This is a genomic window from Stenotrophomonas forensis (assembly GCF_028752115.1).
Classification (GTDB): domain Bacteria; phylum Pseudomonadota; class Gammaproteobacteria; order Xanthomonadales; family Xanthomonadaceae; genus Stenotrophomonas; species Stenotrophomonas forensis.
This window is the reverse complement of record NZ_CP082270.1, coordinates 3,062,313-3,119,983: the sequence shown is the minus strand read 5'-3', so window position 1 is coordinate 3,119,983 and position 57,671 is coordinate 3,062,313. Positions and strand designations below refer to the sequence as shown.

General features: G+C 66.1%; 44 protein-coding genes and 1 pseudogene (2 of these 45 cut by a window edge). 27 read left to right on the top strand and 18 right to left on the bottom strand.

All coding sequences use genetic code 11. The annotated features are described in order from the left end of the window. From K5L94_RS14490 to K5L94_RS14475, 4 genes are all read left to right on the top strand, one after another. Nucleotides 1-654: the 3' portion of a DUF3011 domain-containing protein gene (locus K5L94_RS14490; RefSeq protein ID WP_053450214.1), read on the top strand. The gene continues 75 nt to the left of window position 1, outside the view; only the last 654 of its 729 coding nucleotides appear in the window; the start codon falls outside the window, past its left edge; it ends in the stop codon at nucleotides 652-654. Nucleotides 655-700: 46 nt separating this feature from the next. Then, complete coding sequence (gene mtnA, locus K5L94_RS14485; protein WP_053450213.1) at nucleotides 701-1,765, top strand: S-methyl-5-thioribose-1-phosphate isomerase; 1,065 nt, start codon at nucleotides 701-703, stop codon at nucleotides 1,763-1,765. A gap of 217 nt (nucleotides 1,766-1,982) precedes the next feature. Beyond that, nucleotides 1,983-4,697: a DNA gyrase subunit A gene (gyrA, locus tag K5L94_RS14480; RefSeq protein ID WP_053450212.1), complete on the top strand. Its 2,715-nt coding sequence runs from the start codon at nucleotides 1,983-1,985 to the stop codon at nucleotides 4,695-4,697. A gap of 130 nt (nucleotides 4,698-4,827) precedes the next feature. After that, entirely contained in the window at nucleotides 4,828-7,380 is a 2,553-nt protein-coding gene (locus K5L94_RS14475) for a membrane-bound PQQ-dependent dehydrogenase, glucose/quinate/shikimate family (protein WP_274510737.1), read from the top strand. A gap of 7 nt (nucleotides 7,381-7,387) precedes the next feature. On the opposite strand, the gene K5L94_RS14470 is transcribed toward K5L94_RS14475, so the two are convergent. After that, entirely contained in the window at nucleotides 7,388-8,377 is a 990-nt protein-coding gene (locus K5L94_RS14470; protein WP_274510736.1) for a zinc-dependent alcohol dehydrogenase family protein, read from the bottom strand. 121 nt (nucleotides 8,378-8,498) lie between these two features. On the opposite strand from K5L94_RS14470, the gene K5L94_RS14465 reads away from it, so the two are divergent. From K5L94_RS14465 to K5L94_RS14455, 3 genes are all read left to right on the top strand, one after another. After that, the gene (locus tag K5L94_RS14465; RefSeq protein ID WP_274510735.1) at nucleotides 8,499-9,404 is read left to right on the top strand and encodes a LysR family transcriptional regulator; all 906 of its coding nucleotides are present in this window, start codon (nucleotides 8,499-8,501) and stop codon (nucleotides 9,402-9,404) included. A gap of 228 nt (nucleotides 9,405-9,632) precedes the next feature. Continuing rightward, nucleotides 9,633-11,063 (top strand): serine hydrolase domain-containing protein, encoded by a 1,431-nt coding sequence (locus K5L94_RS14460; RefSeq protein WP_425507569.1) that lies wholly within the window; start codon nucleotides 9,633-9,635, stop codon nucleotides 11,061-11,063. Nucleotides 11,064-11,125: 62 nt separating this feature from the next. Then, a complete protein-coding gene (locus K5L94_RS14455; protein WP_148564983.1) occupies nucleotides 11,126-11,350 on the top strand; it encodes a hypothetical protein in 225 nt (74 codons plus the stop codon). A gap of 12 nt (nucleotides 11,351-11,362) precedes the next feature. Here K5L94_RS14455 and K5L94_RS14450 read toward each other — a convergent pair whose 3' ends face one another. Both K5L94_RS14450 and K5L94_RS14445 read right to left on the bottom strand, forming a co-directional pair. Then, on the bottom strand, nucleotides 11,363-11,755 hold the full coding sequence (locus tag K5L94_RS14450) for a DUF3037 domain-containing protein (RefSeq protein ID WP_180880181.1): 393 nt from the start codon (nucleotides 11,753-11,755) through the stop codon (nucleotides 11,363-11,365). Next, on the bottom strand, nucleotides 11,733-12,509 hold the full coding sequence (locus tag K5L94_RS14445) for a HipA family kinase (protein ID WP_021202746.1): 777 nt from the start codon (nucleotides 12,507-12,509) through the stop codon (nucleotides 11,733-11,735). Before K5L94_RS14445 ends, K5L94_RS14450 begins: the two co-directional genes overlap by 23 nt. 458 nt (nucleotides 12,510-12,967) lie before the next feature. On the opposite strand from K5L94_RS14445, the gene K5L94_RS14440 reads away from it, so the two are divergent. From K5L94_RS14440 to K5L94_RS14410, 7 genes are all read left to right on the top strand, one after another. After that, nucleotides 12,968-13,297 carry a hypothetical protein gene (locus K5L94_RS14440; RefSeq protein WP_053511310.1) on the top strand — a complete coding sequence of 110 codons (330 nt, stop codon included), beginning with the start codon at nucleotides 12,968-12,970 and terminating at the stop codon, nucleotides 13,295-13,297. Between the two features lie 167 nt (nucleotides 13,298-13,464). Continuing rightward, on the top strand, nucleotides 13,465-15,927 hold the full coding sequence (locus K5L94_RS14435) for a S9 family peptidase (RefSeq protein ID WP_274510733.1): 2,463 nt from the start codon (nucleotides 13,465-13,467) through the stop codon (nucleotides 15,925-15,927). Nucleotides 15,928-16,094: 167 nt separating this feature from the next. Then, entirely contained in the window at nucleotides 16,095-18,257 is a 2,163-nt protein-coding gene (locus tag K5L94_RS14430) for a type I secretion system permease/ATPase (RefSeq protein ID WP_274510732.1), read from the top strand. After that, nucleotides 18,254-19,675 carry an HlyD family type I secretion periplasmic adaptor subunit gene (locus K5L94_RS14425; protein ID WP_337999985.1) on the top strand — a complete coding sequence of 474 codons (1,422 nt, stop codon included), beginning with the start codon at nucleotides 18,254-18,256 and terminating at the stop codon, nucleotides 19,673-19,675. Before K5L94_RS14430 ends, K5L94_RS14425 begins: the two co-directional genes overlap by 4 nt. Beyond that, complete coding sequence (locus K5L94_RS14420; RefSeq protein ID WP_274510730.1) at nucleotides 19,665-20,498, top strand: hypothetical protein; 834 nt, start codon at nucleotides 19,665-19,667, stop codon at nucleotides 20,496-20,498. The genes K5L94_RS14425 and K5L94_RS14420 overlap by 11 nt, the downstream gene beginning before the upstream one ends. After that, the gene (locus tag K5L94_RS14415; RefSeq protein ID WP_274510729.1) at nucleotides 20,491-29,133 is read left to right on the top strand and encodes a putative Ig domain-containing protein; all 8,643 of its coding nucleotides are present in this window, start codon (nucleotides 20,491-20,493) and stop codon (nucleotides 29,131-29,133) included. The genes K5L94_RS14420 and K5L94_RS14415 overlap by 8 nt, the downstream gene beginning before the upstream one ends. A gap of 217 nt (nucleotides 29,134-29,350) precedes the next feature. Further along, entirely contained in the window at nucleotides 29,351-29,671 is a 321-nt protein-coding gene (locus K5L94_RS14410) for a hypothetical protein (protein ID WP_053450199.1), read from the top strand. Between the two features lie 13 nt (nucleotides 29,672-29,684). Here K5L94_RS14410 and K5L94_RS14405 read toward each other — a convergent pair whose 3' ends face one another. Next, complete coding sequence (locus tag K5L94_RS14405; protein WP_274510728.1) at nucleotides 29,685-30,668, bottom strand: hypothetical protein; 984 nt, start codon at nucleotides 30,666-30,668, stop codon at nucleotides 29,685-29,687. A gap of 138 nt (nucleotides 30,669-30,806) precedes the next feature. Here K5L94_RS14405 and K5L94_RS14400 point away from each other — a divergent pair, with 138 nt between their 5' ends. Both K5L94_RS14400 and K5L94_RS14395 read left to right on the top strand, forming a co-directional pair. Beyond that, entirely contained in the window at nucleotides 30,807-31,772 is a 966-nt protein-coding gene (locus K5L94_RS14400) for a DUF2268 domain-containing putative Zn-dependent protease (protein ID WP_274510727.1), read from the top strand. A 49-nt stretch (nucleotides 31,773-31,821) separates the two neighbouring features. Further along, the gene (locus K5L94_RS14395; RefSeq protein ID WP_274510726.1) at nucleotides 31,822-32,631 is read left to right on the top strand and encodes an SGNH/GDSL hydrolase family protein; all 810 of its coding nucleotides are present in this window, start codon (nucleotides 31,822-31,824) and stop codon (nucleotides 32,629-32,631) included. Here K5L94_RS14395 and K5L94_RS14390 read toward each other — a convergent pair. Further along, nucleotides 32,579-33,448 (bottom strand): LysR family transcriptional regulator, encoded by an 870-nt coding sequence (locus K5L94_RS14390; RefSeq protein ID WP_164086317.1) that lies wholly within the window; start codon nucleotides 33,446-33,448, stop codon nucleotides 32,579-32,581. The genes K5L94_RS14395 and K5L94_RS14390 overlap by 53 nt on opposite strands. 105 nt (nucleotides 33,449-33,553) lie before the next feature. Between K5L94_RS14390 and K5L94_RS14385 the strand changes: the two genes are divergently transcribed. Then, a complete protein-coding gene (locus tag K5L94_RS14385; protein ID WP_274510725.1) occupies nucleotides 33,554-34,687 on the top strand; it encodes an agmatine deiminase family protein in 1,134 nt (377 codons plus the stop codon). 6 nt (nucleotides 34,688-34,693) lie between these two features. Here K5L94_RS14385 and K5L94_RS14380 read toward each other — a convergent pair whose 3' ends face one another. Continuing rightward, complete coding sequence (locus tag K5L94_RS14380) at nucleotides 34,694-35,239, bottom strand: thioesterase family protein (protein WP_274510724.1); 546 nt, start codon at nucleotides 35,237-35,239, stop codon at nucleotides 34,694-34,696. 69 nt (nucleotides 35,240-35,308) lie between these two features. Between K5L94_RS14380 and K5L94_RS14375 the strand changes: the two genes are divergently transcribed. After that, the gene (locus tag K5L94_RS14375) at nucleotides 35,309-35,884 is read left to right on the top strand and encodes a TetR/AcrR family transcriptional regulator (protein WP_274510722.1); all 576 of its coding nucleotides are present in this window, start codon (nucleotides 35,309-35,311) and stop codon (nucleotides 35,882-35,884) included. Between the two features lie 34 nt (nucleotides 35,885-35,918). Here K5L94_RS14375 and K5L94_RS14370 read toward each other — a convergent pair whose 3' ends face one another. Continuing rightward, a complete protein-coding gene (locus K5L94_RS14370) occupies nucleotides 35,919-36,242 on the bottom strand; it encodes a hypothetical protein (RefSeq protein WP_274510721.1) in 324 nt (107 codons plus the stop codon). Nucleotides 36,243-36,447: 205 nt separating this feature from the next. On the opposite strand from K5L94_RS14370, the gene K5L94_RS14365 reads away from it, so the two are divergent. From K5L94_RS14365 to K5L94_RS14355, 3 genes and pseudogenes are all read left to right on the top strand, one after another. Continuing rightward, nucleotides 36,448-37,227 (top strand): hypothetical protein, encoded by a 780-nt coding sequence (locus K5L94_RS14365; protein WP_180880199.1) that lies wholly within the window; start codon nucleotides 36,448-36,450, stop codon nucleotides 37,225-37,227. Nucleotides 37,228-37,279: 52 nt separating this feature from the next. Continuing rightward, entirely contained in the window at nucleotides 37,280-38,125 is an 846-nt protein-coding gene (locus tag K5L94_RS14360) for an energy transducer TonB (protein ID WP_274510720.1), read from the top strand. 2 nt (nucleotides 38,126-38,127) lie between these two features. Further along, nucleotides 38,128-38,379, top strand: a pseudogene (locus K5L94_RS14355) (hypothetical protein); the annotation flags it as partial. Between the two features lie 46 nt (nucleotides 38,380-38,425). On the opposite strand, the gene K5L94_RS14350 reads toward K5L94_RS14355, so the two are convergent. The 6 genes from K5L94_RS14350 to hutI form a co-directional block, all read right to left on the bottom strand. After that, complete coding sequence (locus K5L94_RS14350; protein ID WP_274510719.1) at nucleotides 38,426-40,534, bottom strand: TonB-dependent receptor family protein; 2,109 nt, start codon at nucleotides 40,532-40,534, stop codon at nucleotides 38,426-38,428. Nucleotides 40,535-40,730: 196 nt separating this feature from the next. After that, a complete protein-coding gene (locus K5L94_RS14345; RefSeq protein ID WP_274510718.1) occupies nucleotides 40,731-42,167 on the bottom strand; it encodes a serine hydrolase domain-containing protein in 1,437 nt (478 codons plus the stop codon). Nucleotides 42,168-42,331: 164 nt separating this feature from the next. Then, the gene (gene hutU, locus K5L94_RS14340) at nucleotides 42,332-43,999 is read right to left on the bottom strand and encodes a urocanate hydratase (protein ID WP_274510717.1); all 1,668 of its coding nucleotides are present in this window, start codon (nucleotides 43,997-43,999) and stop codon (nucleotides 42,332-42,334) included. Further along, the gene (gene hutG / locus K5L94_RS14335) at nucleotides 43,996-44,850 is read right to left on the bottom strand and encodes an N-formylglutamate deformylase (protein ID WP_053450187.1); all 855 of its coding nucleotides are present in this window, start codon (nucleotides 44,848-44,850) and stop codon (nucleotides 43,996-43,998) included. The genes hutU and hutG overlap by 4 nt, the downstream gene beginning before the upstream one ends. After that, nucleotides 44,847-46,388, bottom strand: coding sequence for a histidine ammonia-lyase (hutH, locus tag K5L94_RS14330; RefSeq protein ID WP_164086310.1), 1,542 nt, complete (start codon nucleotides 46,386-46,388; stop codon nucleotides 44,847-44,849). Before hutH ends, hutG begins: the two co-directional genes overlap by 4 nt. After that, the gene (gene hutI / locus K5L94_RS14325) at nucleotides 46,385-47,608 is read right to left on the bottom strand and encodes an imidazolonepropionase (protein WP_274510716.1); all 1,224 of its coding nucleotides are present in this window, start codon (nucleotides 47,606-47,608) and stop codon (nucleotides 46,385-46,387) included. Before hutI ends, hutH begins: the two co-directional genes overlap by 4 nt. A 67-nt stretch (nucleotides 47,609-47,675) precedes the next feature. Here hutI and K5L94_RS14320 point away from each other — a divergent pair, with 67 nt between their 5' ends. Together K5L94_RS14320 and hutC are read left to right on the top strand one after the other, a co-directional pair. Continuing rightward, the gene (locus K5L94_RS14320; RefSeq protein WP_274510715.1) at nucleotides 47,676-49,046 is read left to right on the top strand and encodes a formimidoylglutamate deiminase; all 1,371 of its coding nucleotides are present in this window, start codon (nucleotides 47,676-47,678) and stop codon (nucleotides 49,044-49,046) included. A gap of 27 nt (nucleotides 49,047-49,073) precedes the next feature. Next, a complete protein-coding gene (hutC, locus tag K5L94_RS14315; RefSeq protein ID WP_274510714.1) occupies nucleotides 49,074-49,802 on the top strand; it encodes a histidine utilization transcriptional repressor HutC in 729 nt (242 codons plus the stop codon). Nucleotides 49,803-49,903: 101 nt separating this feature from the next. Here hutC and K5L94_RS14310 read toward each other — a convergent pair whose 3' ends face one another. The 3 genes from K5L94_RS14310 to K5L94_RS14300 form a co-directional block, all read right to left on the bottom strand. Then, nucleotides 49,904-50,893, bottom strand: coding sequence for a restriction endonuclease (locus K5L94_RS14310; protein WP_274510713.1), 990 nt, complete (start codon nucleotides 50,891-50,893; stop codon nucleotides 49,904-49,906). A gap of 237 nt (nucleotides 50,894-51,130) precedes the next feature. Continuing rightward, entirely contained in the window at nucleotides 51,131-51,622 is a 492-nt protein-coding gene (locus K5L94_RS14305) for a phasin family protein (protein WP_133935047.1), read from the bottom strand. A gap of 80 nt (nucleotides 51,623-51,702) precedes the next feature. Further along, nucleotides 51,703-51,978 carry a polyhydroxyalkanoic acid system family protein gene (locus K5L94_RS14300; RefSeq protein WP_005417302.1) on the bottom strand — a complete coding sequence of 92 codons (276 nt, stop codon included), beginning with the start codon at nucleotides 51,976-51,978 and terminating at the stop codon, nucleotides 51,703-51,705. Nucleotides 51,979-52,103: 125 nt separating this feature from the next. On the opposite strand from K5L94_RS14300, the gene K5L94_RS14295 reads away from it, so the two are divergent. From K5L94_RS14295 to aroA, 4 genes are all read left to right on the top strand, one after another. After that, on the top strand, nucleotides 52,104-52,910 hold the full coding sequence (locus tag K5L94_RS14295) for an FHA domain-containing protein (RefSeq protein WP_271261858.1): 807 nt from the start codon (nucleotides 52,104-52,106) through the stop codon (nucleotides 52,908-52,910). 217 nt (nucleotides 52,911-53,127) lie between these two features. Further along, nucleotides 53,128-54,213, top strand: a complete 1,086-nt coding sequence (gene serC, locus K5L94_RS14290; RefSeq protein ID WP_180880127.1) for a 3-phosphoserine/phosphohydroxythreonine transaminase — start codon at nucleotides 53,128-53,130, stop codon at nucleotides 54,211-54,213. A 51-nt stretch (nucleotides 54,214-54,264) separates the two neighbouring features. Beyond that, nucleotides 54,265-55,464, top strand: coding sequence for a prephenate dehydratase (gene pheA, locus K5L94_RS14285; protein WP_006452477.1), 1,200 nt, complete (start codon nucleotides 54,265-54,267; stop codon nucleotides 55,462-55,464). Nucleotides 55,465-55,540: 76 nt separating this feature from the next. Beyond that, nucleotides 55,541-56,848: a 3-phosphoshikimate 1-carboxyvinyltransferase gene (gene aroA, locus K5L94_RS14280; RefSeq protein WP_274510712.1), complete on the top strand. Its 1,308-nt coding sequence runs from the start codon at nucleotides 55,541-55,543 to the stop codon at nucleotides 56,846-56,848. A 120-nt stretch (nucleotides 56,849-56,968) separates the two neighbouring features. On the opposite strand, the gene K5L94_RS14275 is transcribed toward aroA, so the two are convergent. After that, a complete protein-coding gene (locus K5L94_RS14275; RefSeq protein WP_006452398.1) occupies nucleotides 56,969-57,541 on the bottom strand; it encodes an energy transducer TonB in 573 nt (190 codons plus the stop codon). Nucleotides 57,542-57,660: 119 nt separating this feature from the next. Further along, nucleotides 57,661-57,671, bottom strand: the end of a protein-coding gene (locus K5L94_RS14270; protein WP_040009559.1) for an energy transducer TonB. Its footprint extends 628 nt past the window's final position; the window shows 11 of its 639 coding nt (coding positions 629-639); the start codon falls outside the window, past its right edge; the stop codon is at nucleotides 57,661-57,663.

Sequence of the window (57,671 nt, the reverse complement as noted above, 5' to 3'; positions counted from 1 at the left end):
GCGTCTGCCCAGCAGGTTGGCTACGACGATGCAGTGGTGACCTGCGAATCGCGTGACATGGCGTGGGTGCATTGCGATATCGATGTCAGCAATGGCGTCGACCTGGTCCGCCAGCTGTCCAACAGCAGCTGCATCCGTGGCAGCGAATGGGGGACCGACCGCAGTGGCGTCTGGGTCACTCTGGGCTGCCGCGCCGAGTTCCGCGCGCGCCGCGCTGCCGGTGCCACCGGCGCTGCCACCGAAGGCAAGCGCCTGGTCCGTCGCGTGGTGCGTTGTGAATCCAACGGCCGCCCGCAGAGCTGCCCGGTGCGCCTGGACGGTGCCCCGGTACGCCTGCTGCGGCAGCTGTCGGCGCTGCCGTGCCGGGAAGGGCAGGGTTGGGGCTACAAGCGCAATGAAGTGTGGACCAGCCGCGGCTGCCAGGGTGATTTCGAGGTGGCCGATGATGAGGGCCGCTTCGTCGACGTGCCGCGCAGGCTGACCTGCGAATCGAAGTCGAAGAAGCGCCGCTTCTGCGGCGCCAGCATCTCGGTGGGGGCTGCCGTCTCCGAGCAGCTGTCCAACACGCCGTGCGAGGAGGGCAGCACCTGGGGCTGGAACCGCAACGGGATCTGGGTGGACGGCGGCTGCCGCGCCGAATTCCTGGTGAACTGAGCCGGGCAGGCTCCAACGCTGCCGGGCGTGGCCCTACAATGGGCCCATGAACACTGCCTCCGACATCGATTACGCCCGCTACGACCACATCCGCCCGATCCTGTGGACCGGCGATGCCCTGCAACTGCTGGACCAGCGCAAGCTGCCGTTCGTGGTCGAGCATGTGGTCTGCCATGACAGTGACGAGGTCGCCTCGGCCATCCACGCACTGACCGTGCGCGGTGCGCCGGCGATCGGTATCGCGGCTGCCTGGGGCGTGGTGCTGGCGGCACGTGACGTGCAGGCGGCCGATGGCATGCAGGCACTGCAGCAGCTGGAGCCGGCGCTGCAGCGCTTGAACGCTTCGCGTCCGACCGCAGTCAACCTGGCCTGGGCGCTGGCACGCATGCGCCGTTGCCTGAACGCTGCCGGCCCGGACTGGAAGGCATTGCTGGCCGCGGAAGCGCAGGCCATTGCCGAGGAAGACCTGGCCGCCAACCGTCACATGGGGGCGCTGGGCGCGGGCCTGATCGACGCTGGCAGCGGGGTGCTGACCCATTGCAATACCGGCTCGCTGGCCACCGCCGGCTTCGGTACCGCACTGGGCGTGATCCGTGCCGGCATGGCCCAGCACCGCATCGCCCGTGTCTTCGCCGGCGAAACGCGGCCGTGGCTGCAGGGCGCGCGCCTGACCGTGTGGGAGCTGCAGCAGGATGGCATCGACGCCACCCTGATCGCCGACTCGGCAGCCTCGCACCTGATGAAGACCGGTGCCGTGCAGTGGGTGATCGTCGGTGCCGATCGCATCTGCGCCAATGGCGATACCGCCAACAAGATCGGCACCTACCAGCTGGCCATTGCGGCCCGCCACCACGGCGTCAGGTTCATGGTCGTGGCACCGTCCTCCACCGTGGACATGGAGACCGTGGACGGCAGCCAGATCGAGATCGAGCAGCGCGATCCGGGCGAGCTGTACGGCGTGGGCGGCACCCGCACCGTGGCCGAGGGCATTGCCGCCTGGAACCCGGTATTCGACGTCACCCCGGGCGAGCTGATCGACGCCATCGTGACCGAGCGCGGGGTGATCCTGAACCCGACCGTGGAGAACATGCGCGCCGCCTTCGGCGGTTGAAGCGCAGGGGAGGGGCAGCGTGACCTCCGCCCCCGGGTCGTGCCGGCCGCTGGCCGGCAACCCCTAAGTTCCTGATTTGTTCCGGTAAAATCCCCGTAAAGGGAGGCGGAAAACGGCCTGTTGTGGTAGTATCCACAGGTTGAATCGAGGTTCCGGCACGACCCCCTCCCGCAGAGGGCTGCGCCGGACTGGACCGCTACCAGACAACGGAACCCGAATGGCAGAAACCGCCAAGGAAATCATCCAGGTCAACCTGGAAGACGAGATGCGCAAGAGCTACCTCGATTACGCCATGAGCGTGATCGTGGGCCGCGCGCTCCCGGATGCGCGCGACGGCCTCAAGCCGGTGCATCGTCGCGTGCTGTTCGCGATGAACGAGTTGAACGCGCACAGCAACAAGCCCTACTTCAAGTCGGCGCGTATCGTCGGTGACGTCATCGGTAAGTACCACCCGCATGGCGATCAGTCGGTGTACGACACGCTGGTGCGCCTGGCACAGCCGTTCTCGCTGCGTTACATGCTGGTCGATGGCCAGGGTAACTTCGGTTCGATCGACGGCGACTCCGCCGCGGCGATGCGATACACCGAGGCGCGCATGTCGCGCCTGGCGCATGAGCTGATGGCGGACATCGACAAGGAAACTGTCGATTTCCAGCCCAACTACGACGAAAAGGAACTGGAGCCGACGGTCATGCCGACCCGGTTCCCGAACCTGCTGGTCAATGGTTCGGCCGGTATCGCGGTGGGCATGGCGACCAATATCCCGCCGCACAACCTGAGCGAATCGATCAACGCCTGCATTGCGCTGATCGACAACCCGGACATCGATGTCGACGGCCTGATGGAGTACATCCCGGGCCCGGACTTCCCGACCGCCGGCATCATCAACGGCACCGCCGGCATCGTCGCCGGCTACCGCACCGGCCGTGGCCGCGTGCGCATCCGTGCCAAGGCCGATATCGAGGTGGCCGACAACGGCCGCGAATCGATCATCGTCACTGAAATTCCTTACCAGGTGAACAAGGCGCGTCTGATCGAGAAGATCGCCGAGCTGGTCAAGGAAAAGAAGATCGAAGGCATCAGCGAGCTGCGCGATGAGTCCGACAAGGACGGCATGCGCATCTACATCGAGATCAAGCGCGGTGAATCTGCCGAGGTTGTGCTGAACAACCTGTACCAGCAGACGCAGATGGAGTCGGTGTTCGGCATCAACATGGTGGCGCTGGTCGATGGTCGCCCGCAGTTGATGAACCTCAAGCAGATGCTGGAGGCGTTCGTCCGCCACCGCCGCGAAGTGGTCACCCGCCGCACCGTGTTCGAGCTGCGCAAGGCGCGCGCCCGTGCCCACGTGCTGGAAGGCCTGACCGTCGCGCTGGCCAACATCGACGAGATGATCGAACTGATCAAGACCTCGCCGAACCCGAACGAAGCCCGCGAGCGCATGCTGGCACGCGTGTGGGAGCCAGGCCTGGTCGGTGCGATGCTGGGCGCCGCCGGTGCCGAAGCTTCGCGTCCGGAAGACCTGCCCAAGGGCGTGGGCCTGATCGAGGGCGGCTACCAGCTGACCGAGATCCAGGCCACCCAGATCCTGGAAATGCGCCTGCACCGCCTGACAGGGCTGGAGCAGGATCGCCTGACCGACGAGTACAAGCAGCTGCTGGAAGTGATCGCCGGGCTGATCCACATCCTGGAAGATCCCGACCGCCTGCTGCAGGTGATCCGCGAGGAACTGGTCAACGTCAAGGCTGAATTCGGCGACGAGCGTCGCACCGAGATCCGCCACAGCGAAGAAGACCTGGACATCCTCGACCTGATCGCGCCGGAAGACGTGGTGGTCACCGTGTCGCACGCCGGCTACGTCAAGCGCCAGCCGGTGAGCGTGTACCGCGCGCAGCGCCGCGGTGGCCGTGGCCGTAGTGCGGCGGCGACCAAGGAAGAGGATTTCATCGAACAGCTGTGGCTGGTCAACACGCACGACACGCTGCTGACCTTCACCAGTTCGGGCAAGGTGTTCTGGCTGCCGGTGTACCAGCTGCCTGAAGCCGGTTCCAACGCCCGCGGCCGTCCGATCATCAACTGGATCCCGCTGGAGCCGGGCGAGCGCGTGCAGGCCGTGTTGCCGGTGCGCGAGTACGCCGATGGCCAGTTCGTGTTCTTCGCCACGAAGAACGGTACGGTCAAGAAGACTCCGCTGGGCGAGTTCGCCTTCCGCCTGGCCCGCGGCAAGATCGCGATCAACCTGGACGAGGGCGATGCGCTGGTCGGCGTCGGCCTGACCGACGGTGAGCGTGACATCCTGCTGTTCGCCTCCAACGGCAAGACCGTGCGCTTCGGCGAGGACAAGGTCCGCTCGATGGGCCGTACCGCGACCGGCGTGCGTGGCATCAAGATGCCGGCGGGCGAGGAAGTGGTCAGCCTGATCGTGGCCGAAAGTGCCGGTGGCAGCGAGGACGAGAACGAGGACGACAACGGTGTCGAGGAAATCGCAGCCAATGGCGATGCGGTGATCGACGGCGCCGACGACGCCAGCGTGCAGTACATCCTTACCGCCACCGAGAACGGCTACGGCAAGCGCACCCCGCTGCCGGACTACCCCCGCAAGGGTCGTGGCACGCAGGGCGTGATCGGCATCCAGACCACCGAGCGCAACGGCAAGCTGGTCGCCGCGGTGCTGATGGGCTCCGGCGATGAAGTCCTGCTGATCTCCGATGGCGGCACCCTGGTGCGTACCCGTGGCTCGGAAATCAGCCGCGTCGGCCGCAACACCCAGGGCGTGACCCTGATCCGCCTGTCCAAGGACGAGAAGCTGCAGGCGGTGGAGCGCATGGATGCCTCGATCGACGAGGACGAGGACGAGGTGGCCGCCGCCGCCCCGGCCGCGACCGACGGCATCCCGGCTGCTGCCAGCAGCGAGGACGCCGCGCAGGAGTGATCCTGCCGCCAGGTTGAGGTACCCGACGACGCCGGCCCTGTGCCGGCGTCGTCGTATCCGGATGCCACATATACGCGCGCGCTTCACGTCGGCGGTGGGATAAGGGCGCATGCTGCCCCGGAGATCGACGATGTCCGCCACGCCGCAGTCTGCCTCCGCTCCTTCCTCCCGCCACCCTCTGGTCACCGTGCTGTCGCTGCTGCTGGTCGTGCTCGGCCTGGTCATCGGCGGGCTCGGCGCGTGGCTGCTCAGCCTCGGTGGCTCGGCCTACTATGCGATCGCCGGGTTCGGCCTGCTGCCCAGCGGCATCCTGTTGTTCGGCAACCGCCGCAGCGGTGCGCTGCTGTACGCGTTGGTGTTCCTCGGCACGCTGCTGTGGACCTGGTGGGAATCGGGCAGTGATTACTGGCGCTGGGTGCCGCGGCTCGGCCTGGTGACTGTGCTTGGCATCGTGCTGGCGCTGCTGGCGCCGACCCTCCACCAACCCGTCTCCAGGCGCCTGTCGCGCAGCGTCGCCGGCGTGCTGATGCTGGTGTTCGTGGCGGCCTTCGGCCTGGCGTTTGCGCCTCATGGCGAAGTGGATGGGCATCAGCCTTTCCCGGAAGGTGCAGCCAGTGCCGGCCTGGAGCCGACCCGGGACACCACCGGCCTGCAGCCGGCCGACCAGCCTGCCGACGGTGATTGGCCGGCGTGGGGCCGCAGCAACGCCGCCACCCGTTACTCGCCGCTGCAGCAGATCACGCCGGCCAACGTCGGCACGCTGCAGCTGGCCTGGCAGTTCCGGACCGGTGACCTGCCGAAGAAGCGCTGGGGCGCGGAAACCACGCCGCTGAAGATCGGCGACCGCCTGTACCTGTGCACCGCCCGCAACCGGCTGATCGCGCTTGATGCCGCCAGCGGCAAGGAGCTGTGGCGGTTCGATCCCAAAGTGAAGGATGCCTCGATCCCGTACACCGCCGCCTGCCGCGGTGTGAGTTACTACGAGCAACCGAGCGCACCGACCCTGGCCGATGCGGCACTGGCGGATGTCGCTGCCGATCTGGCACTGCCGGAGCCACCGCCCAGCGTGACCCGGAGTGCTGCGCCGGGCAGCCATCCGGCCTGCTGGGCGCGCATCATCGAAGGCACGCTGGACGGCCGCCTCATCGCGGTGGATGCCGGCAGCGGCCGGCCCTGCGCCAACTTCGGCAACAACGGCCAGGTCGACATCACTCTGGGCATGGGCGAGGTACCGCCGGGGTACGTGTCGATCACTTCGCCGCCGGCCATCGTGCGCGGGGTGATCGTCACCGGCCACCAGGTGCTGGACGGGCAGCGTCGCGATGCACCGTCGGGGGTGATCCAGGCCTACGACGCGATCACCGGCAAGCTGCGCTGGGCGTGGGACATGGACCAGCCCGATCGCAGCGGCCTGCCGCCGCGCGAACAGACCTATACGCGTGGCACGCCGAACATGTGGACCACGGCTACCGGTGACGAGGCATTGGGGCTGGTCTACCTGCCGCTGGGCAATTCGGCCGGCGACTACTGGAGTGGTTCGCGCACGGAAAACCAGAACCGCTACGCGACCTCGCTGGTGGCCATCGATGTGGCCACCGGCAAGCCGGCCTGGCATTTCCAGGCGGTGCGCAAGGATGTCTGGGACTACGACCTGGGCTCGCAGGCCAGCCTGATCGACTATCCAACGGCAGCCGGCAAGGTGCCGGCGATCCTGCTGCCGACGAAGCAGGGCGACATCTACATCCTCGACCGCCGCAACGGCCAGCTGCTGAGCGCCGCCGAAGAGCGCAAGGTACCTGTCGGCGGTGTCGAGCCAGAACAGCGCTCACCCACCCAGCTGTTCTCGCTGTATCACACGCTGCGCCGCGAGCATGACCTGACCGAGCGCGACATGTGGGGGCTGACCCCGATCGACCAGCTGGTCTGCCGCATCCAGTTCCGCAAGGCGTACTACGAAGGCTTCTACACGCCGCCGAGCAGTGATCGTCATTCCATCGAGTACCCCGGCTACAACGGCGGCTCGGACTGGGGCAGCGTGTCCATCGATACCCGTCGCGGCGTGGTCGTGGCCAACTACAACGACATGCCCAACTACAACCGGCTGGTGCCGCGTGCCGAGGCCGACCGGCTGGGCTGGCTGCCGCGCGAGAAGATCCGGGCCGACCGGGGCGCTGGCGAAGGTGCCGGCGATCCACAGGTCGGCACGCCGTATGGCATCCAGGTCAATGCCGGCTGGCGGCTGCCGTTCACCGGCCTGCTGTGCAAGCAGCCGCCGTATGGCGGCATCCGGGCCATCGACCTGCGCACCGGCAAGCTGCTGTGGGACCGCCCGTTCGGCAGTGCCCGTGGCAATGGACCATTCGGCATCCGTTCGGGCCTGCCGATCGAGATTGGCACGCCCAACAACGGCGGTTCGGTGGTGACCGCCAGCGGCCTGATCTTCATTGCCGCGGCCACCGATGACCTGTTGCGCGCCATCGATCTGAAGAGCGGCAAGGAGTTGTGGCATACCACGCTGCCGGCGGGCGGGCAGGCCAACCCGATGGTGTACGAACAGGATGGCCGCCAGTACGTGGTGATCGTGGCGGCCGGACACCATTTCATGGAAACCCCGAAGGGCGATTATGTGATGGCCTATGCGCTGCCGGAACCGGGGCGGCCGGTCGCCGCCCGCGCTCCCTGATGATCGATCAAACCGTCACTACCACCTTGCCGATCTGCTCGTTCGATTCCAGGTAACGATGTGCGTCCTGGATCTGCGCGAACGGGAACACCCTGGCGATCTTCGGCGCCAGCGTGCCCTTGTCCAGGCCATCGACGATGAACGCCTTGGCCCGGGCCAGTGCGGCATCGTCGGAGACGATTTCCGAATACAGGTAACCCTTCAGGGTCAGCGACTTGCCCAGTACGTTGAACAACGGGAACGGCGTGGGTTCGCTGCTCAGCGCGCCGTACTCCAGCAGGATGCCGCCACGCGCCATCGCTTCGGTCAGCGGCACGAACTGCGGGCCACCGATCGGATCGAACACCACGCGGGCACCGGCGCCATTGGTGATGCGCGCTACTTCGGCCACCAGATCCTGTTCCTCGGTGGCGATGACATGGGCGGCACCGGCATCGAGCAGGGCCTGGCGCTTGCCCGGGCCACGCGTGACCGCGATGGGCGTGGCGCCTACGGCATTGGCGATCTGGATCCCGGCCAGGCCGACGCTGCTGCTGGCGGCGGTGATGATGACGAAATCCCCCGCGGTCAGTTGCGCCTGTTCCAGCAGTGCGCCCCAGGCTGTGACGTACTGCATCCACACTGCGGCAGCCGTTTCAAAGTCCAGTGTCTGCGGATGTTTGACCACCAGTCGCGCGGGCACGTTGGCCAGCTCGCCATAGGTGCCCCAGCGTGCGATATCCAGCGGCGGTATCACGCTGACCGCATCGCCTGCAGCGAAGCCGCTCACCGCACTGCCGATGGCTTCAACCACGCCGGCCGCTTCGTAGCCCAGGCGGCTGGGGAACTGCGCTTCCTGCAGGTAGGCACCATTGCGGAACATCACCTCGGCGCGATTCAGGCCGATGGCCTTGACCCGGATCTGGACCTCGTCGGCGGCGGGGGCGGCAACGTCGATGTCGTCGATTCGCAGTACATCGGCATTGCCGTATTCGTGGATGCGGACAACCTGGCTCATGGGGGGGGCTCCGAGAAAGGGCCGACGAGGGCGCCGGCGAAAGGGTGAGGGCTACTGTGCGCGTAGTCTGTACCCAGAATAAGGGGTAATCTCGTGTTTCATTGAAAACGGAATGTTTGCAATGGACTTGATTGCTCCCCTGCGAACCTTCGCAAAAGTGGCCGAGGTCGGCTCGTTCGCCGCCGCTGCCGAGGTGCTGGACCTGTCCCCACAGGTGGTCGGCAAGCACGTCCAGGCGCTGGAGCAGCACCTGGGCGTGCGCCTGCTCAACCGCACCACGCGCAAGCAGAGCCTGACCGACTTCGGTCAGGCCTTCCTGGCGCGGGCGCGGGTGATCCTGGAAGAGGTGGAGGGCGCCGAGCAGCTGGCCGAGGTGGCACGCGGACGGCCGATGGGGCGTCTGCGCATCAGCGCACCGGTGACCTTCGGCGTGCATGCGCTGGGCCCGGCGCTGGTGGCCTACATGCAGGCGTATCCAGACGTGCAGGTCGATCTGAACCTGTCCAACAGCCTGGTCAACATCGTCGAAGACGGCTACGACCTGGTGTTCCGCACCGGTGACCTGGCCGACAGTGGATTGGTGGCGCGACGGCTCGGGCCGTATCCGCTGGTGCTGTGCGCCTCGCCGGACTATCTGGCTTCGCGCCCGGCCATTACCCATCCCAATGACCTGAGCCGTCACGAGTGCCTGGGCTTCGCGCATTCGATCATCCGCACCCGCTGGAGCTTCCGCGATGCCGAGGGCAGCGTGCTGGCCGTGCCGGTGTCCAGCCGCTTCATGGTCAATCAGGCCGAGCCACTGCTGACTGCGGCCGTCGGTGGGCTGGGGCTGATCCTGCAGCCCTACGAAATGCTCTCGTCGGCGCTCGCACGCGGTGATCTGGTGGAAGTGCTGCCGACGTTCGAGCCGGTGTCGACCTGGATCCATCTGCTGTACCCGCGCGACCGCCAGGTGACGCCCAAGCTGCGCAGCTTAGTGGATTTCTGCGTGGCGCGGTTCAGCGAGCAGAGCATGGCGCGGCGGTAGCGCGGCCATCGGTCAGCATTGTTCCTGTCTACTGTGAAGGATCATGCCCTCACGCCGCTTCAGGACCGCAACGTGTTGTGCGCTTTCCAGCCAACGCGCGCAGTGGATGGCAGCGCATCGAAGCATTCAACGTTACCGTTGATGTGTTGCGGCAGATTCCCAGGCGTGGATGCGGCGGGCCGATCCATCATCTAGGATGCGTCCAGGGACACCCGCAAAGGAACTGTAATGAGGGCTTTTGGACGCCTGTTTCTCTGCAATGCGCTGGCCTGCGTGGTCCTGGTGACCGCCTCGGCTTCTCCGGTAGTTGGCGCAAGTTCTTTCGAGCATGTGCATCCACGTGCGCAGAATGCCATCGATGACTGGCTTGCGGCCTTCAATGCGGGCAGCCTCGAGGGGCTGCAGGCATTCGCCGACAGATATGCGAAGCAGGAGGGCAGCACTCCCAAGGACTATCTCGACTTTCGCGAGAGCACAGGCCCGCTGAGCGTTCTGGAAACACTCGAGAGCACGTCCAGCCAGGCGAAGCTGTTGGTGATGGGCCAGGTGAACGAGCGTGTGATGCGGGTGACGGCCGTCATGGATCCGGCCAATCCTGCGCACGTGAAGCAGTTCCAGATTGAGGGCGCTGAAACGCCGGACAAGTACAAGCCAGCTCGGGTGGCTTTGCCTGTCCTGATGGCCGATGCCGCGGCAAAACTCGAGGCGCTGCGGGCGCGGGACGCGCTGTCGGGGGCGTTGCAGGTGGTACAGAACGGCAAGGTGCTGCTGGACTGGCGCGGTGGCGATTCTGATCGCACCGCTGGCATCCCAGTGGGCGTGGATACGCAGTTCCGCCTTGCGTCCTCCAACAAGATGTTCACCGCAGTGGCCATCCTGCAGCTGGTGCAGGATGGCAAGCTCAGTCTCGATGACACGATCGGAAAGCACCTGCCGGACTATCCGAACAAGGCCGTCGCCAACAACGTGACCGTACGTCATTTGCTCTCACATACCAGTGGCCTGGGTGATTTCTTCGGCGATGATTTCGAACAGTATTCTGCGTCGCTGAAGACGCTGGATGACTACGTGCAGCGCTTTGCCAAGGATGCGCCGCAGTTCGCGCCTGGCAGCCAGGACAGCTACTCGAACTATGGCTTCATCGTACTGGGGCGCATCATCGAAGCGGTTTCAGGGCAGTCGTACTACGTCTATGTGCAGGACCACATCCTGCGCCCGGCCGGTATGACCGGCACCGGCTTCGAGCCGGAAACAGTGAGCGTTCCGCAGCGTGCCGTCGCCTACACGAAGAAGGATGGGCAATGGCTCCGTGAAACGAAGTCGCTGCCCTGGCGTGGCATGTCAGCCGGTGGTGGCTACAGCACGGTGAGCGACATGGTGGCGTTTGCCGAGGCATTGCGTAGTGGAAAGCTGGTCTCACCTGTATTGCTGCAACGGGCCACCACGGCGCAGAATCACAAGGGCTGGTACGGATTCGGCTTCGTGGTGCAGGGCGAGGGCAGGGAACACCAGTACGGCCACGAAGGCGGTGCGCCCGGATCGAACAGTGCCATCGTGGTGCTGCCCGCGCAGGGCTGTGTGATCGTTGGCCTGGCCAATGTCGATCCGGATGCGATCGGCAACGTGGTCAACTACATCGCGCGAAGAGTGCCGCTGTAGGCCCGAGCGACTGTGCTGCAGCGATGTTGACGCTGGGGCGGGTGGCGGACCAGAATCGGTTCATGAGCCGATTCCTTCCCGTGGTATGTCTGGTCGCCAGCATGGTGCTCCTGCTGCGCGGAATGCAGGTGATACTCAAGGGTGTCGCGGTGATGGCCAACGAAGGTGCCAGCGCTGCGTATGCACAAGGCTACCTGCATGGACAAGCGGTAGCCGGGTGGATGTTGATTGCTGCAGCAGCAGCCTGTGCGCTCATTGCCTGGCAGAGGGTGCGCGCGAAGAAGTGAGAGACGGCCGCATCAGCGCGGTGCCCGCACCATCTTCGTCATCAGGTGTTCGACCACACCGGCCGGGTCCGCCGTGCGACCCACGTGCGTGCTCGACATCTGCACGATCGAGCTGCGCTTGGCGGTGAGGAAATGGAAGCGCGCGCGTGCCGGCAGCTGCGCGATCGGCCCGGCGCTGGCGTCGCCGCGGCAGATGGCCACGATCGCATCCAGCCACGGCTGCAGCGCATCCTGGTCCAGTGCCGGCGCGAACGCGTGCAGGCGTGCCGGATCGATCTCGATGGCTGCTTCCAGATGGCGCGCGCCGGGGCAGGAGACGATCACTCCGACGTTTATGAACTCTTCGCGTTCCACCCGCGGCACCACGCGGATGACCGCATAGTCATACGTGTGCAGCGTGGGCACGGATGGCCTCCTGCACGAACACCGCACGCACTTTCAGGCGGTGCTTGAGATAGTCGATGTAGCCCTGGCGATAGGCCTGAGGACTGTCGAACGCCGGCTCGTTGACCAGCCAGCTGTCCGGCACCAGGCCGACGATGCGCTCGATCTCGGCATCGGTCAGGCGGGCGGCCAGTTCGGCATCCACCTCGGCGATGCGGCTGGCGAACGACAGCAGCACGTGGTCGCGGATCAGTACGAAGGGCTTCTCGCAGGCGTCGCCGGCATTGGCCCAGTCGTGATGGAAGTACATGGCCGCACCGTGGTCGATCAGGTACAGCTTTCGATGCCACACCATCAGGTTGGGATTGCGCGTGGTGCGATCGACATTGCTGGTGAACGCATCGAACCAGACAATGCGCGAGGCCAGGTCGGCATCCACGGGCATTGCCGCCGGATCGTAGTTGATCGCGCCGGGCAGGTAGTCCAGGCCCAGGTTCAGGCCCTCGCTGGCACGGATCAACTCCTGAATTTCCGGGTCCGGCTCGGTGCGGGCGAATTCGCGGTCCAGTTCCACGAACAGGATCTCTGGAATCGGCAGGCCCAGCGTGCGCGCCATCTCGCCGGCAATCAGCTCGGCGATCAGCGCCTTCGGTCCCTGGCCAGCACCACGGAACTTCAGCACGGCCATGCCGTCGTCGTCGGTCTCGACCACGGCCGGCAGGGAGCCACCTTCCCGTAAAGGGGTGATGTAGCGGAGGGCATGTACGGTGCGCATGGGCGCATTCTAGCGTGGCGCCGCGGGAGACGCGCCGCAGCGGAACGACGCGCCAGCTTAATGAACGGGCACCGCGCGAATCGCCTTGTACGGGCCGCCGGCAATCTTCACTTCTTCCTTCCGCGCGCAGTGGCAGCATTCGTTCCAACGGAGCAACACGCCCGCGTGTGACCTTCAACAGGAGGCCGTCATGCCGCTACAGTGCAGCTGTCACGCTTCACCCTGCATGCAACGCAACGCGTGGTGTTGACCTTGGCCTGACACGGTCACGGCACCGGCACGGATGGCCGCCCCCGCAGCTGCAGACACCGTTCACACCTCGCGCCCCCGGCGTTGCCCGGTGGGTCCTGCGATCCAGAGAGTTGCGCCCCGAGATGAATCCCTGCGTTGCCGCCGGCAGTGGCAACGTGGGCGGCCGCCGAATCCATGATGTCCCCACAGGCTTTGGAGGTGCACCGATGAGCGACGAATTCAATCCCATGTTGCCGCCCCTGGACGATGCCAAGGTCGAGGAAATGATCGGCAAGCTGGTGCTGGTCGGTGTCACCCGCTATGGCGGTGATGGCCAGGTGCAGGGGCTGGAGCAGTACGCGGGTACGGTGCTGCGCATCAGCGCTGACGAAGGCGTGGTGCTGGCCGACGAGAACGATGGCCACGAGCGCTACCTGCCGCCGATGCTCGACCAGTACCTGCCCGCCGAACCGGGCGAGTACCGCATGCGCAACAGCGGCATGATCGTGGTCGACCCGGACTACCTGGCCACCTGGGACCTGCACGCCCAGCAGTAGTGCCAGGCCACGCCTGGCAGGTGCCGGCAGTTCCCCGGCACCTCCCGGCGCTGCACTTTGCCCCATCCGGCCACTAGTCCTTCCGGCCCATTCACTACAGCCCTTGCGGTGCTAGATTCGGGCCCTTGCCCGTCCTCGGGCGCCCATTCACACCCCAGGGGATAAGGATGCTGATCCGTCGAACCTCTCTGGCGGCGGCCATTGCCGTTGCCACCGTCGGCCTGCTGGCCGCTGGCCCGGCGCTTGCCGACTACGCGAAGCCGCCGGAACACCTGCTCAAGGTGCTGAAGGCACCGCCGCCGCCGGCACCGAACGTGGCACCGGGTGGCCAGCGCCTGCTGCTGACCACCGCGCAGACCTATCCGTCGATCAGCCGCGTGGCCCAGCCCTATCTGAAGCTGGCCGGCGTGCGCCTGGAGCCGAAGAACCGCAGCCGCCATGACACCCCTGGCGGCTACGGCATTCCAGCCTGCGTGGCCGACTTCACCCTGGTCGATATCGGCAGCGGCAAGGAAACCAAGGTGAACCTGCCGCAGGGCTGCGCCACCGGCGCGCTGTGGTCCGCCGATGGCAGCCACTTCGCCTTCCAGAACGCGGTCGACACCAACGTGCAGCTGTGGGTCGGTGATGCCGCCACTGGCCAGGTGAAGCAGGTGCCGAACGTGCAGCTGAACCCGATCTTCGGCAACACCGTGCAGTGGCTGGGCGGCAGCCAGAACCTGCTGGTGAAGCTGGTGCCGGCCAATCAGGGCCCGGCGCCGTCCAATGGCGGCGTGCCGACCGGCCCGGACGCGCAGGAGTCGCTGGGAAGCAGCGGCGAGAGCAGCACCTATGAAGCGCGCGACACGCTGACCAGCGTGCATGACGAAAAGCTGTTCGCCTACTACGGCGCCTCGCAGCTGGCGGTGGTCGATACTGCGGCTGGCAGCGTGCGCCCGGTCGGGCAGCCGGCGCTGTTCAACGAGGTCAGCGCCGCACCCGATGGCGTGCATGTGCTGACCGAGTCGATCAAGGCCCCGTATTCGCATGCGGTGACCTACCAGCGCTTCGCCAACGACGTGGCGGTGCTGGACATCGCCAGCGGCAAGACCACCGCGATCGCCAGCCTGCCGCTGGCCGATCGTGTGCCGGTGCACGGCGTGCCGGAAGGCCCGCGCGGTTTCGACTGGCGCGCCACCGATCCGGCCACCCTGGTCTATGCCGAAGCGCTGGACAAGGGCGACTGGAAGGTCAACGTGCCGCACCGTGATCGCGTGCTGATGCTGAAGGCCCCGTTCAACGGCAAGCCGACCGAAATCACCCGCACTGCGCAGCGCTTCGAAGGCTTCGCGTGGACCGCCGATCCGGCCGTGGCCTTCCAGTACGAGAACGACGAGAACCGCCACTGGATGCAGACCCGCATCGTCGACGTGGACCAGCCGAAGAAGGAAGGGCGCCTGCTGTGGGACATGTCCAGCGATGAGCTGTACGGCAACCCCGGGAACCTGGTCTTCACCCGCCTGCCGAATGGCGCGCCGGTCGTGCGTCGTGAAGGCAACCATGTATTCCTCAGTGGCCGTGGTGCTTCACCGCAGGGTGACCGCCCGTTCCTCGACCGCCTGGACCTGGGCACGCTGAAGAGCGAGCGCCTGTTCCGCAGCAGTGCCGATGCCTACGAGCAGTTCCTCGGTTTCAGCGCCACGCCGGGCCGCTACCTGACCTGGCACCAGTCGGTGATCGATCCGCCGAACGCTTTCATCCGCCAGCAGGGTGAGGCGGTAGCCGATGCGAAGGCCGGCGAGGCGCAGTTCGCCTCCAGCGCCACTGCGTTGACCAAACTCGTCGATCCGACCCCGGAAGTGCGCCAGATCAAGAAGCAGCTGGTGACCTACAAGCGTGCCGATGGCGTGGACCTGTCGTTCACCCTGTACACGCCGCCGGGTTACAAGGAAGGACAGCGCGTGCCGGCGATCCTGTACGCCTATCCGGCCGACTTCGCCAACGCCGCGCAGGCTGGCCAGGTGTCCGGTTCGCAGCAGACCTTCACCCGCCTGCAGCCGTACCGCCTGATGCTGCTGGCCGGCTACGCGATCATCGACAACGCCTCGTTCCCGATCGTGGGCGACCCGAAGAATGCCTATGACACCTACCTGGAGCAGCTGGAAGCCGACGCCAAGGCGGCGGTGGACAAGGCAGTGGACATGGGTGTGGTTGACCGCAACCGCATCGGCGTGACCGGTCACAGCCATGGTGGCCTGATGACCGCCAACCTGATCGCGCACACCAATCTTTTCAAGGCGGGCGTGGCCACCAGTGGTTCGTACAACAAGACCTTCACCCCGTTCGGCTTCCAGAACGAGCGTCGCTCGGTATGGCAGGCGCAGGACGTGTACCTGAAGGCCTCGCCGTTCTTCTATGCCGACAAGATCAAGCTGCCGCTGCTGCTGGTGCACGGCGAGGATGACGCCAACCCGGGTACCGAACCGTTCCAGTCGCGCAAGCTGTACCAGGCGATCCGTGGCAACGGCGGTACCACCCGCCTGGTGATGCTGCCGAACGAACCGCACTGGTACACCGCGCTGGAATCGAACGAGCAGCTGGTGGCGGAAATGCTGAACTGGTTCGACACCTACGTGAAGAACGCCAAGTGAGATGCAGCAGGGCCGCCCCGGGGCGGCCCTGCTGCTGGCTGCCGCGTGGCGGGGATGGGGAGTAACCGGCGAAGAGGGAGCGTCGATCAGGCGGGTATCACGCAGTCTTGACATCCGCGGGAGGCCCATCCGATGATCGGGCCGGGGAAAACGCATTCAGGGATGACATGCACCAGGGGACGGTAGCCAGTCAGGGCGTCGCGCGCGAGCGCGTGGTTCACGCCCAGCCAGATCTGGCGTTGCGGGGGCTGGTGCTGCTTGCGCAGTTCCATGGCATTGCTGCGGATGCGGAGCAGCTGGCGCATGCGCATGGACGCAACGGCGAAGCATTTGACGAGACGACCCTGCTGCTGGCCGCCCGCCGGTTGGGCCTCAAGGCCCGGATCTCAGCGACGCCGCAGCGGCGCCTTTCCAGGGTCACGCTGCCGGCGCTGGCGTTGGCGGGCGCGCATCCTTTCATCATTGCGCGGATCGACGCCGATCAGGTGCTCATCCACGACCTGGCCGAAAAGCGGCCGCGAACGCTCACGCTGGACGAACTGGGGCAGCGCTATGCAGGACGCCTGCTGCAGGTGACCTCGCGCGCCTCGGTGCTGGGCGAACTGGCAAGATTCGATTTCAGCTGGTTCATCCCGGCAGTCATCAAGTACCGGCGCTTGCTGGTCGAAGTGCTGATCGTCTCGTTCTTCATCCAGATGTTTGCCCTGGTAACACCGCTGTTCTACCAGGTAGTGATGGACAAGGTGCTGGTGCACCGGGGGCTCACCACGCTGGATGTGATTGCCATCGGCCTGGTTTCGATGGCGGTGTTCGACGTGGTGCTGTCAGGCCTGCGTACGTACGTCTTCTCACACACCAGCAGCAAGATCGATGTCGAACTCGGCGCGCGCCTGTTCCGGCATGTGCTTGCGCTTCCGTTGGCGTACTTCGAGTCACGCCGCGTGGGCGACACCATCGCCCGCGTGCGGGAACTGGAAAACATCCGCAGTTTCCTCACCGGGCAGGCGTTGACCTCGGTGCTGGACCTGTTCTTCACGGTTGTCTTCCTTGCCGTGATGTTCCACTACAGCGGCTGGCTGACCCTGATCGTGGCGCTTTCGCTTCCGGTGTATGCACTGATTTCGGCATTGGTGACGCCTGTACTTCGCAGGCGCCTGAATGACAAGTTCCAGCGTGGCGCCGACAACCAGGCGTTTCTGGTGGAGACCGTCAGCGGCATCGGAACGGTCAAGGCCATGGCGGTGGACCCGAGGGTGACCCGCACGTGGGACAGCCAGTTGGCGGGATACGTCAGCGCAGGCTTCAACGTCACCCGCATCGCCACGCTCGGCCAGCAGAGCGTGCAGCTTGTGCAGAAGCTGGTGGCCGTTGCGATCCTGTTCTGGGGCGCGAAGCTGGTCATCGAAGGCAAGTTGAGCCTGGGTCAGTTGATTGCCTTCAACATGCTGTCCGGCCAGGTGGCGGCGCCGATCATCCGCCTGGCTCAGCTTTGGCAGGACTTCCAGCAGGTCGGGATCTCGGTCGAACGACTGGGCGATATCCTCAATACGCGCACTGAGCTGCCGGGAAGCCGGATGGCATTGCCTCCGATCCAGGGCCGGATCACGTTCGAACGCGTCGGGTTCCGCTATCGTCCAGACGCTGGGGCCGTGCTTGCTGATATCGAACTGGATGTCCGGCCCGGCGAAGTGGTTGGTATCGTCGGGCGCTCAGGCTCGGGCAAGAGCACGCTGACCAAGCTGGTGCAGCGCCTGTATTCGCCGGAACAGGGCAGGGTGCTGATCGATGGACACGATCTGGCGTTGGCCGATCCGGCATGGTTGCGGCGACAACTCGGCGTGGTCCTGCAGGAGAATTTCCTGTTCAACCGCTCGGTGCGCGAGAACATCGCGCTGGGCGAGCCTGGCATGCCGCTGGAACGAGTAATCCAGGCCGCCACGCTTGCCGGCGCGCACGAGTTCATCATCGAGTTGCCCGAGGGCTATGACACCAAGGTGGGTGAGCATGGCACGGGGCTTTCCGGTGGACAGCGCCAGCGCATCGCTATCGCCCGGGCGCTGATCACCGATCCGCGCATCCTGATATTTGACGAGGCCACCAGCGCCCTGGACTACGAGTCCGAGCACGCCGTGATGTCGAACATGCGTGCGATATGCAAGGGCCGCACTGTACTGATCATCGCGCACCGGCTGTCTACGGTGCGCCACGCCAACCGCATCGTGGTAGTAGAGAAGGGGCGGATCGTCGAGGTTGGTGCACATGAGGAACTGATGCGCCGGCCGGAGGGCTTCTATGTGCGCCTGCATCGGCTGCAGGCGGGTGCGGCATGAAGCATCGGTTGCAGGCTGCAGGCGATTTCCTGCGACGATATGGGCGCGTGGCCGGTGCAGCCTGGAAGGCACGGGCGCAGATGGAGGCGCCACAGCGAACGGCAGATGAGCGTGACTTCCTGCCCGCCCACCTGGAGTTGATCGAGACCCCCATTTCGCCAACGTCACGCTGGAGCATGCGGATCATCATCGCGCTGTTCTGCGTGGCGCTGTTATGGGCATGCATTGGCCAGCTGGACATCGTAGCGGTGGCTCCGGGCAAGACTGTCGTCAACTCACGGACCAAGGTGGTACAGCCGGCCGAGACTGCGGTGGTGCGTCGCATACTGGTGCGCGACGGGCAGGCGGTGAAAGCGGGTGAACTGCTGATCGAGCTGGAGGGGGCGGGCACCGGGGCGGAGCTCGCCCAGGCTGACGAAGCGCTGACCAATGCACGGTTGGCGGCGCTGAGGCTTGATGCATTGCTGGTGGCCTTCGACACGGGCAACGTGCCGCAGCTGCCTCTGGACAGCAGGCTGCCTGCGCAGCGGCTGGCGGACGAACAGGTGCTCGTGCGCAGCCAGTTCGACGCATTCCAGGCCCGGCGCAATGGCTTGCAGGCCGGCATCCAACAGCGCCAGGCAGAGCTTCACACCACCGAGGGCCTGATCCAGCCGCTGAGCGATTCGGCGCAGATCGCACGCACCCGTGCGGCGGACTATGCGCGCCTGGTGGAGGGCAACTACGTAGGGCGGCATGACTATCTGCTGCGCGAACAGGAACGCATCGCCGCCGAGCGGGACCTGGCCACGCAGCGCAATCGGGTGCAGGAGCTGCGCTCGGCACTGCTGGCGGCACGGGAAGAACTGCGCGTGCTGGTCACCGATACCCGGCAACAGGCCCTTGATGAACTGCGCAAGGCCCAGGAGCAGATCGGGCAGATGGGGCCGGAAGTGGCCAAGACCGGTCAGCGCAACCGTCAGATGACGTTGCGCGCGCCAGTGGACGGAACGGTGCAGCAGCTGACCGTACACACCGTGGGCGGGGTGGTGACGCCGGCACAGCCGCTGTTGGTGGTGGTGCCCAGTGGTGATGGCATGGAAGTGGAGGCAACGCTGCTCAACAAGGATATCGGCTTCGTACGGCCGGGCCAGGCGGTCACCATCAAGATCGACAGTTTCCCCTACACACGTTACGGCTATCTCACCGGTACCGTCGTGAGCGTCTCCCATGATGCGGCACAGGATGAGCAACTGGGCCTGGTGTTTCCTGCACGCATCCGCCTGGACAGTTCCGAGCTGGATATAGGCGGCGTCAAAGTGAGGATGAGTGCTGGCATGAGCCTGTCCGCAGAAATCAAGACGGGGCGGCGGCGGGTCATCGACTATCTGCTCAGCCCTCTTCAGCAGCACGCGCAGGAATCGCTGCGTGAACGCTGAGCGCGATCCTGCAGTGGCTGGCAGGTGGCTGGCAAGCGTGTGCCGGCTGCGGTTCGGCCTGCTGCTGTGCTTGTCGATGTCGGCGATGCTGGTGGGGTGCGGGTCCGACAGGAAAGAGCCAGAGGCCGCACGGCTGCAGGGACGCATTGGTGGAGTCGCGCTGGAGGTGCCCAGAGAGGATGTGTGGATATGGGAGCAGGACCGGGACGCGCGCGCCGACCCCTCGTCAAGCTGCGGGGCACCGTTGCGCAGCGTTTCCATCCAGCTGCGTTGGCCGGAGATGGTGCCGCGCAACGCACAGACCCGGGAGGACTACGACCGGCATCACTCTGCGGGGAACGGCGATTCGAACTGGATTGACATCGGCCTGAACCAGGCAGGCGAGGGCGAGAACATCACGCTGCGGCAGATTCGTGACTGGGGACTGTACCGCCTCCACCATCAAAGACTGCCCGCCGAGGTCACATTCGAGTTCGGTCGTGACGCCGCCCTTGGACTGGAGATGGCCATACCGGCGTTGCCGGAGAGCCGGAGCTTCAACTGGAACAGGGTCACCTATACCGACAGCCTGGACCCGGCACGCGCACCCACCGTCCTGATCCGCTGCATGACCGGGCCGCAATACGCACCTCCGCAGTGGACGCCACTGTGCGAGGCCTCGCTTGAGCAGCCTGGGCTGCTGAACGTACGCACCACCGTTGTTTATCGTCAGAACCTGTTGCCGCATTGGCGGAAGATCGAGTCGGATGTCCAGGCCTATCTGAAACGCATCAGGTCCCATTGCCCTACACACCGGAACGTGAAGGAGATTGAACATGGTTGAAACGATGACCGCCGAACAGCGTGCAATGGCGCGGGCGATGCTCGACAGCGGCAAGATCGAGGAGGTGTATCAGTTCATCGCCGGATTCGGGCATCGCTATGCCCGGCTGGCCAGTGGCGTGGCCGTGGGCAACATGTTCTCCGGTCTGACCGCACTGGAGTTTCTGGAGGAAACCGCAAAAGATCATGGAGTTCCGGTAGACGATGCAAAAATCCAGGCCGTGCGCGCGGGCATGGCCCGGGGTCTCCTGGATATGCTTGACCAGATCGCCAATGCGGCCGGTGATGTTGTCCGTGAGATTACCGCCGACGAAGCATGGACCTTCCACAATCGCATCTTCACCGAGCTCAATCTGCCGGTCGATTCCTGGACGTTGAATACGCCGTTCAAGCTGCTGGACGAACAGGAGCGTGCCGCCATCTGGGACTCGATGCTCGACAGCAACGGTCGTCTGCCATGGGACACCAAGGCCGGCATCGAACTGCTGGTCGAGGTGGTCAAGAACGCAGAGCACGATCCGCAGGGCGCCGGCACATGGTTCCTGCGCCTGGGGGCGAACGAGGATGTGTACTCGGCATGGCTGGCGCGGTTGAGCACCGAAATGCTGGAGGACGGCTCCGGATGGGTTGCCCGCCCCTTGGATCCCTTCCTGTTCTTCACCGGCGCGCTGATGCTGGATGCCCAGGACGGGGAGTTCAACAAGGACCAGATCCGCGAATTCCTCAATGCCCTGCCCGAGGTGCTGAAGCTGTCGGTCAAGCAAGGGAGCGGACTGACCGCCTATGGCTCGCTGCAGGGTGATGCCATCGACGGTACCGATGAGGCCGACGTCCTCTTCGGCCAGGATGGCGCAGACGTGCTCTCTGGCCTGGCCGGCAACGATGTGATCGACGGCGGTACCGGCAACGATACCCTGAACGGCGGCGCCGGCAATGACGCACTGTTCGGTGGCGCGGGCAACGATACGCTCGACGGCGGTACCGGCAGCGACCAGTTGCACGGCGGTCTGGGTTTTGACACCTACACCATTGGTACTGGCCTGGCCGGCGATCTGGATACGATCGTCGATACCGACGGCAACGGTACCGTGATCATCAACGGCAACGGCGCCTGGGCCAACGGACTCATCGCGACGTCAGCCACCACCTGGGAGAGCGCCGATGGCCAGATCAAGGTCAGCCACTCGGTCGCCAACGGTTCGAAGCTGATCATCCGCAGTGGCACCGACACCGGCAGCGTGATGGTCGACGGCTGGAGCCAGGGCCACCTGGGCATCACGCTGCCCGAGTTCAAGCCCGGCCAGGGAGGCACGGGAGGCACCGGGCTGGCTGATTTCCTCAATCCCTTCGTGAACAGCGTGCCCAGCGCTGCGGTCAACCTGTCCGGTGGCAATGGCCGCGACATGATCTGGGGAACCGCGTTCGGCAGTGGTGACACCCTGGACGGTGGTGAAGGCAGTGACATCATCAACGGTCGCGGTGGCGCCGACATCATCACCGGCGGCGTCGGCCACGACTTCATCTCCGGCCTGGGATCGGGGACGATCGCGCATGGCGGAGAGGGCAATGATGTCCTCAACGCACAGTGGAACTTCGGCTTTGATGTGCGCACGAATTCACGTGTACCGATTACCGAATCCGGCATCTGGCGCGACGTGGAGGCCTTCTTCAGCTGGAGCGCGATGCAGAGGCTGGGACGCCGCGATGATGGCAGCCTGGCCATCGGCTTCGACTATGGCCTGTCGGGCATGTTCGATTTCAGTGGCGCCTCGGTGGCGCCAGGCTGGACGTTCAGATTCCGGCGCCTGGACAATGATACCTACACCCTGGTCTACAGCAGCGCCACCGAGCCGGATGGCATCGCGCTGGGCCAGGGAAGGATCACCACGGAGGGCGGCTCCGGCATCACCTACACCAGCGGTGTGAGCCTGTTTGGCGAAGACGGCAACGACCAGCTCGGTGGCAGCAGTGCAGCGGATTACCTCGATGGGGGAGATGGTGACGATGCGATCAGTGGAGAAGGCGGCCACGATGTGATCCTGGCCGGGGCCGGCAACGACCAGGTGGCCGGCGGTGATGGCAACGACAGCATCGACGGCGGTGCCGGCAACGACGAGATGTGGGGGGAAGGTGGAAATGACCTGATCGACGGTGGAGACGGTGATGATCTGATCTGGGGTGACTACTACCCGCAATCCGGAATCGTTGGCGGCGGCAACGACATCCTGCGGGGTGGCGCCGGCAATGACCAGCTGTCCGGCCAGGCTGGCGATGATCTGCTGTCCGGCGGCATTGGCAACGATCTTCTGGTTGGCGGTACCGGCAATGATCGCCTGATGGGCGAAGACGGTGACGATGAGCTGCAGGGCGAAGACGGTGACGACACCCTTGACGGCGGCAATGGCGCCGACCGGCTGTTCGGGCAGGATGGCAATGATGTTCTGCTGGGAGGCGAGGGCGCCGATCATCTGGAAGGTGGCGATGGCAATGATCATCTCGATGGTGGCGCCGGCAAGGATGTGCTGATCGGCGGCGAAGGCGATGACACGCTCATGGGTGGCGAGGGCGACGACGAACTGTGGGGTGGGACTGGCAAGGACACACTGTCCGGTGGCGAGGGCGCCGACACCCTGCGCGGTGAAGCGGGCGACGATGTGCTTGCCGGCGGTGCGGGCAACGACATGTTGATGGGCGGCGATGGGCGCGACACGCTCGACGGCGGCGATGGCGACGACGAGCTGCAGGGTGGCGCCGGCAATGATTCCCTGAACGGCGGCAACGGCGCTGATCGTCTGTTTGGTGAGGATGGCAACGACAGCCTGTATGGCGGCGCCGGTGATGACGTCCTGGCCGGCGATGGCGGTGCCGGCAGTTCCGGTGCGGCTGGCAATGACTATCTCGACGGCGGAGCTGGCAACGACGTGCTGTTCGGGCAGGGCGGGCACGACGAGCTCAATGGCGGAGCCGGCGATGACAGATTGTACGGTGATGAAGACAATGGCCCGGGAGGCAACGATACGCTGCGCGGTGGCGCAGGCAATGACCTGCTGTCCGGCGGCGCCGGCGACGACATCCTGGATGGCGGCACCGGCAATGACGTGCTCTACGGTGGCACCGGCAACAACCAGTACCACTTCGAAGCGGGGTTTGGTATCGATCATGTCTACCTGCAGGAGGGCAATCCGGGTAGTGATCGCATCACCTTCGGTTCAAGCATCAACCAGGCCGACCTGCACTACGAGGCGTACGGGCTGGATCTGATCATCCGCCACATCAACGGCGCTGATACGGTGGTGGTGCACAACTACTTTGCATCCACCGGAGCGGGCGGGATCGCAGTGGGCGGCACCGACGTCACCGATCGCGGCCGCCTGGAGGAACAACTGGAGCTGCCGTCGCTTGTCTTCGGTACCGGCGGTGATGACAGCATGCTGGGCACCAGCGGCGATGACAGTCTGTATGGCGCCGACGGCAACGATACGCTGATGGGCCTGGAGGGCAACGACCGGCTGTTCGGGGGCGGCGGCGATGACCTGCTGATCGGTGGTTTTGGCCATGACGTGCTCGACGGCGGCGCCGGCAACGACATCTATCACTACGACTTCGGTCATGGCTACGACCGCATCATCAATCTGGGCAGCGCCGAGGCGGGCACGGACATCATCCGAATCGGCCCTGGGCTGACTCGGGCGATGATCAACAACGTCCAGATCTCCGGCGATGACCTGATGCTCGCCTTCTTCACCGGCGCGGGGTTCCAGTCACTGAGCCTGGATGGATTCCTTGCCGGGAGCAATCGCAGCCACATCATCGAATTCGACGATGGCACGTGGATGAGCGCCGAGGACTTCGTCGAGACGGCGCGCAGCTGGAACGGTACCGACGGTGACGATACATACACGGCGACCGATGAAGGCAACAACCTGCGTGCCGGTGCCGGCAACGATATCGTCCATGGCCAGGGGGGCAATGATCGAATCTTCGGCGGCGAAGGCGACGATCAGCTGTTCGGTGGCGACGGCAACGATGTGATCTACGGCGATGGCGGCGCGGACGTGCTTGATGGCGGCGCCGGTGACGACATGCTGTATGCCAACGAGTTCGGCGACGGTAGTCCCGATATCCTGCGCGGTGGCGCAGGCAATGATCGCTACTACATCAGCACCGGCTACCAGTACGGCAGCTCCCCGGACACGGTCATTGAACTGGAAGGTGAAGGCGTGGACACCGTCTTTGCCGAGTCCTTCTCGTACACCTTGACGGCCAATGTCGAGAATCTGGTGGGCGTGTTCAACAGCAGTACTTGGCATTGGCAGAATCCGTCCTATCCCGGTTGGATCGTGCACATTCCCCGCAGCTTGGTCGGCAATGATCTGGACAACATCATCCAGTTCGGCAAGCCGTCGTACATGGGCAGCCATAGTGGACGTTATTACGTGCTTGACGGTGGTGCCGGCAATGACACGCTGATCGGAACCGAGGCCAACGAAACCTATGTGGTCGACAGCCTTGGCGATGTGATCATCGAAGGTGACTGGGGCTCTGACAACCGCTTCTCCATTGATACGGTGCGTGCCAGCCTGTCCTATTCGATCGCCAATCTGGTCAACATCGAGAACCTCGAGCTGGTTGGCAGTGGCGATTGGGCAGGTTGGGGCAATGCGGGCAACAACACGCTCAACGGCCGCACGTCGATGGGTGCCAACCACCTGTACGGTGGGATGGGCGATGATCGCTACATCATCAGTGCCAACGATACGGTGGTGGAGCTGGCCGGCGAGGGCAACGATACCGTGGTGATTGACGCCATCGAGGATGGCGCGCCACAGAACCAGTGGTTCGATGTCGCCAATTTCGCAAATATCGAGAACCTGGAGCTGGGCAACAACCTGGTGCCTGATGGACGCGGCGCGGGCACCATCAACGGTGGCGCGTTCCATGCGAATCTGCGCGGCGATGCCGGTGACAACGTCCTGACCGGAAACGGGTTCAGCAACGAGATCCGCGGTGGCGGAGGCAACGATACTCTCAAAGGCGGCGATCGTGAGCCGAACACGGTCTACAAGGCCAGCCGGGACTACCTGTACGGTGAAGAGGGCAATGATCTGCTGATCGCAGGCCAGGGCGGTGCGGACCTGCATGGCGGTACCGGCGATGACGTGCTCAGGGGCGGTTATGGCGACGACGATTTCCACTACGGAATAGGCGATGGTCGCGATACGGTGGATTCCTGGGCCGGCGCCGGCCGCGACCGTGTGGTGTTTGGCGCAGGGATCGACCCGGACCACGTCACCTTCAGTCGCAGCGGTCTGGACCTGATCGTGCAGGTCGGCAGCGATCCGAATGATCAGCTTACGGTCAGCAGCTACTGGTATGAGGAGGGCGACAGGCTGGTGGTGCGTGGGGTGATCGACCACTTCCTGTTCGCCGACGGCACCGTGCGCCGCGGCGATCTGCACCAGCTGCCGTACACCAATAAGCCTCCGGTCACGCTGATCCCGTTCGTCGAGTTCGAGGCCATCGGTGAGACCGCCTTCTCGGCGAAGATTCCCTCGGGCATGTTCCAGGATGAGGCACAGGACACGCTGACCTATTCGCTGAGTGAGAACGCGCCAGCCTGGCTGGTCATCGATCCGCTCACCGGCGAGCTTACGGGCACACCGCCCAATGGCGGTGCGGATCTTTCGCTGGACATCATCGCCGCCGACAGCTGGGGGCAGCGCACCACGGCCTGGCTGACGGTGAATGTACGCAACGTGCTGCGGGGTACCGACGGCGCGGATGTACTTGCCGGCACCCAGTTCCGCGATGATCTGCATGGCGGCGCGGGCAATGATGTATTGAGTGGTGCAGGTGCCGGTGATCGCCTGTATGGCGGTGAGGGCGACGATATCTATGTGGTGAGCGACCCGAGCCAGCAGGTGATCGAACTGGCCGGCGGCGGTGACGACACTGTTCGCAGTGGCAGCCATCGCTACGTGCTGGGCGAGAATGTCGAGCGGCTCGAGCTGCTGGACGGTGCGTATGAGGGGACCGGCAACCAGGGCAACAATACGTTGATCGGCAATCAGGGCGACAACAGGCTTGATGGCGCCGCCGGGGAAGATCGCCTGGTCGGCGGTGGCGGCGATGATACCTACGTGGTCGACAGTGCCGGCGACGTTGTCATCGAGGTGGCCGGCGAAGGCATCGATACCGTGGAGTCGGCGCTGGACTGGCAGCTGGGCGACCATCTGGAGAACCTGGTGCTGACCGGCTCCGGCAACCTGAGCGGGGTTGGCAACAGCCTGGACAACGAGCTGTATGGCAATGATGGCAACAATCGGCTCGAAGGCGGCCTGGGTGCTGATCGTCTGTACGGTGGCCTGGGCGATGATCTGTACATCATCGAGTCGGCCCAGGATCGCGTGTTCGAGGACGAAGGCGGCGGCCTGGATACCATCGAGCGCCGCTTCGAGACGAACCTGATCCTGGCCGACAATGTCGAGAACCTGATCCTGGCCAACGGCATTGTGTCCGGCAACGGCAACGCGTTGGACAATGTCATCAATGGCAACGCTGCGGCAAACAAGCTGAGCGGCATGGACGGCAACGACACCCTTGTCGGTGGTGATGGCGATGACCAGCTATGGGGCGGCAGCGGTGACGATGTCCTGCGCGGTGACAATGGTGCGGACTATCTTGACGGCGGCAGCGGTGCTGATCAGATGAGTGGTGGCGCAGGCAATGACATCTACATCGTGGACAATACGGCGGACACGATCATCGAGCTTGCCGGCGGTGGCACTGACCAGGTGCAGTCTTCGGCTTCCTACACGCTGTCGGCGGATCTGGAGAACCTGTTCCTGACCGGAAGTGCTGACATCAACGGGACCGGCAACGCGCTGGGCAACTACCTGGCGGGCAACAGCGGCAGCAACACGCTCAACGGAGGAGGCGGCAACGACACGCTCAGTGGTGGGGGCGGCAACGATACCCTGCTGGGCGGAGCTGGCAATGACGCCTATCTGGTCGATGCGAACTCGGGCAGCGATGTGGTCGACAATACCGGTGGCGGCAACGATACGGTGTTCTTCCAGAACGGCGTCACCCGGGAGCGGCTGAGCTTCTCCCGCGAGGGGGATGACCTGTTGATCCGGATCGACCAGGCAGCCACGCCGGCGGTGCGCGTGCGCAATCACTTCCTCGGCGGGGACTGGGCCATCGATCAGGTTCAGCCTGACGGAGGCAGTTCACTCAGCGCGGCCCAGATCAATCAGCTGGTGAGTGGCGGCAGTGGGGGCGGATTCGACAAGACCATCACCGGCACCTCGGCGGGAGAGCAGTTGGTGGGCACTGCCGGCAAGGACCTGATCGAGGGACTGGGGGGCGATGACACGCTGTTCGGCATGGCAGGCGACGACACGCTGCGCGGAGGCGATGGCAATGATCAGCTTGCAGGCGGCAACGGCAGCGCTGCGGGCTCCGGCAACGACCGGCTCGAGGGCGGGGCAGGCAACGATACCCTGCGCGGCCAGGACGGCAACAACGTGCTTGTGGGTGGCAGTGGCGATGACCAGTACATCCATGGCGGCGGAAACGATGTGATCGACAATACGGGGGGCGGCGTCGACTGGCTGTTCTTCCAGAACGGCATTACCACCGGACAGCTTGCTTTCACCCGCGAAGGTGACAATCTGGTGATCGTTGTGAACGGAAACGCCAACCAGCGCGTCACGGTGACCAATCACTTCCTCGGCGGTGACTGGGCGCTCGACTACCTGCAGGCTGCCACCGGCAATGCGCTCAACACCGCGGCCATCAATGCGCTGGTCAGCAACGGCGGCGGTGACGGCGGAGGTACGCCGGGCGCCGGAAACGATGCCGACTACCCGTCCAAGATCAACGGTACGGCGAACGCCGAGCAGTTGGTCGGTACCAGCGGGCGTGACCTGATCAAGGGCCTTGCCGGCGACGACAAGTTGTTCGGAATGGGGGGCGATGACAAGCTGGAAGGCGGCGATGGCAATGATTACCTGTCCGGTGGCAACGGCAGCTTCAGCGGATCAGGCAAGGACATCCTGATCGGTGGCGCCGGCGATGACCAGCTGGTGGGCGAAGATGGCGATGACATGCTCATCGGCGGAGTGGGCAACGACACCTATTTCTACCGGGCCGGATCGGGCGCCGATACGGTGGACAACACCGGCGGTGGTACCGACTGGTTGTACTTCGATGGCATTGATCGCAGCCGCCTGAGTTATCACCGTGACGGCGATGATCTGGTCGTCAGGGTGGATGGCAGCGCCGGGCAGCAGATGCGTGTGCTTCGTCATTTCCAGGGTGGGCAGTACGCCATCGCTTTCGTGCAGCCTGGCGATGGTGGCTACGCCATCACCGCCGATCAGATTGCCAGTCAGTTGACACCGATGACGGCACTTCGCACCAGCATGACGTCTGACGCTGCGCCTGCGCCGGAGGGAATGTCGCTGGAGGCCGAGCTGCAGCATCTGGTAGGGGCCATGGGCGCGTTCCGGGCAGGTGCTGCCACCGGGCTCGTTGGCGATGTACCTGTGCAGCTGGCCGATGTCGACCCATCCCTGTGGGCGGGTGCACTGCACCGTCAGGAGGCGCGCGCCACACTTGTGCCGGGCTGATCCGGCCTGCGCATGAGGTGGCATGCCCGCAACGGTTCCGGCAGCAGGGGCCGTTGCGGGCGGGTTGAGTCGATGAGCTTCGGCCGGCGGGGCATTGGCCGAACGGTAACACCAGGTAACAGCCTGCCTGGATTGGGTAACAAAGGGTGATCCGGGCACCGACAGCGGCCGCCACTGGGCTACCCTGTAGTTCCAGCGTAAGTTGTAGGGCGCACCGATGAAGGTTGTGGTTCTTGCTGCATTACTGATGGTGGCGCAGGCGCCTGCGATACACGCCCAGGCCCTGCCTGCCGAGCTGGCCCAGCTGGGGATCATCGCCGGCATGCCTTACGCCAAGGCCAAGCGCCTGCTCGATGCGGCCGGCTGGCAGGCCCAGCCGATGCAGGGCGCGCCGGAATCGCTGGAAGGCTTTCCGGAAGTCGGATGCCAGAAGGGCGGAAAAGAGTGCGTCACGACCTTCGAAAAGGGCGATCAGCAGGTCGCGGTGCGGCTGGGCACTACCCTGGCAGGGCAGCCGTTCGTGCAGGGCGCTGACTGAGCGTCTGCCGCGCTCACGCCAGCGGCAGCCGGTCCAGCGCGTGCGACAGGCGATCATGCAGGTCGCGCACGTGTTCGGCCTTGGCGTGGGTACGCGTGGTGTCACCAAAGCTGCGCAGATAGGCGCAGGCCGCGAAGCCGGAACTCTTCTTCTCGTATTCGGCAATCCAGGCCAGGCGGTCCGGGTTGTTGGCCTGCTCGGCTGACCACGCGGCCACCGGCGGACGGATGCGGTGCTTCAGGCCGACGCGCCAGGGTTTGGGTGTCAGCCGTGCACGGAAGCAATGCTGCAACCGGCACATGCGCGCGTACAGGGTGTCGGCGCCCAGTGCCTTGAAGAACGCCTGCAGCTGTTCGTCCTCGGGTGGGAACGTGGCGTGCATGGCCAGCACGCGCAGTCCGGCCGGCGTCCGGTAGGCGCGCAGGTGCCAATCCGGATGCTGCTCGCTGAAGGTCGCGACCCGCTGCAGGGCCACACCCTCGGCGCCACCGGCCGCTGCCAGGCGGCGCCTGCGTTGCATCAGCAGCGCGGTATTCACCAGCACCACTGCCGCCACGCCCAGCACCAGTCCCACCAGCCAGTGCCAGAGCAGGGTGCCGATGATGGCGCCGGCAAACAGCAGCACCGCCGCGATGAGGGCGGGCATCACGCAACCTGCCGGGGGCGGCGCGTGGTCGATGTCGGCGAACAGCACGTCCGGGGTGTTCAGGCACAGCGCACCGTAGCTGTTGCGGGTGATGATGACATCGCCGTCGCGCCGCACGATCTGCTCGCGGATCGGAACACCTTCCACACCGTAGTTGCTGCGCACCTCGCGACGCGGCAGTGCCTGCCCGGCAAGGATGGCGTTGAGGGCTTCATTGGCACGACGGTCGGCGTGCCCCTGGGCCTCGGCCGGGCCTTCGTCGGACCAGCCGAAGCGGCGCACGACCACCGGCCGGCCGCGGAAACGGGCCTGCAGGCGGGCTTCGGCCCAGTACGCGGGGACGATCATCATCGTGCGGTGCTCCATCATCCGTGGCAGGTGCCGAAGCGAGTCTGGCACAGCGCCGGAGCGGCCGCATCCGCCTGCTGCGGCGGGTCGGGCAGAGTGGTAGATTGCGCGCTTCGCATGCACTCCACCAAGGACGGAGCGATGTTCATGATCCTGCGCGGCCTGTTGGCCCTGGCCTGTACCGGGGCGGTTGGCATGGCCATGGCGGCGGAGCCGGCCGCGCCGCAGATCCTCACCGAGGATGTCACCCGCTTCTACGCGCTGTACGACACTGCCGGCGGCAAGCCCAGCGTTGCACAGCTGCGTGGATACATGGCCGAGGGCTCGGTGGGCCTGGCGGAGTTGGCCAAGGCGCGGCGGGTCACTCCCGAACGGATTGCCGAAGCCATGGTCGCCCAGCCCGAGCTGTACGCCCAGGGACGAAACTGCCTGGCCGAGCTGCCGATGGTGAAGCAGCGTCTGACGCACGTGTTCGCCAACCTGCGGGCGATCTACCCGCAGTCCCGGTTCCCGCCGGTGACCATCGCGGTGGGCCGTGGCCGGCCGGTCGGGCTGACCTCGAAGAGTGGGGTGATCATCGGCCTGGAAGCGCTGTGTGCGGCGGATTTCATGAATCCCAATGTGCAGGACCGCTTCGTTCACGTGATCGCGCATGAGTACGTGCACATCCAGCAGACCGGGCTGACCGACTTCGAGCCGGGCGATCCGCATGCGACGGTACTGCGCGTGTCGCTGGGTGAGGGCATCGCCGAGTTCATCACCGAACTGATTTCCGGCAACGTGGGCAATGGCCGCCATGCCGCGTGGACACGCGGCCGCGAAGTGCATATCGAAAGCGCGTTCGCACTCGACCTCGACAGCACCGACCTTTCGCCGTGGCTGTACAACTACACGCCCGGTTCGCAGGAGCCCTACGACCTGGGCTACTGGGTCGGTTACCGCATTGCCAAGGCCTATTACCTGCAGGCCAGGGACAAGCGTGACGCGGTGCGTGCGCTGATCCAGCAGGACAACCCGAAGACCATCCTGGCCGCCAGCGGCTGGACGCCGGGCATGTGGATGCCGGCGAAGGTGACCGGCGTGGCGGCGGGTGCGGTTGCGCGCTGAGCCTTGTGCACAGCGCTAGACTGCGGTTCTGGTCATCTGGAGAATCCGCATGCGTGGATCCGTGCTGCTTGCCGGTGCAATCACCGTTGTCATGGCGCTGAGCACGCCACTGGAGGCGGCCGAACAGGCGGCGGTCAATCCGTTGCTGGTCAAGCCTGTTGAACAGCTGCGTCCGGACGAAGTGCGTTTCATGCAGCAGCAACTGGCCGACTGGCCGCAGCTGCAGCGCTATCGCGACGCCAACGCACAGCTGCCTGCGGCGGTGCCCGGTCAACCACGCGTGGTGTTCTTCGGTGATTCGATTACCGAAGGTTGGGGCAGGGAAGGCAGCGCCTCGTTCTTTCCCGGCAGGGGCTGGCTCAACCGTGGCATCAGTGGCCAGACCACGGCGCAGATGCTGCTGCGTTTCCCGCAGGATGTGCTGGCGCTGAAGCCGCAGGTGGTGGTGATCCTGGCCGGTGCCAATGACATTGCCGGCAACACCGGCCCGTCCACGCAGGCGATGATCGAAGACAACCTGCACGCGATGGTGGATCTGGCGCAAGTGCATGGCATCCGCGTGGTGCTGGCTTCGGTGCTGCCGGTCAGCGACTACCCCTGGTTGCCGGGCACGGCACCTGCGCCCAAGGTGCGTGCGTTGAATGCTGCCTTGAAGCGCTATGCCGATGCGAAGCAGCTGGTGTATCTGGACTACCACACGCCGATGGCCAATGCCGCTGGTGGCCTCGACCCGCAGCTGGCCGACGACGGCGTGCACCCCACCGCGAAGGGCTATGAAGTGATGGCGCCGTTGGCCGAGGCGGCGATCAAGCGCGCGCTGGATCAGGCAGACTCGCTAGCAACCACTCACCGAAACTGATCACCAGCGGATCTGCGGCGCTGTCCTCATGCACCAGCCAGCTCCAGCGTGGGCCGCGCACGCGTGCATCATCCAGCGGTTGCAGCAGTCCCTGCTCGCAGGCGCGCGCGGCCAGCAGCTCGCTGACCAGCGCGATGCCCAGCCCCTGGCACGCAGCATCCAGCAGCTGCCCGGGCTCGGAGAAATTCATGCCCTCGCGGCGCTGGCCCACGTCCGCGCCGCCCTGTACCTGCCACTGGCTCCAGTCCATTTCGCGCTCGCCATGCAGGGTCAGGCGCTGCTGCACGGGCGTGGCGAGCAGGGCCGGATGGCAGGCCGGATAGAGGCGGTCCTGCAGCAGCACCCGATGCTGGCACTGCGCCTGTGAGTCGAGGTCATCACGCACCGCCACGTCCAGCGTCTGCGTGGTCATATCGGGTGCTTCCTCGCTGGTCAGCAGCCAGAGGTCGGCGCCGGGATTCAGGCGATGGAACTCCGCCAGGCGCGGCACCAGCCAATGGCGGGCAAAGGCCGGGCTGGTGTTGACGATCAATTGATTGGGTTTGCGGTATTGATCGAGCCGGCGGATGCCGCTGGCCAGCTGGCGCAGCAGGGACTGGGTGGTTTCCAGCAGATCAAGGCCGGCGTCGGTAAGGGTGACGCTGCGACCTTGGCGGAAGAACAACGGTTGCTGCAGGGCGTCTTCCAAGCCGCGGATCTGCTGGCTGATGGCCGATTGGCTCAGGTGCAGTTCCTCGGCGGCGCGATGGAAGCTGCCGAGCCGGGCGGCGGCTTCGAAGCCCCGCAGGGCGTTCAGGGGTGGCCAGTGCTTGAGCATTTCAGATAAGCAGAACTGTTCAGATGATGGCTGAATCTATCGTTTGTTCTTATGGATCGGCAAGCGCAGCATGGCGTCCATCCCACACCGGCCCTGGAGACTGTCATGAGCAACCGTCGTCACTTCCTCACCCAGCTGGCGGGCGCCGCCGGTCTTGGCGGCCTGGCCGCCCTGGGTCTGGCCGGCCTGCCGGGTCGCGTGGCAGCGGCAGGTCCGGGCGCAGGCATCTGGCGCATGCCGGACGAGCACGGCCCGCAGGAGCGGGTGTTCCTGGCCTTCGCCGCGCAGCCGCGGGTATGGGGCGCGCAGGCCGATGCGGTGAACACTGCCGTGGCGCGGCTGGCGCGCACCATCGCCCGCCACCAGCCGGTCAGCGTGCTGTGCCGCCCGGCGCAATTGAAGCAGGCGCAGGATCGCTGCGGCCGCGACAACATCGAGTTCCTCGAGGTGCCGCTGGATGACATCTGGGTGCGCGACTACGGCGGCTGCTTCGTCACCAACGGCCGGGGCGGGTTGGGCCTGGTCGACTTCAACTTCAACGGCTGGGGTGGCAAGCAGAGCGCGCGCAACGATGGCGCGGTGGCACCCTGGCTGGCGCAGGTGACCGGCGCAACGCTGCTGGAAAGTGACCTGGTGGGCGAGGGCGGTGGCATCGAAGTCGATGGCCATGGCACCGCCATCCTCACCGAGAGCTGCTGGGTGAACCGCAACCGCAATCCGGACTGGTCGCGCGCAGATATCGAGGCCGAGCTGAAGCACCACCTCGGCCTGCGCAAGATCATCTGGCTGCCCGGTATCGCCGGCGAGGACATCACCGATGCACACGTGGACTTCTACGCGCGCTTCGTGCGTCCCGGCGTGGTGATCGCCAACCTCGACAACGATCCGGAGTCCTACGACTACGACCTGACCCGCGAGCACCTGCAGATCCTGCGCGGGGCCAGCGATGCCGATGGCCGCCGCTTGCAGGTGCATACGCTGCCGCCGCCGCTGGACGGGCGCGACAACGTGCATACCCGCGACAACGATGACCTGGCGATGGGCTACATCAACTACCTGCCGATCAATGGTGCGGTGGTCGCGCCGCAGTTCGGTGATGATGCCGCCGACGGCTACTGCCGTGCGCTGCTGGAAGACCTGTATCCGGGCCGCGTGATCGAACAGGTGGACATCGATGCGATTGCCGGTGGCGGCGGCGGCATCCATTGCGTGACCAAGAACATGCCGAAGGTGGAGTGACGGGCCTCAGGCGTCGTCGTGCTTCAACGCGGCATCGGCGGCCAGCAGCGCCTCGGCGGCCGCACTCAGTGGCGGCGACGGCGGGGCGACCACACCGATCGCTTCCATCATCTTCGGCATGCCGAGGAACTGGCGCGCGCGGCGGTCGTAGATGCCGGTGACCAGCAGTGCGCGGGTGGCGATCTTCTGTTCGGCGCCGATCAGCACGCGCTGCTCCATGATGCCGCGTGAGCCTACCCAGCCGACCAGCCGGGTTTCCAGGGTGAAGCGCTGGAACGGCTTCAGCTCGCGGCGGAACTGGATGGTGCCGGCGCCGACGATCGGCGCCCATTTCTCGCGCAGTGCCACCCGGCCCAGGCCCATGCGCAGGATCAGGTCCAGTCGGCCCAGGTCGAAGATGTTCCAGTAGCGGCCATTGGTCATGTGCAGGTTGCTGTCCAGGTCGTTGGGCAGCACCCGGAACTGCAGCCGCGAGACCCCGAACGGGGCGTCCAGCTTCGGCCGGAACAGGCTGCACAGCAGCAGGTGGAGCAGGCGGAACCAGAGATTCATGGCTATGACGACTGTTATAGAACGGCCGGTACGCTAATCTATGACGACTGTCTTAGCAAGGAGCCTGCCGTGAGCCCGCGATCCTCTGATGCGCCTCAACGCGTGATTGATGCCGCGGCACAGATGCTGGCGCGCGTGGGCCTCAATGCCACCAGCATCCGCGAGGTGACCAAGCTGGCCGAGGCGCCGCTGGGTTCCACCTATCACCATTTTCCCGGCGGCAAGCAGGAGCTGCTGGCGCGCGCCACCCACATGGCCGGCGACAAGGTGGAAGCGCTGCTGGTGGAGCTGCTGAAGGGCGGCGCGGTGCAGGGCCTGCAGCAGTTCCTGGCGATGTGGCGCGAGCGGCTGCTGCGCTCCGGCTTCCGTGCGGGGTGCCCGGTGCTGGCCGCTGCGGTGGAGGAGCCAGTGGAGGCGATGCACAGCCAGCCCCGCGCGGCCGCCGCGGAGGTGTTCGCGCGCTGGCAGGGCCATCTGGCCTCGGCCTTCGTCGCTGAAGGTCACGATTCAGCCGCTGCGGCCGGTCTGGCCAGCCTGGTGATCGCCAGCGTGGAAGGCGCGGTGGCGATGTGCCGTGCCCTGCAGGACATCGCCCCGTTCGATCAGGTGGCCGCGCAGTTGCTGAAAGCCGCGGCGACGCCTTGATCCGGCTATCCGCGTGCGGGAGACGCGCAGCAGGTCATCGGAAGATCATCAAGTAGCCCCAGCCGAGCACGATGGGCAGGAACGCTGCGACGGCCGACGCGCCCAACCAAAGAAAGTAGCTGCGAGCGGCGGGCGCTCCTTGCCGCTTGAGGGCCCAGGCATGCGTCGTGAGTACCAGCAACGCCTGAACTACAAATGCAACCACGGCGGCAAGCCATGCCACCAGGACGCCGAGGCAGCCATCGCTGAAGCAGCGGCTACCAAACCAGGAACCCCAACCGGCGAGGCCAAGCATTGGAACGAACATCACGAGGGCGGCGGAGCGGGTGAGCTGGGAGACGTGCATGCCGTAGAGCATACTTTTTCTGGCAGAAAGCCATGATCCAGCCGCCGGCGCGCGAGTACAAAGCAGGCGCCAGTCCGGTCCGTGGGTGTTTGACCCGCAGTCCCATCGCGCTAGACTCCGCCCATCACCACCTACGCGTGCCCGGCAAGGATGTCCGCATGCAGTATCAGGTTCCCGACGTTCGTGGCCGCGATGCCTCCCGTCCCCTGGCGGCTGCATGAAGCGCTCGCGCCACTTTTCACGCAGCCCACTGAAATTGCCCGTGAACCGCGGTAGCGAAGTCGTGCGTGCGCGCCGGCACCTGCAGCAGCGTAGTTGGCCACGCCTGCAGATGGCGCTGATCGTCGCCCTGACCGGTGCGGCCGGTTTCCTTGCCTCGTACCTGCTGCGCCTGGCAGGTATCGACGCGATGCTGCTTCGCTACCCGATGGCCGTAGTGCTGGCCTACGGCGTGTTCCTGCTGCTGATGTGGATCTGGATCCGCTGGCGCTGGGACAACGTACTGGATGGCCTGTCGCCGGACATGGGCGGTGGCAGCCCATCCCCTCGTGGAAGTGCCGTGGAATCTCCGTGGAGCGGTGCCGAGGGGCGCTCCGGCGGTGGCGGTGTGTCGGCGTCGTGGAGTGATTCGGCATCGCCGAGCGGCGCGGAGGTGAGTGAGTTGCCACTGGCTGGATTGGCTGAAGACGAAGCGGGCCTGCCTCTGCTGGCCATCCTCGGCATCGTCGCGCTGGTGGCGACCGTCCTGCTGGCGAGCGTGTGGGTGGTGTGGTCGGCGCCGGTGCTGATGGCTGAACTGCTGGTGGACGCCGCCATCGCTGGTGGCCTGTACCGGCGCATGCAGGGCATGCAGGAGCAGGGATGGTGGCGGGTATGCGTGACGCACACGATCTGGCCGCTGCTCGGCCTGCTGCTGTTCTTTGCAGTGCTGGGTTGGCTTGCGCAGGAACTTGTGCCGGGTGCGAGCCATCTGCTGCAGGTCATCCAAGCGCTGTAGCACCACGTTTCCGGCCGATATCCCAACCTGCTTCATTTCTTCCAGGAACTTCATGCGACAGCGCATTGCACGGAAGCGCATCCTGACGACAGCGGTCGTCCTGTTCGTGGCTGTTGGCGCAGCGCTGATGGTCAGTGTGCGCCCGCAGTGGCGGCAGGACAGCGGTCCGCCGCCGATCAACCTCGGTACCGCACAGATGCAGGCCGAGGTGATGGCAGAGCTGATCGACCTGCGACCGACACCGCAAGGAAAGCCGCCGGTACCACCGATTCCAATGAAGGCAGTCTCCTCCCCGATGCTGACCGGTAACAGTGGGTTCGCGACCGCGGAGGTGCCACTGCAAGACGCCGCGCCAGCACACTTCGAGCCGCGCAGCTGGGAGCCCGACATGCCATTCGCTGTGATGGAATGGACCGCACCTTCCTGCGGTGAAGGAGACCCCGCCCCGGTCTGCCAGGTTAGTCACAGCGTCGTCGAGTGGCGCGATGATGACAGTGCGGCATCCTTTCAACTGCAGCAGCATCTGGAGGCGATGTTGCAGGTCGCGAACCGCCGGGCTGTACGCGTACCCGACCTCGCGTTTGGGCTTGCACACGCGCGGGCGCAACGGATGACGTGGGACGAACTTCAGCAACGGCGCGCGCGTGGCATCGAGGGATGTACGGATGGCCTGGGCAATCCCGATCTGGGCGTTGTCTATCTGCAGCGCCCTGTGTTCAGCCTGGACGGTAACTGGGCAATGGCATCGGTCGCCTCGGATCTGTGCAGTGGAGGAACGGCGATGCGCGTCCTCTACCTTCTGCACCGCGGGAAGGGCGGATGGGAGCGTATTCGAGTGGAGCCTGTCCGCTATACGGGCTTTGGACACGGCCTGTGGCCCGCATTGCCGGAGTCGTGATGACAGACTCGCAGCGCTGGACCTGCGGCACGCTGGCTCTGCTGCTGGTGGGAATTGGCGCAGCGTTGCGGTGGTGGGTTGGCAGCACCCTCGGTTACAACCCTTGGCAGGAGCTGCTCGCACCCGGCGACGGCTCGCTCGGTTCGACGCTGCTGAGTACGTCGCCGAAGTGGTTGGCGGCACTGGTGCTGATCGGCTTCGCGCCTTCCATCTGGAAACACAGCGAGCGCCTGCCGGCCTGGTGTATCAGCTGACCCTGGAACGGTGGCGCCGGATCACACCCGGCGCCGCCTGCGGCAATCAGTCAAAGCGCCAGCGCACGCCCGCATAGACGCCACGGCCTTCGCCCGGCGTCGAGCGCGCCACATCCTTGCCCACATCGTCATAGCCCGGCGTGACCGTAGCAGCGTAGTGGCGGTCGCCGATGTTGCGCATCTCCGCCCACGCCTGCCAGCGGCCATTGGGTGCGTCGTAACCGATGCGGCTGCCGAAGATCACATGGCTGTCGGCCCAGTAGCTGTTGGCGTAGTCCACCGCGATACGCGAGGCGTACTCGGTATTGAGCGCGGCGTACAGGCCGGAGGCGTGGTCGAAGCGCAGCTCGGCCTGGTAGCTGTGGCGCGGCAGGCCCGGCAGGCGGTTGCTGCCGAAGCGCGCATCGTGTCGGTACCGGAAATCGCTGAAGGTATACGCCTGGCGCAATGACAGGCGCGCCGGCGCGGCCTGCCACAGCGTGCTGTCCAAGCCGGCCTCGATGCCACGGTGCACGGTCGGACTGGCGTTGTTCTCGGCGATGAACAGGTTTGGCACCGGCTGCAGCTCCACGCTCAGCAGTTCGTGGTTCACGTGTGCGTAGTAGCCGGTCAGTTCCCAGCGGCCCAGCACAGCGTCGCCACGTGCGCCCAGTTCCAGCGTGGTGGCGGTCTGGTTCTGCATCGGCACCGGCGCGCGCTGGCGGCCGGTGGACGGTCCATTGCCTGGCCCGAAGTACTGGTTCGAGCCCCAGATCATCGACCACGGGTGCGGTGCTTCCACCGAACGGCTGAGGTTGCCGAACCACTGCGTCTGCGCGCTGTGCTGCCAGGTGAAGCCCAGTCGAGGCGCATAGTCCCAGTCGTGGTCGCGCAGGCGGCCGCCACTGCTCGGCCAGGTCACCTGCACATCACGGCGGGTGTTGATCAGCGCCAGCCCGGTCTGCAGGCGCAGGCGGTCGTTCAACGTGAGGGTGTTGCTGACGTGCAGGGTGCTGTCAGTGCCGTGGTGGCGGAAGTCGCGCGTGCGCGTGCCAGCGGCGTAGCCGTTGTTGGCAAAGCGCAGCGACTCGCGCACGTCGGCGTCCAGGTCGTGGGTGACGCGCAGGCCTACGGTGGTTTCGCTGTCCAGGCCGAACAGCCGGTGGCGATGGCGATAGTCCAGCGTGGCATTGAGGTTGGCGTAATCCAGCTGCTGGCGGTACAGGCTCTCGTTCAAGTCCATCGGGTACTTGTGATAGACCAGCCCGGCCTGCAGCGAGGAATCCTCATCGATCTGCAGCGTGGTGACATTGCCCACCCACGTGCTGCCCGGCTGCGGGCGGCGCGCATCAATGGCCAGGTTGGCCGGGTTCGCCGCACGCGGGTCGTTGCGGATCTGGTCGCGGGTCAGGCGCCCGGGCGTCTCGTGATTGGTTTCGCGGTAGCGAACGAAGAAGCGGGTCTGCAGGTCGGGCGTGATCTGCCAGCCGATGTTGGCCATCGCGCCCTTGCCGTCGCCACGGGCATGGTACTGGTAACCGTCGAATTCGGTATCGGTGTAGGCCAGGAAGTAGTCGACATCGCCACTGACACCCCCCCAGCTGATCCCGCGCTTCTGGTAGCCACGGCTGCCGGCTTCGTAATGCAGCTGCACGCCCGCCGAATCACGGCCGCTGCGGCTGACGTAGTCGATGGCACCGCCGAGTGCCAGCGCGCCACGCTCGAAACCGTTGGCCCCGCGCAGCACTTCCACGCGCGACAGCCACAGCGGTTCCAGCAGCTCGTAGGGCGTGCCGCCCGGTCCGGTCAACGGCAGGCCATCGATCGACACGGCAATACCCGAGGCGTGCGCGCCCGGGCCGCGGTTGATGCCGGAGCCGCGGATGGAGACCTTGGTGCCTTCATTGCCTGGCGACTGTGCGCTGATGCCCGGCTGGTAGGCCAGCACATCGGCGCTGCTGGACAGTCGGCTGTCGGCCTTGGCCACATCGATGACGTTGCTGGCGCCGGGCACGCGCTTCAACGCCTCGCGTGCCTGGGCGCTGGCATCGGCGGCGGTGACCTGCACCGCATCCAGCGTGGTGGCCTGCGGCGCGGCGTGGGCGGTAGTGGCGAGGCCGAGAGAAACGGCCAGGAACAGTGGCGACGGAGTGGGGCGGTACGACGAGAGCGACATGCGGGACTGCTGTAAACCACGAAAGTGGCGCGCAAGTTAACAGGTCGCGCGCGCCGCGTCACCCATCGGCGGCGTATGGCCGCCCGCGCACTTGTAGAGTCGAGCTTGCTCGACTGCTCTTTCGCACTTGTGGAGTCGAGCCGTGCTCGACTCCGACGCAGAGAAGCAGTCGAGCAAGCTCGACTCTACAATCGGTTTACGGTGAAGGCTTCGCCAGCGCCTGAGCCTTTGCATACAGCCGATCAGACGTCTCCTTCTCACCCAGCGCCGCATGGCACTCGGCCAAGCTGTCCCAGGTATTGGCCGAATCCGGATACAGCTCGGTATTGAGGGTGAACACCTTCAGCGCCTTGCGCGCGCCCAGACTCCCGCGGATGGCATAGCCGCTCGCATTGATCGCACGCTCCCGTTCGTTGCCCGTAATCCGGGTGTCGTCGCGCAACCAGGCCCGCATCGCCTGCGCGGCGCCGGCATCATCATCCAGTGCATAGGCGATCAGTCGCTCCGACAGCACTGCATGCGGAAACTCGGCGGGCGCGGCCACCGCCATCGTGCTCTCCACCAACGTGCTCGACCACACATTGCGCGCGCTGCCATTGGTCAGGTACACGAACACCCAGTAGCCACTGGCCAGCGTGTCCTTGTAGGCCAGCCGCACCCGCACGCGGGTGCCGCCATCGTGGCCGACCTGGGTGTAGTCGTCGCTGTGCGTGGTGTCCCAACCAGTGGAGAAAAAGTTGCTGCCGCCACCGCTCAGTTTCTGCGGCTTCCATAGATTTTCCAGCGTCGCCGTGCGTACCAGCTTTCCGGTCGCCAGCGCCTGCAGGAAGCGGTTCATGTCGCCCACGGTAGTCTGCAGATCGGCATGGCCCCAGCCGTAGTCCGGCCACGGATCTTCGTTGGCGGGCTGCAGCTGGCCCTCCCTGCCGATGTACGGCACCGCCGCGCGCTGCGCCGGTACGCTGGCTGCGCCCCATGAAGTGCTGGTCATCTTCAGCGGCTGCAGGATGCGTTCGCGCGCGATGGCCGGGTAGGGCTTGCGGTAGTGCGCTTCCAGCAGCGCCGTCAGCACCAGGTAGTTGGCCTGGGTGTATTGCACGCGGCTGCCGGTGGCGAACTGCATCGGTGCGGCAGCCGCCACCTTCAGAGCGGCGGCAAGGGTGGGTGCCACGCCGCTGTAGCCCCTGCTGACCCAGCGGTTGTCGACCCGATCGTAGTACTCGGCAATGCCGGAACTGTGGCTGAGAAAATCGCGCACGGGGATCGCCTGCCATGCCGTGGGCAAGTCAGGCACATAGCGGCTGGCGGGTGCATCCAGGTCCACCTTGCCTTGTTCCACCAGCTGCATCACCAACGTGCTGGTCAGCAGCTTGGCCACCGACTGCGAGGCGAAGATGGTATCGACGGTGGCCTGTGCATGCGTGGCAGGATCGCGTTCACCGCTGGCGCCCTGGTAGAGCACCTTCCCGTTGTGCGCGACCAGTACTGCCTGGCCGGCAATACCGTAGCGTTCGCGGTTGGCCTGCAGTTGGGCGTCGAGCCGGGAAGAAAGGCCGGTAGGGACGTCACGCGCCGAGGCGGGCAGGGCGATGGCCAGGGCGCAGAGCAATGCAGCAGCAAGGGTGCGGTACATCGCGGTGATCCGTCAGCGGCGATGGCGCATCTTGGTCACGGCGGGAGATCGGGTCAAGAGCACCGATTCCCGCATCAGGGAGAGCCGGCCAGCGGCCGGCACTACCACACCTGCCAGGGCGGAACGTGCCCGGTAGTGCCGGCCGCTGGCCGGCACCCCTGCGATCAGCCCAGGATTCCCGGCAGATCCAGTCCCTTTTCCTTCGCGCAGTCAATCGCGATCTCATAGCCGGCATCGGCATGGCGCATCACGCCGGTGGCCGGGTCGTTCCACAGCACGCGGCCGATACGCTTGGCCGCCGCATCGGTGCCGTCGCAGACGATCACCATGCCGGCGTGCTGCGAGAAGCCCATGCCGACGCCGCCGCCGTGATGCAGCGACACCCAGGTGGCGCCGCTGGCGGTGTTGAGCAGGGCGTTCAGCAGTGGCCAGTCGGACACTGCATCGGAGCCGTCGGCCATGGCTTCGGTTTCGCGGTTCGGCGATGCCACGCTGCCGCTGTCCAGGTGGTCACGGCCGATCACCACCGGCGCCTTCAGTTCGCCGTTGGCGACCATCTCGTTGAAGGCCAGGCCGAGGCGATCACGGTCGCCCAGGCCGACCCAGCAGATGCGCGCCGGCAGGCCCTGGAACTTGATCTTCTCGGCGGCCATGTCCAGCCAGCGATGCAGGTGCGGGTTGTCCGGAATCAGTTCCTTCACCTTGGCATCGGTCTTGGCGATGTCTTCCGGGTCACCGCTCAATGCCGCCCAGCGGAATGGGCCGATGCCGCGGCAGAACAGCGGACGGATATAAGCCGGCACGAAACCGGGGAAGTCGAACGCGTTCTCCACGCCTTCTTCCAGCGCCATCTGCCGCAGGTTGTTGCCGTAGTCCACGGTCGGCACGCCCAGCGCGTGGAAGCCGAGCATGGCGCGGATGTGGTTGGCCATCGACGCGCGTGCAGCCTTCTCCACTTCCTTGGGAGCGGATACGCGCTTGTCGTCCCATTGCTCGACCGTCCAGCCCTGCGGCAGGTAGCCGTTCACCGGGTCGTGCGCGGAGGTCTGGTCGGTCAGCAGGTCCGGCTTGATGCCACGCGCCAGCAGTTCGGCCAGTACATCGGCCACATTGCCCAACAGGCCCACCGACTTCGGTGTACCGGCCTTGCACGATTCGTCGATCAGGCGCAGCGCTTCGTCCAGGTTGTCGGTCCAGGTATCGAGGTAACCGGTGCGCAGGCGCATGTCGATGCTGCTCTTGCGGCACTCGACAGCCAGGCAGGAGGCGCCGGCCATCACCGCGGCCAGCGGTTGTGCGCCACCCATGCCGCCCAGGCCGCCGGTGAACAGCCACTTGCCGGTCAGGTCGCCACCGAAGTGCTGGCGGCCCATTTCCACGAAGGTCTCGTAGGTACCCTGCACGATGCCCTGCGCGCCGATGTAGATCCAGCTGCCGGCGGTCATCTGGCCGTACATGGCCAAGCCCTTCTTATCCAGCTCGTTGAAGTGGTCCCAGTTGGCCCAGCGCGGCACCAGGTTGGAATTGGCGATCAGCACGCGCGGTGCGTCGGCGTGGGTGCGGAACACGCCCACCGGCTTGCCCGACTGCACCAGCAGGGTCTGGTCGTCGTCCAGGCGCTTGAGCGTTTCGACGATCGCATCGAAGCTCTCCCAATCGCGCGCGGCGCGGCCGATGCCGCCGTACACCACCAGTTCCTGCGGCCGTTCGGCCACGTCCGGGTGCAGGTTGTTCATCAGCATGCGCAGCGGCGCTTCGGTCAGCCAGCTTTTGGCGTTGAGCGTGGTGCCGGTCGGCGCGGCAATGGTGCGGGACGGGTCGTTGCGGGTCATGCGGCGCTCCGGTTCGTAGCGAATTCAAGGCAGGCGTTGAGCACCTGCGCCAGGGTGTGGCGCAGCGGTGCGGCGTGGTCGGGGTCGAGCGGGGTGGGCCAGCTGTGTTCGTCCACCTGGTCGGGCAGCGGCTCGTGCATGTAGCCGCGGCAGGCCAGTTCCATCTGCAGGCTGTGCACGCCGCCGGCGACGTTGCTGTAGTGGCGTGTGATCCAGCCGCCCTTGAAGCGGCCGTTGCGCACCTGGCTCATGCCACTGATCTTCAGCAGGTTCTCCACCACATCGCTCAGCGCGTTGTCGCAGGACGTGTCCGGCGCACCGGAGGGGCCGGCGGTGCCCAGGTTGAACTGCGGCAGTTCGCCGTCGAACAGGTGTGGAATGTGCGAGCGGATCGAGTGTGCGTCGTACACCACCACGGTGCCATGGCGTGCGCGCAGGCGGGTGATCTGCGCGGCCAGCGCATCGTGGTAGGGCAGGAAATAGGTATCGCGGCGGCGCGCGATTTCCGCGTCGTCCGGTTCGCGCCCGGCGTGGTACAGCGGCTGGTTGTCGAAGGTGGTCAGCGGGCACAGCCCGGTGGTGTTCTGGCCCGGGTACAGCGAGACACCGCTGGGATCACGATTGAGATCGATCACCGAGCGCGAGATCGCCGAGCGCACGGTGGTTGCGCCCATGCCACGCACGAAGTCGTACAACTCGTGCACCCACCAGTCGGCATCGCGGCGTGCCAACCACGGCGAGTGGTAGTGGCCGATCAGGTCATGCGGCAGCTCGCTGCCGGTATGCGGGAAGCTGACGATGAGGGGGGCGTCGCCCTCGTGCACGGTCAGCCATTCGGGATGGGCATTCATGCCTGCGGTTCCACGGTCGGCAACAGATCGCTCAGGCCCTGCGCCAGCGCGCCGCTGCGCACCAGGTTCGTGGCGGTCACCATGTCCGGGTGGAAGTAGCGATCTTCTTCCAGCGTCGGCACCTGTGCGCGCAGGGTGGCGCGCACGCTTTCCAGCGCGGTGCTGGAGCGCAGCGGGGCGTGGAAGTCGCAGCCCTGCGCGGCGGCCAGCAGCTCGATGCCGATCACGTTGGCCGCGTTCTCGGCCATCTGCATCAGGCGGCGCGCACCGTGCGCGGCCATCGACACATGGTCTTCCTGGTTGGCCGAAGTCGGGATCGAATCAACACTGGCCGGGTAGGCGCGCTGCTTGTTTTCCGAGACCAGCGCGGCGGCGGTGACCTGCGGAATCATGAAGCCGGAATTCAGCCCCGGGCGCGGGGTCAGGAACGCCGGCAGGCCGGACAGCGCCGGGTCGACCAGCATGGCCAGGCGGCGCTCGCTGATCGAACCGATCTCGCACACCGCCATCGCCAGCATGTCGGCGGCAAAGGCGACCGGCTCGGCGTGGAAGTTGCCACCGGAAAGGGCTTCGCCGGTATCGGTGAACACCAGCGGATTGTCGGACACGCCATTGGCTTCGATTTCCAGCGTGGTCGCGGCCTGGCGCAGGATGTCCAGTGCGGCGCCCATCACCTGCGGCTGGCAGCGCAGGCAGTACGGGTCCTGCACGCGCACGTCGTTGTCACGGTGCGATTCGCGGATGTCCGAGCCCTGCATCAGCGTGCGCAGCGTGGCCGCAGTGGCAATCTGCCCGCGCTGGCCGCGGATGGCGTGGATGCGCGGATCGAACGGCGTATCGGAGCCCTTGGCCGCTTCCACCGACAGCGCACCGGTGACCAGCGCGGCCTGGAACACAGTCTCGATCTCGAACAGGCCGGCCAGCGCATAAGCGGTGGAGAACTGGGTGCCGTTGAGCAGCGCCAGGCCTTCCTTCGCACCCAGTTCGATCGGCTGCAAACCCGCGCGTGCCAGTGCATCGATCGCCGGCAGGCGTTCGTCGCCGATGAAGGCTTCGCCCACGCCCAGCATCACGCTGGCCAGGTGCGAGAGCGGTGCCAGGTCACCCGAAGCACCCACCGAGCCCTGTGCGGGCACCACCGGCAGCACGCCCTTGACCAGCATCGCTTCCAGCAGCAGCAGGGTTTCTTCGCGGATGCCCGAAGCACCCTGCGCCAGGCTGACCAGCTTCAGCGCCATCATCAGGCGCACCACGCGAGCCGGCATTGGTTCGCCGACGCCTGCCGCATGCGAGAGCACGATGTTCCGCTGCAGGGTGGCCAGGTCCTCGCGCTCGATGCGCACGCTGGCCAGCTTGCCGAAGCCGGTGTTGATGCCATAGACCGGCGCGCCCTTGGCGACGATGGCGGCCACGGCCGCGGCACTGGCACGCACCACCGGCAGCGCGGCCGGGTCCAGTGCCAGCGGTGAACCGCGATAGACCTGCCGCCACTGGGCGAGAGTGACGTGGCCGGGGCGAAGAACCAGGGTGTTGCTCATGTGTTGCTCCAGGAGGCAGGCAGGTCGGGCTGTCCGCGCACCACGCGCGCGTGCAGCGGGTTGAATCCAATGCGATAGACCAGGTCGGCGGGGGCGTCGATGTCCCAGATCGCCAGGTCGCAGTCCATGCCCACGGCCAGTCGGCCGATACGGTCGCCATGGCCCAGTGCACGCGCCGCTTCACGGGTGAAGCCGGCGATGCACTCGTCCACGGTCAGGCGGAACAGGGTGGCGCCCATGTTCATCGCCAGCAGCGGGCTGGTCAGGGGCGAGGTGCCCGGGTTGCTGTCGGTGGCCAGCGCCAGCGGCACCCCGGCCGCACGCAGCGCCGCGATCGGCGGCAGGGTGGTATCGCGGGTGAAATAGAAGGCGCCGGGCAGCAGCACTGCGACGGTGCCGGCGGCGGCCATTGCCGCGATGCCGGCGTCATCGAGGTGTTCGATATGGTCGGCCGAGAGTGCACCGAAGCCGGCCGCCAGTTCGGCGCCATGCTGGTTGCTCAGCTGCTCGGCATGGATCTTCACCGCCAGCCCGTGGGCACGTGCCGCCTCGAACACCTGCCGCGCCTGTGCGGGCGAGAAGGCGATGTTCTCGCAGAACACGTCCACCGCTTCGGCCAGGCCTTCGGCGGCGATGGTCGGAATCATCACGTTGCACACCTCGTCGGTGTACTCCTGTGCCTCGCGGCCCGGCGGGATGGCATGTGCGCCGAGGAAGGTGGTCACCACGTTGACCCGGCATTCCTCGCCCAGTGCACGCGCCACCTGCAACTGCTTGCGTTCGTCGGGCAGGGTCAGGCCGTAGCCGGATTTGATCTCGAGCGTGGTCACGCCTTCGGCGCGCATTGCCAGCAGGCGTGGGCGGCTTTCGCGGGCCAGCTGTTCCGGCGTCGCGGCGCGGGTGGCACGCACGGTGGAGACGATGCCGCCGCCGGCACGGGCGATCTCCGCATAGCTGACGCCCTGCAGGCGCTGCTCGAACTCGTTGGCGCGGTTGCCGGCGTAGACCAGATGGGTGTGGCAGTCGATCAGTCCCGGCGAGATCCAGCGGCCTTCGCCGTCGATGCGGGTGGTCGGTTGCAGGTGGGCATCGCTGCCGGCGGTGCCGACATGGACGATGCGCCCGTCGGCGCAGGCCAGCACGCCATCGCGGATGACGCCCAGGCCGTCGCCGTCGAGGGTGATCAGGTGGACGTTGGACCAGAGGGTATCGACGTGCATGGCATCCACAATGCGGCTGTGCTTATATGTCTATACAATATAGGCGTCCATTTCGGGTTGTCCAGCCATGTCCGATTCGCGTTCCCCCCACAGATTCCATGCCGCCCACGCCCTGCTGGCCGGAGGCTGGGCCCGCGATGTCCAGCTGCAGGTGCAGGACGGCCGCATCACGGACATCCGCGCGGGCCAGGGTACGCAGCCGGGCGATACCCGGGTCGGCATCCTGGTGCCGGGCCTGCCCAACCTGCACAGCCACGCGTTCCAGCGCGGCATGGCCGGCCTGACCGAGATCGGCGGCGGTGACGGCGACAGTTTCTGGAGCTGGCGCGAGCTGATGTACCGCTTCCTGGCCCACCTGCGCCCGGACGCGGTGCAGGCCATCGCCGCCCAGGCCTATATGGAAATGCTGGAAAGTGGTTTCACCCGCGTTGGCGAATTCCACTATCTGCACCACGACGCCGACGGCCGCCCGTATGCCAACCGTGCCGAGATGAGCGCGCGGATTGCGGCGGCGGCCGAGCAGACCGGCATCGGCCTGACCCTGTTGCCGGTGTTCTATGCCCATGCCGATTTTGGCGGTGCGGCGCCGAATCCCGCGCAGCGTCGCTTGATCCACGATGTGGACGGCTTCGCGCAGCTGTTGGAGGCCGCCAAGCCGGCATTGGACGCGCTGCCCGATGCGGTGCTCGGCATCGCGCCGCACAGTCTGCGTGCAGTCACGGGCGAGGAACTGGGTGCATTGTTGCCGCTCACCGAAGGCCCGGTGCATATCCACATCGCCGAGCAGGTGCGCGAAGTCGAGGCCTGCCTGGCCTGGAGCGGCCAGCGCCCGGTGCAGTGGCTGTTCAACCATGCGCCGGTGGATGCGCGCTGGTGCCTGGTGCATGCCACCCACATCACCGATGACGAGCGCGCAGCCATCGTAGCCAGCCAGGGCGTGGCCGGCCTGTGCCCGATCACCGAGGCCAACCTGGGCGACGGCCTGTTCCCGATGCAGGCGTTCGCACGCGAAGGCGGTCGCTTCGGCGTCGGTTCCGATTCCAATGTGCTGATCGATGCCGCCGAAGAGCTGCGCCTGCTTGAGTACGGCCAGCGCCTGACCCTGCGCGGGCGCAATGTGCTGGCCCCGGATGCCACCCGCAGCACCGGTCGCTTCCTGTTCGAGGGCGCACTGCACGGCGGTGCGCAGGCGCTGGGCGTGGCCGCCGGACTGCAGGTCGGTGCCAGTGCCGACCTGGTTGAACTGGACGCTGCGCATCCCGCGCTGCAGGCGCGACAGGACGACGCATGGCTTGACAGCTGGGTGTTCGCCGCACGTAATGGCGCGCTGCGATCGGTCTGGCGCCATGGCCGCCAGTGCGTGGCCGACGGCCGCCACCTGCAGCGCGAGGCGATCACCACCGCCTTTGCCGCCGCCCTGAAGGGCGTGCTGGGCTGATCGCCCCCGCCACCGAGACCCCATTACGTGAAGGCCAGCAAGTCCGCCACGCTCAACCAGCGTATCCGCAGCGATCTGGAAAGCCGCATCCTCAGCGGAGAGTGGGCGCCGGGCTTCCGTATTCCGTACGAGCACGAGCTGATGGAGCAGTACGATTGCTCACGGATGACGGTGAACAAGGTGCTGACCGCACTGGCCGAGAGCGGCATGATCGAGCGCCGCCGTCGCGCCGGCTCGTTCGTGGCGCGGCAGCCGCCGCACCTGGAGCAGGTGGCGCTGGAGATCCCCGATATCGCGATGGAGGTCGGCTCGCGCGGCCATCAGTATGGCTACCGCCTGCTGCAACGCGAACTGCGCCTGGCCGACGCCGGCAATGCCGGTGAAGTGGAGCTGGCCGGTCAGCAGAAGCTGCTGGCGATGCGCTGCCTGCACCTGGCCGATGGTCGCCCGCTGGCGCTGGAACACCGCTTGATCAGTCCGGTGGGCGTGCCCGAGGTGCTGGAGGTCGATTTCAACACCACAGCGCCGGGCAGCTGGCTGCTGCAGAACGTGTCATGGACCCGGGCCCAGCACCGCATCAGTGCCTGGGGCGCGGACAGCGCCACGGCCAAGCTGCTGGACGTGAAGCCCGGCACCGCCTGCCTGGTGATCGAGCGCCTGACCTGGCGCGGTGAACAGCCGATCACCCGCGTGCGGCAGGTGTTCCTGGGCGACGCCTGGGATCTGGTGGCGCGGTTTGCGCCGGGGGCGCGGTAGGGGCGGATCCACGCATCGCGTGGATCTACTGAATCCCGGTTGGGATTACGCGATGCGTGCGAACCCTTGGTAGATCCACGCCATGCGTGGATGCTGCCTCATCAATAGGTAGCGCACTGCCGCCAGCGCACCGGCTCATCCACGCCGGGGCGGGCATTGAGCTGGATGCGCACGTTGCGCAGCGCGGGGTAGTGCAGCACTTCCTCGCAGACCCGTGGCCACACCGCGTCCAGTTCACCGGTGCGGTTGATCGCCAGGGTCTGCCGGGTCAGCCACACGCCGCTGGCAATACCGGGCTTGCCAGCGAGGGCACGGGCGAGCTCGGCCTGGTAGCGATCCAGGGTGGCCGCATCCGGGTTTGGATTGCTGCGCGCGTCAGTATCCGAGGGGGTCGGTGCAGTGGCCGGCGCTGCCGCAGCCGGGGCCGGCTCGGTTGCGGGTGCGACCGCAGGCGCCGCCGCTATCGGTGCAGCTGCAACAGGTCTGGCCTCTTCCATGTGCAGCCCCTGCAGGCCCAGGCCGACCAGCAACCCGAGCGTGACCGAGCCCAGTGCGGCTATGGCGATCCGGCGCAGCGCCTCATGCCTGGCGCTGGCGCGCACGCGCGCTTCGATGTCGCCCGGCAGGTAGGGTTGCAGCAGTGGCCACAGGCGTGGGCCGTCCAGCACTTCAACCGCCTGCTTTTCCGCAGCACTGCGGCCATCGCGTTCGATCCGCCCCTCGGTCAGCAGCACACCGCCTCTGGCGCCGGCCAGGCGTGCAGCCGCGCCCAGTTCATTCACCGCGGCGGTGCCGATGCGGTAGGCCAGGCCATGCTTGCATGACACCAGCCACTGGTTCGGGCCGTCGCTGAGCAGGAAATCACTGCTCGGCTCGCGGGATTCCTCGGAAGGGTCATTCAGTTCACGCAGGCCGCGCTGCTCGCGCAGCATGCGCTTGACCAGTACCGAGAACTCGCGCCAGTGCATGCCGGCCAGGGCCTGCAGGCCGAGTTGCATCTCCTTCTGCCGCCGCTTGATCCACCACAGATAGACAACGGCAAGGGAACAGCTAAACAGGGCCGACAGCAGGGCCAGGATCCAGGGGAGCATGCAGGAGGTGCGCGGAGGGGGCGAGTGCGGAAGACGACAGTGTAAAGGTCGTATCGCGCCGCTGGGTCAGGAGGTTCCTGACAGGAAACGTGACGGCGCACGCAGATTCGGCATACGACGGACACGAAAAACCCGCCAATCCTGAAGCCGTGAGGGGAGGGAACAAACGGCAGCCGAAGCGATTGGCGGGTTGCTCGCGATTGTCAATCAAAATTTATTGCATTGCAACAATGGCGGTCAGGGCACGCTGTCCGGTGACTGATGGCTGCCCGGGGCGGGAGCGTCGGCACCGGAGGCGGCGCGGTTCTCCAGCTTTGCCAGGCGCGCATGCAGGGCATCGATGCGGGCTTCCAGCGCCGTCAGTTCGTCGGCGGTGGGTACATGCAGGCGCTTGAGGACGCCCTGCACCTGGTCGTCGAAGGCCTTTTCGACCTTGTTCCAGGTGCCGGAGGCCTTTTCGCGGGCTTCGTCCAGCGACGATTCCACGTTGTCACGCCAGCCCGGGCCCTGCTCGCCGCTGCGTTCACGGCGGCGCGACTCCCAGGCCTCGCCTTCCTTCACCAGGCCATCAAAGAAACGGCTGCCTTCGGCCTGGGCACGTCCCAGCGCGCCGAGGCCGGCCAGCCAGACCTGCTGCGCCGAGTCGCTCAGCTTGCGCGAGAAGCGCTCGGCCTGGTCACCGAAAGAGGCGTCGTCGTCGCGGCGGTCGTCGTTTTCGTAGCGGTTCATCGCACTTCCCGTGGGAGTTGGGCCTGTCCCGAGAGTAGCGCGCGTTGGCGTTGCACGGCCGTGACGGCCGCCGCCGGGATTCAGCCCAGCTTTTCCTTCAGCACGCGCTGGATCTCGCCTTCGACCATGCCCTTCATCGCCGACAGCAGGAAGCCCAGCTTGGCGGTCACGCGCACGGCGCCCGGCTGCAGTTCGATCGCGCCGTCCACGCCGCTGCCGGAGAAATTCAGCACATCGGCGGTCCACGAGGACTTCAGGCCGAAGCGCTCGGACAGCTTGGCGGCAACCTGTTCGATTGCCGCGCGCGCCTGTGCGTCGGGCAGGGCGTGGGCGTGGCGGACATCGATGGTGGACATGCAGGCTCCTGGCGCAGGGCGGGGATGATCAATGAGGGCGAGCATTGTGCGCATCGAGGGCCTTCGCGCCAAGCACTCATCGCAGGTTCTTCTTCGTTGGCGGCCAACCTGCTAGGCTGCGCCGCGTGCAGAACCTGCTTGTTCACTTCAGTCAGCAACAACAGCCCGACCAGCCGCTGCGGCCCGGGGTGCAGCGCATCGTGCGCCAGGCCAACGGCAGCGTGCGGCTCGGCGACGCCGGCAACGGCGCCCTGCTGCTGGCGCAGTTCTGCATGGACGACCGCGGCCTCTGGCTGCAGGTCGGCAACGGTATCCGCGGCATCCACGTGAACGGCCGGCCGGTGCGCCGGATGGCCCTGCTGCGTGCAGGCGACGCAGTGTATGTGGATGGCGTGGAGATGGTGCTGCAGGGTGAGGTCGAAAGCCTGTTGCAGGCGCCGGCGCCGAAAAATGAAGAGGTCACCGACGAACAGCAGCGCCTGCTGCGGGGTGTCGGTGGCCTGCACCATGGTCGCAGCTTCACCCTGTCGCGGGCCCGCCTGATCGGCCGTGGCAACGAGGCGGACATCGCCATCGATGATCCGGCCTTCGCCGAGCAGCATGCGCGGGTGGAAGTGCACGGCGAGCGCGTATTGCTTCGCGATCTGGGCAATGCCGAAGGTACCCGGGTCAACGGCGTGGCGGTACGTCACTGCTGGCTGCAGGCGGGTGACCAGGTCGTGTTCGATGGCCAGCACCGTTTCGTGCTGGAAGTGCCGCACGACCCGCGCCGTCGGCCGCTGCCGGCCGAGGACGAGTCCGGCCAGGACGCGGAGCAGGCGCCGGTGCTGCCGGCCGTGCCGCGCAAGGTCCGGCGCTGGCCGTGGCTGCTGGTCAGTGCGCTGCTGCTGGCCGCACTGCTCAGCCTGCTGCTCTGGTTCGGCGCGCGCTGATCTGAACCCTCGGGGGCCGCTCTGGTGGGTGCCGACCTTGGTCGGCACGCTTCTTCGGCGGGCATGACGCCTTGCGGCGTACGCCAACCAAGGTTGGCGGCTACCGGTGCTGTGCGCGCGGCCAATGGATTCCAATGAAACCAAATTTCCCTTGCCGCACAAGGCCGCAAGGCTGGTGCACTGCGGCATACTAGGGGTCTTGCCCCACAGGTGTGACATGACGCGCGCGTTCAACTTCAGTGCCGGCCCTGCAACCTTGCCGGAATCGGTCCTGCGCCAGGCGCAGGCGGAAATGCTGGACTGGCACGGGTCCGGCGCCTCGATCGTGGAAATGAGCCATCGCGGCGCGGAGTTCATGTCCGTGGCGGCCGAGGCCGAGGCTGACCTGCGGCGCCTGCTCGACATCCCCGACGACTATGCGGTGCTGTTCCTGCCCGGTGGTGCCACCACCCAGCAGGCGCTGATCCCGCTCAACTTCGCCGCCCCCGGCCAGCGCGCCGACTACGTGGTCAGCGGCCACTGGGGCAAGACCGCGGTCAAGCAGGCCGGTGTCTACGTCGACGTCAACATTGCCGCCAGCAGCGAGGCCGATGGCTACCGCACGCTTCCGCCGCGTGCCGACTGGCAGCTCTCGCCCGAGGCTGCCTACGTGCACATCACCGCCAACGAGACCATCCACGGCGTCGAGTTCCGTGATGTGCCCGACACCGGCAACGTCCCGTTGATCGCCGATTTCAGTTCGTCCATCGCCAGCGAGCCGCTGGATGTGCGCCGCTATGGCGTGATCTACGCCGGTGCGCAGAAGAACCTCGGCCCGGTCGGTATCGCGGTGATGATCATCCGCCGTGACCTGCTTGAACGCAGCGGCCAGCCGCGCGCGGACATCTTCGATTACCGCTCGCACGTTGCCCGCGATTCGATGCTCAATACCCCGCCGACCTGGAATTGGTACCTGGCCGGGTTGGTGTTCAAGTGGATGCTGGCTGAAGGCGGGGTGACCGAGTTCGCCAAGCGCAACGCCGCCAAGGCCGCCCTGGTGTACGGCGCCATCGACGGCTCCGGTGGCTTCTATCGCAACGAAGTCGCGCATGCGGCGCGTTCGCGGATGAACATCCCGTTCTTCCTGCCCGATGCCGACCTCGATGCCCGCTTCGTGGCCGAAGCCAAGGCCGCCGGCCTGCTGGCGCTGAAGGGGCACAAGGTGGTCGGCGGCATCCGCGCCTCGCTGTACAACGCCATGCCGCTGGCCGGGGCCGAGGCGCTGGTCGCCTTCATGGCCGATTTCCAGCAGCGTCACGGTTGAGCAATGAACGGCGCGCACCGTCGGGTGCGTGCCCCGCAACAAGGAACTCCGATGGCAAGCAGCAAATCCAGCAAGAAGGCGCCGAAGAAGGCAGAACCGGCCAAGGACAGCGCGCCCACCAAGGCGAAGGGCAAGGCCAAGGCCGCGTCGAACCCGGCACCGACCCTGGCGCCGCTGGCGTTGGCCGATGTGCGCTCGAAGATCGACCAGATCGACCGTGACATCCAGAACCTGATTGCCGAGCGCGCGCGCTTCGCCCATCAGGTGGGCAAGGCCAAGGGCAAGCTCGCCGCCGCCGTCGACTACTACCGCCCCGAGCGCGAAGCGCAGGTGCTGCGCATGGTGGTGGACCGCAACGAAGGCCCGCTCAGCGACGAGCTGCTGGTGCACGTCTACCGCGAGATCATGTCGGCCTGCCTGGCCCAGCAGGAGCCACTGAAGATCGGCTACCTCGGCCCGGAGGGTACCTTCAGCCAGCAGGCCGTGCTCAAGCACTTCGGCCGCTCGGCGCTGGGCCTGCCGATGGCCAGCATCGAAGAAGTGTTCCAGGAAGTGGAAGCGGGCAACGCCGATTTCGGCGTTGTGCCGGTGGAGAACTCGGGCCAGGGCACCATCCAGATCACCCTGGACATGTTCCTGACCTCCAACCTGAAGATCTGCGGCGAAGTGGAGCTGCGCGTGCAGCAGTACCTGATGTCGCGCAGTGGCCGCATCGAGGACATCGAGCGCATCTACGCGCACCCGCAGTCGTTCATGCAGACCTCGGCCTGGCTGCGCGCCAACCTGCCGAAGGCCGAGAAGATTCCGGTGTCGAGCAATGCCGAAGGCGCGCGCCGTGCGCGCAACGCCGACGATGCAGCGGCCATCGGTGGCGAGAGCGCCGGCCATGTGTACGGCCTGAAGAAGGTGGTCACCAAGCCGATCCAGAACGACGCCGACAACACCACCCGTTTCCTGGTGGTGGGCCGCAACATCTTCCCGACCTCCGGCCATGACCGCACCTCGGTGCTGGTGTTCATCCATGACAAGCCCGGTGCGCTGTTCGACGTGCTCAGCCCGTTTGCCCGCCACGGCATCAGCATGAACCGCATCGAGTCGCGCCCGTCGCACCACGGCAAGTGGGAATACGGCTTCTTCATCGACCTGGCCGGCCATATCGACGACGCGCCGATGCAGGCTGCGCTGGCCGAACTGGAAGCGCACTCGGCGCAGATCAAGGTGCTGGGTTCCTATCCGGTGGCCGTGCCCTGAGTGCTGCTGTGGCGGCTGCGGCCGCTGCCCCCTGATGCATCGCCGGCGCTGCCGGCGTTTACGGAATGATCGAACGATGAGCAACGCGCAACACTGGATTGCCCGCAAGGGCCAGCCGCTGCAGGGCAGCCTGACCATTCCCGGCGACAAGTCGGTCTCGCACCGCTCGGTGATGTTCGCCGCACTGGCCGATGGCACCTCGCATATCGACGGCTTCCTGGAAGGCGAAGACACCCGCGCGACCGCGCGCATCTTCAGCCAGCTGGGCGTGCGCATCGAAACGCCGAGCCCGTCGCAGCGCGTCGTGCACGGCGTCGGCCTCGACGGCCTGAAAGCACCGGACGCGCCGTTGGACTGCGGCAACGCCGGTACCGGCATGCGCCTGCTGGCCGGCCTGCTGGCTGGGCAGGCGTTTGATTGCACGCTGATCGGCGATGAATCGCTGTCTGGCCGCCCGATGCGCCGCGTCACCGGCCCGCTGTCGCAGATGGGTGCGAAGATCGATACCGAGAGCGATGGCACGCCGCCGCTGCACGTGCATGGCGGCCAGACGCTGCACGGCATCGACTTCGCCTCGCCGGTGGCCAGCGCACAGATCAAGTCGGCCGTACTGCTGGCCGGCCTGTATGCGCAGGGCGAAACCCAGGTGACCGAACCGCACCCGACCCGCGACTACACCGAGCGCATGCTGTCCGCGTTTGGCGTGGACATCGAATTCTCGCCGGGCAAGGCGCGCCTGCGCGGTGGCCAGCGCCTGCGTGCCACCGACATCGTGGTGCCGGCCGACTTCTCCTCGGCCGCGTTCTACCTGGTGGCGGCCAGCATCATTCCCGGCTCCGAGCTGCGCCTGAAGCAGGTTGGCCTGAACCCGCGCCGCACCGGCCTGCTGCATGCGCTGCGCCTGATGGGCGCAGACATCACCGAAGAGAACCCGGCCGAGCAGGGCGGTGAACCGGTGGCTGATCTGCTGGTGCGCTACGCGCCGCTGAAGGGCGCGCGCATTCCGGAAGCGCTGGTGCCGGACATGATCGATGAGTTCCCGGCGCTGTTCGTGGCCGCTGCCGCCGCCGAGGGCGAGACCGTGGTCAGCGGCGCCGCCGAGCTGCGGGTCAAGGAATCCGATCGTCTGGCTGCGATGGCCACCGGCCTGCGCGCGCTGGGCATGCAGGTGGACGAAACCGAAGATGGCGCCACCCTGCATGGTGGTGTGCGCCTGGGCAGCGGCACCATCGAAAGCCACGGCGACCACCGCATTGCCATGGCGTTCGCCATCGCCGGCCAGATCAGCGATGGCGAAGTGCGCATCAACGACATCGCCAACGTCGCCACATCCTTCCCGGACTTCGACGGCCTGGCACGCAGCGCCGGGTTCAACCTGGCCTGAGCGGCCACGTCCGGCGGACGACACAACCCGGTAGGTGCCAACCTTGGTTGGCACGCTTCTCCAGATAAAATGACGGAGGCCGAAGCCTCCGTCGAAACATCACGAACCCCTCGTCCGCGATCAACGCTGCTCGGTGCGGAAATCCACCGGGACCCGCACCACGCTTGCTACTGCGCGGCCGTCATGCACCGCAGGCTGGAACTTCCAGTTCTGCACGGTGTTGAGCACCGCACGATCCAGGTCGCGGCTGCGCTCGCCACTGCGCGAAACAATCGCAGCATTGGCGACATTGCCGCGGGTATCGACATTCAGGCTGGCGATCACGCTGCCCTGCACGCCACTACGAAGTGCAGCGGCGGGGTAGGTCGGCATGCGGTTGCTGGCCAGCGGGCGCGCTTCACGATTGCGCACCACCGGTGCGGCCTTGCGCTGGCTGGAAGCCGGTGCGGCCTGACGCGCGGCAGGCGCCGCAGCATCGGCAACCGCAGCCTGCTCAGGAGCCGGCAGCATGCGCTCGCCAACCGGTGCCGGCGCCACATCTTCCTGGTTCGAGTGACGCAGCCACAGCAGGGCAGCCGCGAACATCGCCACGATCAGCGCGATCCACATCCACGGTGATGTGGGCCTGTGCTGCAGGCTGGAATCCTGCTGCAGCTGCGGCGAATGGAGGTCTTCGTGGGTGGTGGCAGTCATCGCAAACTCCTTCCGTCAATGGACGACGTGGGCAGTGTTGCCCGAGCCATGGACGAGGAGTGTCAGCGTTGCGTCAACGCAATCGGCAGGGTTCAGTTTGCCTGCCGGCAAGCGTTCAGTTACTGCGTCT

Coding starts and splice junctions, on each gene's coding strand:
- mtnA (WP_053450213.1), top strand. CDS start 701: ATGAACACTGCCTCCGACATCGATTACGCCCGCTACGACCACATCCGC.
- gyrA (WP_053450212.1), top strand. CDS start 1,983: ATGGCAGAAACCGCCAAGGAAATCATCCAGGTCAACCTGGAAGACGAG.
- K5L94_RS14475 (WP_274510737.1), top strand. CDS start 4,828: ATGTCCGCCACGCCGCAGTCTGCCTCCGCTCCTTCCTCCCGCCACCCT.
- K5L94_RS14470 (WP_274510736.1), bottom strand. CDS start 8,377: ATGAGCCAGGTTGTCCGCATCCACGAATACGGCAATGCCGATGTACTG.
- K5L94_RS14465 (WP_274510735.1), top strand. CDS start 8,499: ATGGACTTGATTGCTCCCCTGCGAACCTTCGCAAAAGTGGCCGAGGTC.
- K5L94_RS14460 (WP_425507569.1), top strand. CDS start 9,633: ATGAGGGCTTTTGGACGCCTGTTTCTCTGCAATGCGCTGGCCTGCGTG.
- K5L94_RS14455 (WP_148564983.1), top strand. CDS start 11,126: ATGAGCCGATTCCTTCCCGTGGTATGTCTGGTCGCCAGCATGGTGCTC.
- K5L94_RS14445 (WP_021202746.1), bottom strand. CDS start 12,509: ATGCGCACCGTACATGCCCTCCGCTACATCACCCCTTTACGGGAAGGT.
- K5L94_RS14440 (WP_053511310.1), top strand. CDS start 12,968: ATGAGCGACGAATTCAATCCCATGTTGCCGCCCCTGGACGATGCCAAG.
- K5L94_RS14435 (WP_274510733.1), top strand. CDS start 13,465: ATGCTGATCCGTCGAACCTCTCTGGCGGCGGCCATTGCCGTTGCCACC.
- K5L94_RS14430 (WP_274510732.1), top strand. CDS start 16,095: ATGCACCAGGGGACGGTAGCCAGTCAGGGCGTCGCGCGCGAGCGCGTG.
- K5L94_RS14425 (WP_337999985.1), top strand. CDS start 18,254: ATGAAGCATCGGTTGCAGGCTGCAGGCGATTTCCTGCGACGATATGGG.
- K5L94_RS14415 (WP_274510729.1), top strand. CDS start 20,491: ATGGTTGAAACGATGACCGCCGAACAGCGTGCAATGGCGCGGGCGATG.
- K5L94_RS14410 (WP_053450199.1), top strand. CDS start 29,351: ATGAAGGTTGTGGTTCTTGCTGCATTACTGATGGTGGCGCAGGCGCCT.
- K5L94_RS14405 (WP_274510728.1), bottom strand. CDS start 30,668: ATGATGATCGTCCCCGCGTACTGGGCCGAAGCCCGCCTGCAGGCCCGT.
- K5L94_RS14400 (WP_274510727.1), top strand. CDS start 30,807: ATGTTCATGATCCTGCGCGGCCTGTTGGCCCTGGCCTGTACCGGGGCG.
- K5L94_RS14395 (WP_274510726.1), top strand. CDS start 31,822: ATGCGTGGATCCGTGCTGCTTGCCGGTGCAATCACCGTTGTCATGGCG.
- K5L94_RS14390 (WP_164086317.1), bottom strand. CDS start 33,448: ATGCTCAAGCACTGGCCACCCCTGAACGCCCTGCGGGGCTTCGAAGCC.
- K5L94_RS14385 (WP_274510725.1), top strand. CDS start 33,554: ATGAGCAACCGTCGTCACTTCCTCACCCAGCTGGCGGGCGCCGCCGGT.
- K5L94_RS14380 (WP_274510724.1), bottom strand. CDS start 35,239: ATGAATCTCTGGTTCCGCCTGCTCCACCTGCTGCTGTGCAGCCTGTTC.
- K5L94_RS14370 (WP_274510721.1), bottom strand. CDS start 36,242: ATGCTCTACGGCATGCACGTCTCCCAGCTCACCCGCTCCGCCGCCCTC.
- K5L94_RS14365 (WP_180880199.1), top strand. CDS start 36,448: ATGAAGCGCTCGCGCCACTTTTCACGCAGCCCACTGAAATTGCCCGTG.
- K5L94_RS14360 (WP_274510720.1), top strand. CDS start 37,280: ATGCGACAGCGCATTGCACGGAAGCGCATCCTGACGACAGCGGTCGTC.
- K5L94_RS14350 (WP_274510719.1), bottom strand. CDS start 40,534: ATGTCGCTCTCGTCGTACCGCCCCACTCCGTCGCCACTGTTCCTGGCC.
- K5L94_RS14345 (WP_274510718.1), bottom strand. CDS start 42,167: ATGTACCGCACCCTTGCTGCTGCATTGCTCTGCGCCCTGGCCATCGCC.
- hutU (WP_274510717.1), bottom strand. CDS start 43,999: ATGACCCGCAACGACCCGTCCCGCACCATTGCCGCGCCGACCGGCACC.
- hutG (WP_053450187.1), bottom strand. CDS start 44,850: ATGAATGCCCATCCCGAATGGCTGACCGTGCACGAGGGCGACGCCCCC.
- hutH (WP_164086310.1), bottom strand. CDS start 46,388: ATGAGCAACACCCTGGTTCTTCGCCCCGGCCACGTCACTCTCGCCCAG.
- hutI (WP_274510716.1), bottom strand. CDS start 47,608: ATGCACGTCGATACCCTCTGGTCCAACGTCCACCTGATCACCCTCGAC.
- K5L94_RS14320 (WP_274510715.1), top strand. CDS start 47,676: ATGTCCGATTCGCGTTCCCCCCACAGATTCCATGCCGCCCACGCCCTG.
- K5L94_RS14310 (WP_274510713.1), bottom strand. CDS start 50,893: ATGCTCCCCTGGATCCTGGCCCTGCTGTCGGCCCTGTTTAGCTGTTCC.
- K5L94_RS14305 (WP_133935047.1), bottom strand. CDS start 51,622: ATGAACCGCTACGAAAACGACGACCGCCGCGACGACGACGCCTCTTTC.
- K5L94_RS14300 (WP_005417302.1), bottom strand. CDS start 51,978: ATGTCCACCATCGATGTCCGCCACGCCCACGCCCTGCCCGACGCACAG.
- serC (WP_180880127.1), top strand. CDS start 53,128: ATGACGCGCGCGTTCAACTTCAGTGCCGGCCCTGCAACCTTGCCGGAA.
- pheA (WP_006452477.1), top strand. CDS start 54,265: ATGGCAAGCAGCAAATCCAGCAAGAAGGCGCCGAAGAAGGCAGAACCG.
- aroA (WP_274510712.1), top strand. CDS start 55,541: ATGAGCAACGCGCAACACTGGATTGCCCGCAAGGGCCAGCCGCTGCAG.
- K5L94_RS14275 (WP_006452398.1), bottom strand. CDS start 57,541: ATGACTGCCACCACCCACGAAGACCTCCATTCGCCGCAGCTGCAGCAG.